Origin of the sequence: Micromonospora violae, from assembly GCF_004217135.1 — a bacterium.
Lineage (GTDB): Bacteria > Actinomycetota > Actinomycetes > Mycobacteriales > Micromonosporaceae > Micromonospora > Micromonospora violae.
The window spans coordinates 1,091,111-1,148,781 of the sequence record NZ_SHKK01000001.1 but is presented as its reverse complement, the minus strand read 5'-3'; the positions used below and the strand labels follow the sequence as shown (position 1 = coordinate 1,148,781).

50 protein-coding genes and 1 pseudogene (2 of these 51 running past the window's edge) are annotated in these 57,671 nt (G+C 68.0%); 22 read left to right on the top strand and 29 right to left on the bottom strand.

Annotated elements, in window-relative coordinates; translation table 11 throughout:
* The 4 genes from EV382_RS05125 to EV382_RS05110 form a co-directional block, all read right to left on the bottom strand.
* A protein-coding gene (locus tag EV382_RS05125) for a beta-ketoacyl synthase N-terminal-like domain-containing protein (RefSeq protein WP_130400459.1) crosses the window boundary here: on the bottom strand, positions 1–116 show its start. 2,140 nt of this gene lie to the left of the window's left edge; only the first 116 of its 2,256 coding nucleotides appear in the window; its start codon is at positions 114–116; its stop codon lies beyond the left edge, outside the window.
* Complete coding sequence (locus EV382_RS05120) at positions 109–3,336, bottom strand: non-ribosomal peptide synthetase (RefSeq protein ID WP_130400458.1); 3,228 nt, start codon at positions 3,334–3,336, stop codon at positions 109–111. Before EV382_RS05120 ends, EV382_RS05125 begins: the two co-directional genes overlap by 8 nt.
* Before the next feature lie 165 nt (positions 3,337–3,501).
* Positions 3,502–4,341, bottom strand: a complete 840-nt coding sequence (locus EV382_RS05115; protein WP_130400457.1) for an aminoglycoside phosphotransferase family protein — start codon at positions 4,339–4,341, stop codon at positions 3,502–3,504.
* Positions 4,342–4,346: 5 nt separating this feature from the next.
* Complete coding sequence (locus EV382_RS05110; RefSeq protein WP_130400456.1) at positions 4,347–5,147, bottom strand: LuxR C-terminal-related transcriptional regulator; 801 nt, start codon at positions 5,145–5,147, stop codon at positions 4,347–4,349.
* A 388-nt stretch (positions 5,148–5,535) separates the two neighbouring features.
* On the opposite strand from EV382_RS05110, the gene EV382_RS05105 reads away from it, so the two are divergent.
* A complete protein-coding gene (locus tag EV382_RS05105) occupies positions 5,536–6,783 on the top strand; it encodes an MFS transporter (RefSeq protein WP_130400455.1) in 1,248 nt (415 codons plus the stop codon).
* Positions 6,784–7,234: 451 nt separating this feature from the next.
* On the opposite strand, the gene EV382_RS05100 is transcribed toward EV382_RS05105, so the two are convergent.
* From EV382_RS05100 to EV382_RS05055, 10 genes are all read right to left on the bottom strand, one after another.
* The gene (locus EV382_RS05100) at positions 7,235–9,784 is read right to left on the bottom strand and encodes a caspase, EACC1-associated type (RefSeq protein WP_165435713.1); all 2,550 of its coding nucleotides are present in this window, start codon (positions 9,782–9,784) and stop codon (positions 7,235–7,237) included.
* On the bottom strand, positions 9,777–10,172 hold the full coding sequence (locus EV382_RS05095; protein WP_130400453.1) for a hypothetical protein: 396 nt from the start codon (positions 10,170–10,172) through the stop codon (positions 9,777–9,779). Before EV382_RS05095 ends, EV382_RS05100 begins: the two co-directional genes overlap by 8 nt.
* Positions 10,173–10,761: 589 nt before the next feature.
* On the bottom strand, positions 10,762–12,276 hold the full coding sequence (locus EV382_RS05090) for an RICIN domain-containing protein (protein ID WP_130400452.1): 1,515 nt from the start codon (positions 12,274–12,276) through the stop codon (positions 10,762–10,764).
* A 114-nt stretch (positions 12,277–12,390) separates the two neighbouring features.
* Positions 12,391–13,215, bottom strand: a complete 825-nt coding sequence (gene iolB, locus EV382_RS05085) for a 5-deoxy-glucuronate isomerase (protein ID WP_208758314.1) — start codon at positions 13,213–13,215, stop codon at positions 12,391–12,393.
* 43 nt (positions 13,216–13,258) lie between these two features.
* Positions 13,259–14,443, bottom strand: coding sequence for a glycoside hydrolase family 88 protein (locus EV382_RS05080; protein ID WP_130400451.1), 1,185 nt, complete (start codon positions 14,441–14,443; stop codon positions 13,259–13,261).
* A 46-nt stretch (positions 14,444–14,489) separates the two neighbouring features.
* Entirely contained in the window at positions 14,490–15,203 is a 714-nt protein-coding gene (locus tag EV382_RS05075; protein ID WP_130400450.1) for a ferredoxin-NADPH reductase, read from the bottom strand.
* 5 nt (positions 15,204–15,208) lie between these two features.
* A complete protein-coding gene (locus EV382_RS05070) occupies positions 15,209–16,105 on the bottom strand; it encodes a carbohydrate ABC transporter permease (protein WP_130400449.1) in 897 nt (298 codons plus the stop codon).
* A complete protein-coding gene (locus EV382_RS05065) occupies positions 16,105–16,968 on the bottom strand; it encodes a carbohydrate ABC transporter permease (RefSeq protein ID WP_244236542.1) in 864 nt (287 codons plus the stop codon). Before EV382_RS05065 ends, EV382_RS05070 begins: the two co-directional genes overlap by 1 nt.
* Positions 16,969–17,084: 116 nt before the next feature.
* Entirely contained in the window at positions 17,085–18,389 is a 1,305-nt protein-coding gene (locus EV382_RS05060; protein ID WP_130400447.1) for an ABC transporter substrate-binding protein, read from the bottom strand.
* A 42-nt stretch (positions 18,390–18,431) separates the two neighbouring features.
* On the bottom strand, positions 18,432–20,435 hold the full coding sequence (locus EV382_RS05055; RefSeq protein ID WP_130400446.1) for a DUF2264 domain-containing protein: 2,004 nt from the start codon (positions 20,433–20,435) through the stop codon (positions 18,432–18,434).
* Positions 20,436–20,676: 241 nt separating this feature from the next.
* Here EV382_RS05055 and EV382_RS05050 point away from each other — a divergent pair, with 241 nt between their 5' ends.
* The 5 genes from EV382_RS05050 to EV382_RS32580 all read left to right on the top strand — a co-directional run bounded on the left by EV382_RS05050 (position 20,677) and on the right by EV382_RS32580 (position 24,194).
* Positions 20,677–21,066: a hypothetical protein gene (locus EV382_RS05050; protein WP_130400445.1), complete on the top strand. Its 390-nt coding sequence runs from the start codon at positions 20,677–20,679 to the stop codon at positions 21,064–21,066.
* On the top strand, positions 21,063–22,202 hold the full coding sequence (locus tag EV382_RS05045; RefSeq protein WP_130400444.1) for a substrate-binding domain-containing protein: 1,140 nt from the start codon (positions 21,063–21,065) through the stop codon (positions 22,200–22,202). The genes EV382_RS05050 and EV382_RS05045 overlap by 4 nt, the downstream gene beginning before the upstream one ends.
* 298 nt (positions 22,203–22,500) lie before the next feature.
* Positions 22,501–22,731 carry a VOC family protein gene (locus tag EV382_RS05040; RefSeq protein WP_130400443.1) on the top strand — a complete coding sequence of 77 codons (231 nt, stop codon included), beginning with the start codon at positions 22,501–22,503 and terminating at the stop codon, positions 22,729–22,731.
* A gap of 211 nt (positions 22,732–22,942) precedes the next feature.
* A complete protein-coding gene (locus EV382_RS05035; protein ID WP_130400442.1) occupies positions 22,943–24,001 on the top strand; it encodes an IS110 family RNA-guided transposase in 1,059 nt (352 codons plus the stop codon).
* A gap of 22 nt (positions 24,002–24,023) precedes the next feature.
* Positions 24,024–24,194, top strand: a complete 171-nt coding sequence (locus EV382_RS32580; protein WP_341870142.1) for a VOC family protein — start codon at positions 24,024–24,026, stop codon at positions 24,192–24,194.
* A 255-nt stretch (positions 24,195–24,449) separates the two neighbouring features.
* Here the strand turns inward: EV382_RS32580 and EV382_RS05030 are convergent, their stop codons facing one another.
* The 3 genes from EV382_RS05030 to EV382_RS05020 all read right to left on the bottom strand — a co-directional run bounded on the left by EV382_RS05030 (position 24,450) and on the right by EV382_RS05020 (position 26,660).
* Positions 24,450–25,286, bottom strand: a complete 837-nt coding sequence (locus EV382_RS05030) for an IS5 family transposase (RefSeq protein WP_130400441.1) — start codon at positions 25,284–25,286, stop codon at positions 24,450–24,452.
* A 104-nt stretch (positions 25,287–25,390) separates the two neighbouring features.
* Positions 25,391–25,954, bottom strand: coding sequence for a LuxR C-terminal-related transcriptional regulator (locus EV382_RS05025; RefSeq protein ID WP_425271971.1), 564 nt, complete (start codon positions 25,952–25,954; stop codon positions 25,391–25,393).
* Between the two features lie 79 nt (positions 25,955–26,033).
* Positions 26,034–26,660, bottom strand: a complete 627-nt coding sequence (locus EV382_RS05020; protein WP_130400439.1) for a TetR/AcrR family transcriptional regulator — start codon at positions 26,658–26,660, stop codon at positions 26,034–26,036.
* A gap of 39 nt (positions 26,661–26,699) precedes the next feature.
* On the opposite strand from EV382_RS05020, the gene EV382_RS33025 reads away from it, so the two are divergent.
* Complete coding sequence (locus EV382_RS33025) at positions 26,700–27,527, top strand: hypothetical protein (RefSeq protein WP_208758313.1); 828 nt, start codon at positions 26,700–26,702, stop codon at positions 27,525–27,527.
* 98 nt (positions 27,528–27,625) lie between these two features.
* Here the strand turns inward: EV382_RS33025 and EV382_RS05010 are convergent, their stop codons facing one another.
* Positions 27,626–28,459 carry a hypothetical protein gene (locus EV382_RS05010; RefSeq protein WP_130400438.1) on the bottom strand — a complete coding sequence of 278 codons (834 nt, stop codon included), beginning with the start codon at positions 28,457–28,459 and terminating at the stop codon, positions 27,626–27,628.
* A gap of 144 nt (positions 28,460–28,603) precedes the next feature.
* Here EV382_RS05010 and EV382_RS05005 point away from each other — a divergent pair, with 144 nt between their 5' ends.
* From EV382_RS05005 to EV382_RS33250, 3 genes are all read left to right on the top strand, one after another.
* On the top strand, positions 28,604–29,272 hold the full coding sequence (locus EV382_RS05005; RefSeq protein WP_130400437.1) for an HAD family hydrolase: 669 nt from the start codon (positions 28,604–28,606) through the stop codon (positions 29,270–29,272).
* Positions 29,269–29,775, top strand: coding sequence for a 2-thiouracil desulfurase family protein (locus EV382_RS05000; RefSeq protein ID WP_130400436.1), 507 nt, complete (start codon positions 29,269–29,271; stop codon positions 29,773–29,775). Before EV382_RS05005 ends, EV382_RS05000 begins: the two co-directional genes overlap by 4 nt.
* A gap of 521 nt (positions 29,776–30,296) precedes the next feature.
* Complete coding sequence (locus EV382_RS33250; RefSeq protein ID WP_244236541.1) at positions 30,297–30,809, top strand: IS110 family transposase; 513 nt, start codon at positions 30,297–30,299, stop codon at positions 30,807–30,809.
* 1,253 nt (positions 30,810–32,062) lie between these two features.
* On the opposite strand, the gene EV382_RS04990 is transcribed toward EV382_RS33250, so the two are convergent.
* From EV382_RS04990 to EV382_RS32575, 3 genes are all read right to left on the bottom strand, one after another.
* The gene (locus tag EV382_RS04990) at positions 32,063–32,587 is read right to left on the bottom strand and encodes a hypothetical protein (RefSeq protein ID WP_130400435.1); all 525 of its coding nucleotides are present in this window, start codon (positions 32,585–32,587) and stop codon (positions 32,063–32,065) included.
* A 321-nt stretch (positions 32,588–32,908) separates the two neighbouring features.
* Entirely contained in the window at positions 32,909–33,376 is a 468-nt protein-coding gene (locus EV382_RS04985) for a copper resistance CopC family protein (RefSeq protein WP_130400434.1), read from the bottom strand.
* 95 nt (positions 33,377–33,471) lie between these two features.
* Positions 33,472–33,765: a hypothetical protein gene (locus EV382_RS32575; RefSeq protein ID WP_165435711.1), complete on the bottom strand. Its 294-nt coding sequence runs from the start codon at positions 33,763–33,765 to the stop codon at positions 33,472–33,474.
* Between the two features lie 157 nt (positions 33,766–33,922).
* Here EV382_RS32575 and EV382_RS04975 point away from each other — a divergent pair, with 157 nt between their 5' ends.
* The 6 genes from EV382_RS04975 (at position 33,923) to EV382_RS04950 (ending at position 42,941) form a co-directional block, all read left to right on the top strand.
* Entirely contained in the window at positions 33,923–34,360 is a 438-nt protein-coding gene (locus tag EV382_RS04975) for a hypothetical protein (protein ID WP_130400432.1), read from the top strand.
* A 466-nt stretch (positions 34,361–34,826) separates the two neighbouring features.
* The gene (locus tag EV382_RS04970) at positions 34,827–35,972 is read left to right on the top strand and encodes an AAA family ATPase (protein WP_130408464.1); all 1,146 of its coding nucleotides are present in this window, start codon (positions 34,827–34,829) and stop codon (positions 35,970–35,972) included.
* The gene (locus EV382_RS33910) at positions 35,969–36,379 is read left to right on the top strand and encodes a bpX5 domain-containing protein (protein WP_425271866.1); all 411 of its coding nucleotides are present in this window, start codon (positions 35,969–35,971) and stop codon (positions 36,377–36,379) included. Before EV382_RS04970 ends, EV382_RS33910 begins: the two co-directional genes overlap by 4 nt.
* Before the next feature lie 1,660 nt (positions 36,380–38,039).
* On the top strand, positions 38,040–40,736 hold the full coding sequence (locus tag EV382_RS04960; RefSeq protein ID WP_130400430.1) for a bpX6 domain-containing protein: 2,697 nt from the start codon (positions 38,040–38,042) through the stop codon (positions 40,734–40,736).
* 912 nt (positions 40,737–41,648) lie between these two features.
* Positions 41,649–42,071, top strand: coding sequence for a DUF6086 family protein (locus EV382_RS04955; RefSeq protein ID WP_130400429.1), 423 nt, complete (start codon positions 41,649–41,651; stop codon positions 42,069–42,071).
* Between the two features lie 21 nt (positions 42,072–42,092).
* Positions 42,093–42,941 (top strand): integrase core domain-containing protein, encoded by an 849-nt coding sequence (locus EV382_RS04950; protein WP_244236905.1) that lies wholly within the window; start codon positions 42,093–42,095, stop codon positions 42,939–42,941.
* A gap of 15 nt (positions 42,942–42,956) precedes the next feature.
* On the opposite strand, the gene EV382_RS04945 is transcribed toward EV382_RS04950, so the two are convergent.
* Both EV382_RS04945 and EV382_RS04940 read right to left on the bottom strand, forming a co-directional pair.
* Positions 42,957–43,337, bottom strand: a complete 381-nt coding sequence (locus EV382_RS04945; protein WP_130400428.1) for a hypothetical protein — start codon at positions 43,335–43,337, stop codon at positions 42,957–42,959.
* An 801-nt stretch (positions 43,338–44,138) separates the two neighbouring features.
* Positions 44,139–44,945, bottom strand: coding sequence for a protein phosphatase 2C domain-containing protein (locus tag EV382_RS04940; RefSeq protein WP_130400427.1), 807 nt, complete (start codon positions 44,943–44,945; stop codon positions 44,139–44,141).
* Between the two features lie 183 nt (positions 44,946–45,128).
* Between EV382_RS04940 and EV382_RS04935 the strand changes: the two genes are divergently transcribed.
* From EV382_RS04935 to EV382_RS04925, 3 genes are all read left to right on the top strand, one after another.
* Positions 45,129–46,262, top strand: coding sequence for a site-specific integrase (locus EV382_RS04935; RefSeq protein WP_130400426.1), 1,134 nt, complete (start codon positions 45,129–45,131; stop codon positions 46,260–46,262).
* Positions 46,263–46,713: 451 nt separating this feature from the next.
* Positions 46,714–47,070 carry a hypothetical protein gene (locus tag EV382_RS04930; RefSeq protein ID WP_130400425.1) on the top strand — a complete coding sequence of 119 codons (357 nt, stop codon included), beginning with the start codon at positions 46,714–46,716 and terminating at the stop codon, positions 47,068–47,070.
* Entirely contained in the window at positions 47,070–47,735 is a 666-nt protein-coding gene (locus EV382_RS04925) for a nucleotidyl transferase AbiEii/AbiGii toxin family protein (RefSeq protein WP_130400424.1), read from the top strand. The genes EV382_RS04930 and EV382_RS04925 overlap by 1 nt, the downstream gene beginning before the upstream one ends.
* Positions 47,736–47,780: 45 nt before the next feature.
* Here the strand turns inward: EV382_RS04925 and EV382_RS04920 are convergent, their stop codons facing one another.
* Both EV382_RS04920 and EV382_RS04915 read right to left on the bottom strand, forming a co-directional pair.
* The gene (locus tag EV382_RS04920; protein ID WP_208758310.1) at positions 47,781–48,344 is read right to left on the bottom strand and encodes a UPF0158 family protein; all 564 of its coding nucleotides are present in this window, start codon (positions 48,342–48,344) and stop codon (positions 47,781–47,783) included.
* Positions 48,345–48,404: 60 nt separating this feature from the next.
* Entirely contained in the window at positions 48,405–49,634 is a 1,230-nt protein-coding gene (locus tag EV382_RS04915) for a DUF6880 family protein (RefSeq protein ID WP_130400423.1), read from the bottom strand.
* 152 nt (positions 49,635–49,786) lie between these two features.
* Here EV382_RS04915 and EV382_RS32570 point away from each other — a divergent pair, with 152 nt between their 5' ends.
* The gene (locus EV382_RS32570; RefSeq protein ID WP_165435710.1) at positions 49,787–49,927 is read left to right on the top strand and encodes a hypothetical protein; all 141 of its coding nucleotides are present in this window, start codon (positions 49,787–49,789) and stop codon (positions 49,925–49,927) included.
* 7 nt (positions 49,928–49,934) lie between these two features.
* Here EV382_RS32570 and EV382_RS04910 read toward each other — a convergent pair whose 3' ends face one another.
* Positions 49,935–51,077 (bottom strand): hypothetical protein, encoded by a 1,143-nt coding sequence (locus EV382_RS04910; protein ID WP_130400422.1) that lies wholly within the window; start codon positions 51,075–51,077, stop codon positions 49,935–49,937.
* Positions 51,078–52,066: 989 nt separating this feature from the next.
* Here EV382_RS04910 and istA point away from each other — a divergent pair.
* Both istA and istB read left to right on the top strand, forming a co-directional pair.
* Positions 52,067–53,347: an IS21 family transposase gene (istA, locus tag EV382_RS04905; protein WP_130400421.1), complete on the top strand. Its 1,281-nt coding sequence runs from the start codon at positions 52,067–52,069 to the stop codon at positions 53,345–53,347.
* The gene (istB, locus tag EV382_RS04900; RefSeq protein ID WP_130400420.1) at positions 53,348–54,142 is read left to right on the top strand and encodes an IS21-like element helper ATPase IstB; all 795 of its coding nucleotides are present in this window, start codon (positions 53,348–53,350) and stop codon (positions 54,140–54,142) included.
* 92 nt (positions 54,143–54,234) lie between these two features.
* Here istB and EV382_RS04895 read toward each other — a convergent pair whose 3' ends face one another.
* The 3 genes and pseudogenes from EV382_RS04895 to EV382_RS04885 all read right to left on the bottom strand — a co-directional run.
* Positions 54,235–55,773 carry an ISL3 family transposase gene (locus EV382_RS04895; protein ID WP_208758309.1) on the bottom strand — a complete coding sequence of 513 codons (1,539 nt, stop codon included), beginning with the start codon at positions 55,771–55,773 and terminating at the stop codon, positions 54,235–54,237.
* A gap of 473 nt (positions 55,774–56,246) precedes the next feature.
* A pseudogene (locus EV382_RS33240) lies at positions 56,247–57,367 on the bottom strand (IS630 family transposase).
* 29 nt (positions 57,368–57,396) lie between these two features.
* Positions 57,397–57,671, bottom strand: partial view of an AAA family ATPase gene (locus tag EV382_RS04885; protein WP_130400419.1) — the 3' portion only. 229 nt of this gene lie beyond the right edge of the window; only the last 275 of its 504 coding nucleotides appear in the window; its start codon lies off the right edge, out of view — the gene reads right to left on this strand; its stop codon occupies positions 57,397–57,399.

Genomic DNA, 57,671 nt, shown 5'->3' with positions numbered 1-57,671 from the left:
GCGTCGACGCCGTCGTGGACGTGTCGCCAGAACCGGTCCAGGTCGCGTTCGGCGCCGGGGACCCGGATGGCCATGCCGACCACCGCCACCGCGGCGCTGTCGTCCAGCTCAGCCACGGCCGGCTCCCACGCTGCGCCGCCGGTCGGCCAGCAGCGCGCGGCCCTGGCGGCGCTGCGCCGCGTTGGGGTCCGCGACGACGGGCGCGGTGTGCTGGAGCGCCGCCGCGCAGCCGGCGATCGTGCCGCAGCGGAAGAGGTCGGTCACCGAGACGTCCAGACCCTCCTCGGACATCCGCTGCTGGAGCGCGATCAGCGCGAAACTGTGCCCGCCCAGGTCGAAGAAGTTGTCGTGCAGCCCGACGTCGGGCCGCCGGAGCACCTCGACCCAGCAGGCCCGGATCCGTTCCTCCAACCCGGTGCCGACCACCGCGGCCGGTGGCCGCGACGGCGCGGTGGCCGTCCGTGCCGCGCGGCTGTCGGCCAGCAGGCGGAGAAGGTCCACCTTGCCGTGCGCGGTGAGCGGGATGGTCGCCACGGTCAGGATCCGCGACGGCACCATGTACGCCGGCAGTGTCTCGCGCAGGTGCGCCCGCAGGTCGTGCTCGGCGTCCGGGCCGATCCCGTGGACCACGAACGCGACGAGTTCGTCGTCCTCGGCGGCCACGGCGCACGACCGCACCGCGGGGTGGGTGAGCAGGGCGCCCTCCACCTCGGCCAGCTCGACGCGGTAGCCGCGCACCTGCACCTGCGTGTCGTTGCGGCCGAGGTACACCATGCTCCCGTCGAGACCCCACTTCACCACGTCGCCGGTGCGGTACATGACCCCGCCGCCGTACGGGTCGGGCGGGAACCGCGCCTCGGTCAGCTCCGGGTTGTCCAGGTAGCCGTGCGCCACGAGCGCGCCGCCGCAGTACAGCTCGCCGGGCACGTTGAGGCCGGTCGGCCGCAGGTCCTCGTCGAGGACGTAGCAGCGCGCCGACGGCAACGGCACGCCGATGGCACCCTCGGGGACCCGGGGCACGTCGGCGGCCAACGCCTGAAAGATCGTCACGTGGATGGTGCCCTCGGTGATGCCGTACATGTTGACGAACACCGTTTGCAGACCCGGCGCGTCCGCGATCAGCGACGCCAGCCGCGACCAGCTCAGCGCCTCGCCGCCGAGGACGACGTAGCGGATGCGGGAGGTCTCGTCCTCCTCGAGCGCCCGCAGGTACGGCGGCAGCAACCGGTAGAGCGCGCCCGGGGTCTGGAACAGCACGGTGACCGCCTCGCGACGCACCAGCCGGGCCAGCCGTTCCCGGTCCACCAGGTCGACCCGGTCGGCGATGACCAGCCGGGCGCCGGTGGTCAGCGCGCCCCACATCTCCCACACCGACGCGTCGAACGAGAACGAGCTGGCCGCCAACCACACGTCGGCGGCCGTGACGTCCAGGCCCGCCGGGGTCGGGCTGTTCAGCGCCGCCAGGCCGCCGTGCCCGACCAGAACCCCCTTGGGTACGCCGGTCGAGCCGGAGGTGTAGATGACGTACGCCGGCTCGTCCGGCCCGGGGAAGGTCTCCTCGAGCACGGAGATTCCGTCGAGGGTGTGCGCGTCAGCCAGGGGGGTGCCGCTGTCGTGGGTGAGCGCCGCGGCCACCTCTGCGGTCTCCGGGTCCACCACGAGCACCGCCATCCCGGCGTTCGCGGCGATCAGTTCGAGGCGCTGGCGCGGGTAGTCCGGGTCCAGCGGCACGTAGACGCCGCCGAGCTTCCACACGCCCAGGATCGCCGCGACGACCGCCGGTGAACGGCCGAGCAGCAACCCCACCCGGACGCCGGGGCGGACACCGCGGTCGGCCAGGCCCGCCGCGATCCGCCCGGCCCACCGGTCCAGCTCGGCGTAGGTGATCTCGACGTCCCGGTGGCGTACGGCCACCGCGTCCGGGGTCGCCGCCGCGTGGTTGGCGAAGCGACGCAGCACCGACGGGTGCGTGACCGGCGCCGACGCCAGCGGCGGGTTCACCCCGTCGGTGAGCTGCGCCCACTCGGCCTCGTCCACCATGGACGGCTCGCGCTGATCCTCGTCGACGATCGACCGCAGGAACGTCAGGTAGTGCGTGAGCAGCGTGCCGACGGTCTCCGCCGTGAACAGCTCGGTGCTGTACTCGGCGCGCAGGAACGGCACGTCGGTGGAGACGTCGAGGGTCAGACCCAGGTCGAACTTCGTGACGTCGATCTCGACGTCGACCTCGGTCAGCCGTACCCCGGCGAACTCGGGGAACGCGAACGGGAAGTTCTGCACCGTCAGCGAGGTCTGGAACAGTGGCGCGTGACTGAGCTGCCGTTCCCCCACGGTGGCCCGCACGATCTGCTCGAACGGCACGTCCTGGTTGGCGAAGGCCGCCATGCTGGTCCGTCGTGCCCGGTCCACCAGCTCGGCGAAGCTCGGCCGGCCGGACACGTCGAGCCGGATCGGCAGCGTGTTCACCAGACAGCCGACCAGGCGCTCCTCGGCGTCGTCCATCCGGTTCGCCACCGGAACGCCGACCACCACCTCGTCCTGCCGCGCGTACCGGGACAGCACCGAGGCGTACGCGGCGAGCGTCACCGCGAACAGCGTCGCGCCCCGCGCCCGCCCCCACTCCCCCAGCCGCCGCACCAGTTCCGGCTCGACCCGACGGCGCAGCACCGCGCCGGTGGTGCCGAGCACGCTCGGGCGGGGAAAGTCGGTGGGCAGCGCCAGTTGTGGCACGTCGACCAGCGCCGCACGCCAGAAGTCGAGACCCGAGCTGTCCCGCCGCCACGTCTCGTGCTGCCGCTCGGCGTACGCCAGGTAGGACTCGGCGGGCTCGTCGTGGGCGGCCACCGACCCGTCGACACCGGCGTTGTACTCGGCGGCCAGGTCGCACAGGAGCAGACCCACCGACCACCCGTCGCAGGCGATGTGATGCACGAGCACCGCGAAGCCGTGCTCGTCCGGGCCCCAGGAGCGCAGGAAGGCCCGTACAACCGGCCCGTCGGCGAGGTCGAAGGGCTGCCGGGCCTGCTCGGCGACGAGCGTCCGCAGGTGGGCCTCCTGGGTGGCGCGATCGACCCACCCGTCGGCGGTGACGTCGACGTCCACAGCGGGCGTCGACGACACCCGCTGGGTGAGGACACCGTCGACCATCGCGAACGTGGTGCGCAGCGCGTCGTGCCGGGCGACCACCCGGGTCAGGGCCGCGCGGAGGGCCTCGGGTCGCAGCGCACCGCGCAGGTGCACCGCGAAGGCCACCACGTACGCCGGGTTTCCGGGCTGGAGCTGATCGAGGAAATAGAGGCGTTCCTGGGCGAAGGAAGCACGACCGGTACGAACCATGCACCGATCGTGCGGTCCGGCGCGTCCCGCGCGGCAGAGCACGTTCTCCTGCCCCACCAGGAAAAGCTCCCGGTCGCGTCGGCGACACGTCGACGCAGGTCCCCGGGCATGGCGCGGCCCCGGCCCGACGCGCGTTGCCGTCGGACCGGGGCGGTGGTCGGCCGGTCAGTACTCGCCGCGCCCGAAGGCCGCCAGCTCGGCGGAGTGCACGGGATTGCTGACGTACGTGGCGCCGATCGGGGCCGTCACCCGGCACCAGGCGTCGAGCCGGCCCACGTCGATGCCGGCGGCGCTCGCCAGCTCGTCGCGGCGGCGCACCATCTCCGCGCGGTCCAGACCCTCCAGCACGTAGTCCACGGCGTCGAAGCAGGGGTCACCAGCGCAGGCCATCGGGTCGATCGCCACCAGGCCCCTGCCTCCGCCGCTGAGCACGTTGCCGAGGTGCAGGTCCCCGTGCAGCAGCACGGTGTCGGTGGGCACCGCGAACAGGTCGTCGCGCAGCCGCTTGGACCCGCTCAGGTCGGCGCCCCGGCGCGTCGCCGAGTTGAACAGCACATCGATCCAGTCCGCCAGTTGACGGGGAGCGGCAGCCGGGTCGCCCGCGCCGTGCAGATCAGTGAGGAAGGCTGCGTACTCCCGCGGTGAGGGCGGCTGCGGCATCTTCTCCACGAGGGTGCCGGGGTGGATCGCTTCGAGCAGGACGGCGCCCTTGGCCGACTCCCGCACCGCCGGCACCCGTCCGCTGGAGGCGAACTGGCGCAGCATGTCCACCTCCTCCCGCACGGCGTAGCTGTCCGGGGACAGCTTGAGCACCGCGTCGCCGAGCGGGCCCACACACCGGAACACCACCGATGAGTTGCCGGACTTGAGCGGGTCACCGAGAGTCAACTCCCACTGCTCGACGAGGTCGTCGAGCCGCTGGCGCAGCGTGCCCACCCAGCGGTGCGCGGCCCGGCCGAACCGTGGCTCCAGTCGGTTGGCGATCGCGTCCAGGTCCAGGCTCATCCCGCTCACCCCCGCACCGACCGCGCGCCGGCGTACGCGGCCGCGCCCGGCGCCACGACACCACGCCTGCCGGCCAGCAGAACGCTGCCACCAGGCACCAGTGGTGAATGGGAGCCGGGCGGCCCGGGGCGCCCCAACCGCGCCCGGCGGGCGACCTCGATCGCCTCGTACCGGTCAGAAACATTCAATTTGCTAAAGATGATGGAAATATGATTGCTGACCGTTTTCGGGGACAGATTCAACTTCGCGGCGATCGCCACGTTGCGCATACCCGAGGCAATCAGTTCCAGCACCTCCCGCTCGCGGGCGGTCAGCTCCGGGAAGAGCTGCTGGTTACGGGGCTCCAGGCTCAGTTGTCCGATGAGCTTGTCGGCCACCCGGGGGCCGAGGATGACCTCACCCGTCGCGAGGCCCCGGATCGTCCGGACGATGCCGTCGCCCGGGCAGCTCTTGAGCACGTAGCCCCGGGCGCCCGCCCACATGGCCGCGAGGATCGCGTGTTCGTCCTCAACCGCGGTGAAGACCAGCACCGCTGTCGAGGGCGACACCCGGTTGATCTCCTGGATCGTCACCCCCGCCTGAAACCCCGGCAGCTCGACGTCGAGAACGAGCACGTCGGGACGTGTGGCGGTGGCCAGCGCCAACGCCTCCCGCGCGGACGCCGCCTCACCTGTCACGGCGATCTCAGCCGACGGCGACAACAGGGCGTGCAGGCCCCTGCGCACCACCGGCTGAGCGTCGGCCAGGGCCACCGTCACCGCGTCGGGTTGTGTCTCCGCCGTGACTTCCTCCGGATGCCGCCTCATGTTCCGAGCCAGTTCCGAGGCCGAGCCAACGCTGACCATCTATCCACCTCACCCCGTCCGAACGGCCCGCGGTGTCTTAGTCGCGCGGGGAAACGCCGCGGTAGCGCCGACCCCGCGTCGTGATGAACATCTACTCACGGCCAACAGAACAACACAAGAAGTGATCCCGGGAACGGGCTCGGTCAGCCTTTTGACGCATCGGAAAACCGAACCAAACTTTCCGTCCTGGCCCTGACGAAGCCGTCCACAGCGGACCTTTCACGGGCGGTCAACGTTCCACCGACCCGGGAGTCCACGGGGGAATTTCCCGGCCGATCCGGGACGTCGTCCCGTACGCGCGACACCTGTCGCCCTGTCCGCCGGACACTGCCGCCGCCAGGATTGACCCATGCCCTTGTCACGAGTGACGGACGTTGTCGCCGGCCTGGTACCGACCGACCCGCTCCGCAGGAAGCTGATCGCGATCCGACTGGCCGAGTCCATCGGCAAGGGAGTCTTCCTCAGCGGCAGCGTCGTCTACTTCACGCTGCGTGTCGGGCTCGACGCCCGGCAGGTGGGCCTGGGCCTGTCGGCCGCCGGCCTGTCCGCCTTCGTCTCGTCGGTCCTGTTCGGTGTGATCGCCGACCGGGTGGGTGCCCGCCGCCTGCTCGTCATCCTGTTCGCCGCGCTGGCGGTCGGATTCGGGCTCTACAGCCTTGTCGACAGCGCGACCGCCTTCTTCGCGCTGGTGGTCACCGTCGGCTTCCTCGAGTACGGCACCGGCCCGACCAACGGTGCCCTCATCGGCAACCTCGTGCCCGCCGAGGAGCGGGTGAAACTCAAGGCCATGATGCGGTCGGTGTTCAACATCGGATTCAGCATCGGTATCGGCGTGGCGGCCGTCGCCGCCCTCAGCCAACGGCTGCTCGTGCTGATCCCCCTCACCACTGCCGCGTTGATGGCCGGCGCCGCGCTGCTCGTCACCCGCCTGCCCGACGTGCCGCCGCGTCCCGCACCGGTGGGCTTCAAGCGTTTCGCCGCAGTCCGCGACCTACGCTTCCTCGCGGTGATCGGCGTCTCGACGATCCTCGCCTCGCACGTCAGCATCATCCTGGTGACGATGCCGCTCTGGGCGCTCAACCGCACCGACCTGCCGCACTTCCTGATTCCTCTGCTGCTGATCGTCAACACCGCGTTCGTCATCCTGTTCCAGGTACGGGCCAGCCGGGGCGCGGACACCGTGCACGGCGCTGGTCGGCTCGCCCGGCGCTCCGGCTACTGGCTGGCCGGCGGCTGCGCGGTCCTGGCGGTGACCGCGCTCGACGACAACGTGGTCCTGGCGTCCGTGGCGATCGTCGCCGCCGTGCTGATCCTCTCCGTGGCCGAGGTGATGCAGGCCGCCTCCGGTTGGGGGCTCGCGTTCGGCCTCGCCCCCGAGCACGCTCAGGGCGAGTACCTGGGGGCGTTCGACCTGCACGTGATCACGCAGAACATCATCGGCCCGGCGGCGCTCTCCGGCCTGGTCATCGCCTTCGGCTTCTGGGGATGGCTGGGCATCGCCGTCGCCGCGCTCGTCGCATCGGCGCTGATCATCCCGGCCGCCAACCGCAGCGCTGTCACGCTGGTCCGCGAGACGGCCCCGGCCTCCACTACCTGACGCCGCCGAGGCAGAGGTCAATCTTGAACCACAGGTCCCCGGAGGCCGGGTCCCAACCACGCACCTAGCGGATACGTCGCATGCCGGGCGATCAGCTGCCGATGCCAGAGCGGCAGCATGGCCGGCGTGACAAAGAGGACCGGTCATCGGGCTCGGGGCAGCAGCCGGGAAAACGTCGCCAGCGCCATCCGATCTTCGGGTTGCAGGTCCGGGCGGTGGACCTGCCAGCGCAGGACCACCACCTGGTGCCGCAGCACCAGGAGTTCAACGTCCTTGGTGCCGCCGTCGGGGGCAAGTTGGTGAGTATCTGCAGGACCCGGCGTAGCAGTAGGTACTCCAGCGAAGCCGTCATGGCCTCGATCGTTGCGGTGCCAGCGGGGTGGACGTCGGACAAAACCGCGCGCAGCCCTGATCCGAGTTTGCGAGCCCTGGAGGCTGATCAAGGATGGGTTTACGAAGGTTCTCGACTGGCTGGCCAAGGGCGAGCGTCAGGGATGATCGCCGGCAAGAGGCAGTCCCGTGAGTCGGCGGCCTCTATGGAGTCGCGCGACACAACGATCGCCTCTTCTTTGCCAGTGCCGAGATCTTTGGCTGAGATGTGGAGAATGCCGTTGGCATCGATGTCGACGGTGACCTCGATCTGTGGAACCCCACGCGGCGCTGGAGGCAGACCGGCCAGCTCGAGCGTGGCAAGCTTCTCATTGTCAGCGGCGATCTCGCATTCGCCGCTGAAGACCTGGATCACCACGGACGGCTGGTTGTCGTCGGCCGTCGTGAAAACCTCGGATCGCTTGGTCGGAATGGAGCTATTCCGATCGATGATCTTCGAGAAGCGACCGTTCACTGTCTCGATTCCAACCGAGATCGAAATCATATCGAGTAGTAGAACATCCTTGATTTCGCCGGTAAGCATGCCAGCATGCAGTGCGGCTCCGAGCGCGATCGCCTCGTCGGGATGGACAGCAGTCGACGGACTCTTACCTGTGAGGCCCTGGACGAGCTCCCGCACGGCCGGCATGCGGGTCGAGCCGCCCACGAGAATGACTTGATCCACATCTTCGGCCGGGATGCCTGCGTCCGCGAAGACCTGCTGCACGGGCAAACAGCACCGCTCCATGAGATGAGCCGTGATGCTCTCGAACTGCGATCGGGTCACAATCCGAGTCAGATGCACAGGCTGACCATGCACATGACCGAGGTAGGGCAAACTAATGGGCACCTCTGTCAGCTCAGACAGTTCAATCTTCGTCCGCTCGGCCTCCTCCCGCAGCCGTTGCATCGACGCCTTGTCCTCGGACACGTCAAGCCCGAGATCGGAAAGGCACAACGCCTTGAGGTAATCGAAAAGCGCCTGGTCCCAGTCGTCGCCCCCGAGATGGTCGTCGCCGGAAGTAGCCCTTACCTCAACAAGGCCTTCGCCAATCTCCAACAGCGACACGTCCAGCGTGCCACCACCGAGGTCGAAGACCATAACGGTCTGCTCGTTGGGTTGGTTTAGGCCGTAGGCAAGCGCTGCAGCCGTCGGTTCGTTTATGAAACGAGATGTCTCGACACCGGCCGCCTTGGCTGCCCGGCGAAGCGATTCACGCTGAGCGACGGTGAACTTGGTGGGCACCGTGATGACGGCAGTGGTCACCGCCTCACCGAGCTGGGACTCCGCGTCCAGCCGGAGTCGTTCGAGGACCAGCGTCGCTATGGTCGCCGCATCATATTCTTGGCCAGCAACCGTCAAATGCCAGTCAGTACCGAGCTTCCTTTTAACTGACTGAACGGTATGTCTGGGTGCGAGCACCGCCCGCCGTTTCGCGGGCTCGCCGACGAGCACGTCGCCGCGTGGCGAGAAACCGACCACGCTGGGGGTGATCCTCGTCGCGAAATGGTTCACGATGATGCTGGACGTGCCGGCTTCTACCACCGCCACTGAGGAGTTGGTTGTCCCGAAATCAATGCCAACCGATCGCCCGCGGACACGCTCCGCCTGGTCGGAAGCAAGGGTAGATCCGATTACAACGGGTGGAGCCCCCGTCACGTGAGCGTCCCAGACGGCCCGCGCCCGCTCCCGCACCGCATCGTCGGAGTCACGGGCCAGAGGCACTAACGCTTCGCGCGCCGCCGCTCGACCCCGCACATCATCGCTTTCCAGTAGCCGTTCGAGGGCGAGGGTTGCGCCGAAGCGCAACCAAGGCTCGCCTTGGACGATTGCGTGGTGCAGTGTGGGCGACAATTGCGCCATCTCGCCGCCGAGAGTGAGTGCGGCGGGGCTACGTGCGAGGTAGAGCGAGCCGGTAAGCCTGTTGACCGAGAACTCGGGCGTCTGATCTGGGGCCTTCTGCGGAACCGCCTCGCGCACGTATGCGAAGAGGTCTTGCACGCTCAAAAAGCCGTCGCCGTCCACATCGCCGGCACCTGTGCGCAACGCTTCCACCACGGCCGAGGTGAACACCGACGGTTGGTCCCGTCTCGCGCTGGACAGGTCGGTGTCGTAGGCAAACTGTAGGGCTGAGCATGCCGTGATCACTGCCATTCCGCTGCCATCGAAGTGAGCGCTAAGGGTGACTGCGGGTGGCCCACTGCGAGTGGTCCGGACGCCCTTGACGTAGGTGCCGCTGTAACAACAGTCGAGCAGCAGGACGATCCGCCTGGACCGCGATCGGTCGACCTGCTCATTGACGAATGAGGCGTCAATGCCGGTTGCGGCTAGATAGTCGTATTCCGTGTCCCGGGACACGAAGTAGAGTTGGTTACGTTGATCCCGGCGGCCGTGGCAGGACATGTGCAACAACAGCAAATCGTCCTTGGTGCCGCTCGCGAAGAAGCCCTCGATCTGTCTCCGCACCGTCCGGCTGTCCGCATCCGGAACTACGGCGACGTCAAATTCGCCGATGGTGCGGCTACCCAGAACTGCCGCTAGCTCACGAGCGTCGGCCGCAGCGCCAGGTAATTCACTGAAGCGGTCGTCGTCGTACTTCTGGTTGGCGACGATTAGCGCTCGTTTACGCACGCTGAGCTTTTTCCAACGTCGATTTGACAAAATGCTCGACCAAAGCCTGCTGTTGCTCCATCGTGGCGTTGGAGACAACGAGCCGGGAGCCATTCAGCTCGATTTCTACGTGCTGGACCTGCTGACGGCCACGCCAGTCGCGGATCCGCTGAATTACGTCGGCTAGTAGCCCGGTCTCCAGAGCCACCTGGACGACAAGTGCACCGACCTCGAGAAGTTCAACCCCGCGCGTGCCAGGCAGGACGGGCTGGCCCGACCTTCTCTCCGCGCTACCGACGCCGGACTCAAGAATGACCTCGCGCAGATCTATCGCAAGTTCGTCGAGCTGCTCTGACGTCGATTGATCGTCTTTGATCCGAATTAGTAGCGTCACCATGACGTCTCCCATCCGCCACCCCTTTCGTTATGACACGTTATCGAACCACGCCAACCGGTAGCAGGCCAGCCCGAAGGGATCAAGGACAACGAAATGCCGACGCTCGTGCTCCCGAACGCTAGTGCCGCAGCCGACGTGATCGTAAGCCGCGAGCCGTCCGCGGTGCCCCCGTCGGAGCCGTCAATCCTCTTGTCATGTCAGGGCGTTGTTGGCGTGGAGCCCAGATGGGCACGGCTACTGTAGTACTCCAGCCGCACCTGGTGAGTACTAGCCCGGGGACGAGCCTTGCCGGTTCGGTACGTCCGGTCCGTCGGCCAGCCCCGGCTGCTATCCCGAAGGGTCTTCGCCTCGGTCGGGAAAGCTGCACCCGTGGCGCCCCGAAGGCTCACCGGGGCCGCGTTGATTCCATGCAGGTGTGAACATGCGCGGCGGTGGAAGACTCCCCTACAGGATTTGCCAGCGCAGCCGCTGCCGGTTGCCCTGTAGTGATGACGCTATGAAGCCGCCCGCCGCCCGGACAACGACGGATTGCCGACATGCAACCTGTCGTTGTCCGGCTCGGGACAGCCATCGTGAATCGGTCGTTACGTCGGAACGATCGTCAGACGGTGGTGCGGGACCATTGTTGGTTGGTGCCGGTGTTGCAGGTGTATTGCTTGAGGACCACGCCGTCGGCGGTCGAGAGGGCGGGGACGTCGACGCACTTGTTGCTGTGTCGGGCGCGCAGTTGGAAGTAGGTGCCGTTGGTGATCATCTGGAATTGTTGGTTGGTGCCGGTGCCGCAGGTGTACTGGATGAGTTCGGTGCCGTCGGCGGTTGAGGCGTTCACCACGTCGAGGCACTTGCCGCTGTGTCGGCTGATGATGCGCCAGTAGCCGCTGCCGGCGTCCTGGAACTGCCACTGCTGCCACGCGCTGCCGCTGTAGGTGTACTGGCCGACGCGTGCGCCGTTGTCGGTATTGGGTTGCTGGACGTCCATGGCCTTGCCGCTGTGCCGCACCGTGATCCGGTAGAACGTGCCCGTCGACGGCGGTGGCGTCGTCGGACCACCGCCGATGGTGTCGCCCCAGGCGTAGCGGATCTGGTCCGCGCCGGAGGTGTTACGCACGCTCAGGTTGAGGTTCGTGCCGCTGCCGCTGAGAGCGAACATCGAGTACCAGTCGTACCCGATGCTGCCCGGCTTGCCACCGAGCGCCGGCCAGTACGTGCCGCCCATCTGGTTGTCGCGCATCACCTGCGCCATGGCCCGGATGTAGCGCACGAAGTTGTCGCCGCTTGCCGCGTCGGCGTAGTTACGGCCATCGCTCATCGGCGCACCGAACTCCGTCGCGACCGCCCGCGACGCGCAGGCACCCAGGCGGGCCTGGATGTGGCTACGGAACGCGTCATAGGTCATCGCACCGTAGAAGAACGCGTAATAGTGGAACGACAGCAGCGTCGAGGCGAACCGGCTGTCCGCGCAGATGTCGCGCAGGTCCTGACTGAACCCGGTACCACCGATCAACACCCGCCCGGGCACCGCCGAGTAGTGATAGCTGAGCCAGTTCGCCGCCACCGTGCGCCACTCCGCCGAACTGTAACCATGCGGCTCATTCATCGGCTCGAAGTACACGTTCGTGTTCGAACCGTACGTGTTCGTCACCGTGGACCACATCGCGTTCCACGCGGCGAGGTTCGTGATCCGACCACCCGAGGCCGCACCATCCTCCCAATACGCCAGGATGACCTTGAAACCCCGATCAGTGGCGGCATCGATCGCACCCCGATACGCCTCCCACCACGCCGTCCCCACCGTATGCGTGTTGATCGGCAACCGGACCGTGTTCACCCCCAGGGTGGACGCCATATCGTCGTACAACGCGTTGGCCTTCGCCCGCACCGTCGCATTGCTGTCAGACAAACTCAAACCCTGCACCACCAACGGCCCAGTACTGAAGTTGTCACCCAGAACCGCCCAGTTCATACCCCGAAACTGGCTCGTGGCGGCGGTGGCCGGCGACGACGCCACGACGACGACGCCAACCATCGCCGTCATCGCGGTCACCAGCGCGATCAGCAGGCGGCGCAACCGGGTGCTCGGCGATACGTGTCCATGGAACGACTTCCTCTGTGTCATGACATGTCCAATCGGTGGGGGTCACAGTCGGGGTTCAGCTGGTCACGCGGAAGGTGGCGTCGGCGCGGCTCCGCGCATCGGGGATCAGGTCGAGCCGGGGTCCCACTGACGTCACTACAGGCCCAGGCCCCGCAGGGTCGGTACGGTCTGGCCCACCCAGGCGAGGTCGGCGTCCTCGCGTGCGCCCTGGGTGCGTTGTGTGCCGGCCAGGAACCACAGGAAGTAGGTGGTGTAGCCGGGTGCGCTGACGACGGTGTGGTACCCCTCGGGCATCATCTGCATCACATGGTCACGGATGGTGACGTTCTCCTCGTACCCGTCGTCGGTGTAGACCCGGCTGATGCCGAAACCGTTCGCCGGGCTGACCCGGTAGTAGTACATCTCCTCGTGTGCGGCCTCGGCGGGCAGGTCGTCGACCTTGTGCCGGTGTGGCGGGTAGGTGCTCCAGTTGCCCGAGGGCGTGTAGGTCTCGCCGACGATGAGCCGGCGGGCGGGCAGCTCCGGCTGGGAGATCTCGGTGAGGATCTGGTGGTAGGTACGGCCGAAGTTGGCCGCTCCCCAACGCCCGCCCGCGACCTGCTCCGGCGCGATGACATAGGGGTCGGTGGCCAGCTCACTGGGCGCGCTCGGTAGGGCGATCTCCACGGCGGTGACGGCTTCGACGGTCACCGAGGAGCCGGCCGGGAGGTAGACGGAGTGCGGCTTGCCGGAGAAGACGTCCGGACGTTGGCCGACCTGCGGGAAGTGGCGGCCGGCGACGGTGAAGTTGGCCGTTCCACCCAGGATGACGGCAAGGATCTCCCGGTCCCCGGACTCGCCGGTCCAGGACTCGCCGGCCGACAGCCGCAGCAGGGTGAAGTCGAGCAGCCGGCAGGGATTGACGGGCAGCGTGTTCCGGCCTTCGGCGGCGGGAATGGTGCAGTGGTAGCGGTAGTCCATGGTCACCTTTCGGGATGTGGGGCGGAACGGGTGGGTCGCGGGGTCACCAGGGGCTGGCCCACCCGGGGATGGTGGCGCGGGTGAGGGCTTCCAGGTAGAAGTAGTCGCCCCACAGGGTTCCCTCGTCGACGCCGACGCCCTTGGGCTTGTCGTAGACGCCGTGCAGGATCAGCGCGTTCGAGGCCGGATGGCCGTTGGTGGAGTAGTGGTCGATGAGCGAGCGCAGGATCTCGGCGGCGGCCCTGCGGTACCGGTCGGCGCTGGCCGTGTCGGTGAGGCCGTCCGCCAGTTCGACCAGGCCACAGGCGGCGATGGCCGCGGCCGAGCTGTCCCGCTCCTGACCGCTGCCGTCGCCGAACTCCAGATCCCAGTACGCGACGCGGTCGTCGGGCAGGCAGGCGAGGAAGTGGTCGGCGCAGGTCCTGGCGGCGGCGAGCAGGGCGGGATCGCCGAGGTGCCGGTGGTTGAGGCTGAAGCCGTAGATACCCCAGGCCTGTCCCCGGGCCCAGCAGGAGTGGTCGGCGTGGCCCTGTTCGGTCTCCCCACGCAGTGGGGCACCGCTGACCGTGTCCCAGTAGAAGGTGTGGAAGGTGGTGCCGTCCGGACGCAGGATGTGCTGGCGCAGTTGAGCGGTGTGCCGGCGGGCCGCGGCGGCGTAGCGGTCGTCGCCGGTGGTCTTGCTGGCCCAGAAGAGCAGCGGCGTGTTCATGAGGCTGTCGATGATCGTGCGGCCGCGTTGGCGGGGGTCGTTCAGGTCGCCCCAGGCCTGGATGATTCCGGCGGGTTCGAGGACACGCGTCATCAGGTGGTCCGCGGCGGCGAGAGCCGCGTCTCGGGCCCGCGGGTCGCCGGTACGACGAGCCGGGGTGACGCAGGAGAGGGTGTAGAGGAACCCGAGATCGTGGGTGTCCAGGTCGATGCCGCCGGTCATCCGGGCCGCGAAGCTGTCCACGTGCGACATCGCGGCCTGCAGGTAACGATCGTCACCGGTCAGGTCGTGTGCCAGCCAGAGCATGCCCGGCCAGAAGCTGGTGGTCCAGCCGACGTTGGCGCCCTCGGGCTGGCCGGCACTCGGTGGCCGGAGCAGATAGCGGTTGGCGTCGGTGGTGTCCCCGGGGTACCGGTCGTCGAAGGTGACGATGTTCGCGTCGACGGTACGTATCGCGGCGGCCACCGCGGCGGCCGTGGCTTCTGCGTCGGAGCTGGGACGGACGTCGGTCGCCGTCATGGATGCTGTTCTCCCTCGTGTGTCCGGTCGGTGCCGGGCAGGTGTGTCATCGGCGTCCCGGCTCGGTGGCCGGCACGTGGTGTTCCGGGGCTCGGGGTGCGGTCGCCAGCGGATCGAGAGCGGGGCGCATGGTGAATCGGCTGTTGGCCCACACGACGTAGAGCAGTGGCGCGGCGGCGAGACCGAGCGCGATCGCGGGGCGGGCCGCCAGAAGCTGGGCGAGCAGCGCGAGCACGAGCAGCGACGCGGCGGTGAGGTACCACCGGCGCACCGCCAGATACACGCAGGCGCGAGCCACCTCGCGCAGTGGCGCGGTGGGCCGCTCGGCGACGGTCACCAACCCGAGCAGCGTGGTCGCGACGGTGAGGACGATCAGGGTCGCCAGCACCGGCAGTGCGAGTGCCCCCACCCGGTGGCCCCACGCGGCGCGGGCGTCGACGGCGAGCACGACCAGGGCGGCCATGGCCGCGGCCGTCCAGAGCATCGCCGGCCGGGCGGTGGCTCGCCAGGCGCGGCCGTAGGTGCGCAGCACCCCGCCGGAGTCGCCGGCGGAGTAGGCGGACATGACCGCGAAGATCGCGCAGAGCCCCGGCGCGCAGAGCGGGGCGGTGAGCGCGTACAGCGGCCAGGAGCGCGCCACCTCGGTGGTGAACGCGAGCGTCACCAGCGGCAGGCAGCCGAGCACCAGCAGCAGGTTGCTGACGAGCGCGGTGTAGACGCCGTCGAAGACGGCGGTGATGGTGTCGTGGCGCGAACGCATGGGCCTCAGCCCTTCAGTCCGGTCGAGGCGATGCCCTCGGTGAAGTAGCGCTGGCCGAGCAGGAAGATGACCGCGACGGGCAGCACGGACAGCACGGAGCCCGTCATGATCAACGCGTACTCGGCGTTGTACTGGGAGATGAAGGTGTTCAGCCCCAACTGGATGGTGCGCAGCTCCGGACTGCGCAGGTAGATCAGTGGGCCGAGGTAGTCGTTCCAGGTGGTCGTGAACATCAGCAGGGCCAGGCTGGCGAGCGCCGGCCGGGACAACGGCAGGATGATCCGTCGGTAGATGCCGTACTCGCTGAGCCCGTCAACCCGCGCCGCTTCGCTGAGCTCCTCGGGGATCGTCTCGTAGAACTGCTTCATCAGGAACACGCCAACCGCGCCGAACGCCTGGATCGCGACGATCGACCACAGCGTGTTCGACAGGTGCAGCTTCGACATGAGGATGAACTGCGGGATCATGTACGACTGCCAGGGCACGGCGATCGTCCCGACGTACGCCAGGAAGAGCACGTTACGGCCGGGGAAGCGGACACGGGCGAAGCCGTAGGCCGCGAAGCTGCCGGTGAACACCTGTAGGAGGGTGACGATCACCGACAACAGCAGGGTGTTCCCCAACCACGTCGTCATGTCCGAGCGCTGCCAGATGTCGACGTAGTTACGCCACACCACGGGATCGGGGAGCCAGGTGATCGGGATGGTGAAGACGTCGTTGTTGGTCTTCAACGACGCCACCACCATCCAGAAGAACGGCAGCAGGAGCCCGGCCGCCGCGAGCACGAGGGCGGCGTACCCGACGAGCCGCCCGCCCCGGGACCTGACACGTCGGGCGGAGGTTCCGTGTTTGCCGGGCGCGGCGATGGCCCGGACGGGCGTGGCGAGGTCGGTCGCGGTCATCAGCTATTCCTCCGCTTGTTGACCATGAACTGGATGACCGTGATGCCGAAGCAGATGGCGAACAGGACGATGGAGACCGCCGAGGCGTAACCGAACTGGTTCTCCTCGAAGCCCTTCTGGTAGATGTACTGCGAGAGCACCAGGGTCGACTGGCCCGGTCCGCCGCCGGTCATCACGAGGATGAGGTCGAAGACCTTGAAACTTTCGATGGTGAGCAGCACCGTGACGAAGAACGTGGTGTGCCGCAGGCCGGGCAGGGTCACGTGCACGAACCGCTGCCACGGTGAGGCGCCGTCGGTCTCGGCCGCCTCGTAGAGCTGGGCCGGGATGGTCTGCAGGCCGGCCAGGAACAGCAGCATGTAGTAGCCCATGTACCGCCAGGTGCCGACGATGATGACCGCCGGCATCGACCAGGTCGCCGACGCGGTCCAGCCCGGCGGGTTGTCCACCCCGACGGCGCCGAGGAGAGCGTTGATCGGGCCGTACTCCGGGCTGAAGAGTTGGTTCCAGACGACCGCGATCGCCACGATCGAGGTGATGTAGGGGAAGAAGGCGATGGTACGGAAGAACCGCACGCCGCGCAGCTTGCGGTTGAGCAGCAGCGCCAGCCCGAGTGCTGCCGCGAGGGTCAACGGGATGTGGAAGACGGCGTAGTAGACGGTGTTGCGCAGTGCGGTCCAGAAGCTCGCGTCGTTCCACATCCGCCGGAAGTTGGCAGTGCCGGTCCACTCGGCCACCCCGAAGACGTTCCAGTTGGTGAAGGCCACGTAGAACAGCACGGCGACGGGTAGCAGGGTGAGCGCGGCGAAGCCGACGAAGTTGGGAAGGATGAACGACCAGCCGGCGACCGTGTTGCGCGACACCAGCCGCCGGTTCCTGGGTCTCGTGCGCGGCAATGTTGCCATAGGGAGTCTCCGGAAGCGTTCGGCCTGGGGGCGGGACCGGCGTGCGGCTCAGGCGCGCCGGGCCCGCCATCAGCTCACTGGTTGAGGACTTCGTTCTTGGCGCGGGACTGCGCCTTGCTCAGCTCCGCGTCGACGCCCTTGCTGTCGGAGAGGATCGCCGAGTGCGTCTCGTTGAGAAGGTTCTGCAGGCCGGCGGTGTGCTTCGACACCGGGTTCTCCGGCTTGATGGTGTGCGTGGCGTAGGCGAACTTCGACAGGTCATCCTGCGGTACGCCGTCCAGCCCGAACAGCGACGCGGTGACCGCGTCGGTGACCTGGGCCGGGGTGATGCCGATCCCGGCCAGCGCCTTGCCGGCCTCCGGGCCGGCCGCGTACTTGAGGAAGTCCTTGGCCGCGGCGGTCTTGGACTTGCTGATCTTCGGGTTGATCCCCAGGGCGGTCGGGTCACCGAAGGTGACAGGTGTGGCGGAGGTGCCGGTGGTGGACTTGTCGAACTGCGGCGCCGGGGCGATCCCCCACTGGAACGTGTCGGCGTCACCGCTCTTTCGCTGGTTGAGCAGCGTGGCCACGTACCAGGTGCCCATCAGCAGCATCGCCGACTGCTGCTTGCCGAACTGCGCCTGGTAGGTGAGCTTGTTGGTCTTCGCGGTGCCGAAGGTCGGCTGCGCGCCGGCCGCCTGCAAATCCAGTGACCGCTCGTAGTACGGCTTCAGGTAGCCGAAGTCCCCGGAGAGCAGGTCGGCGTTGGGGGTCTGGGCGAGCGCGAAGCCCTGCACCGTCGACTGGAAGGTGTGCTGGTAGGCGCCTGTCGCGTTCGAGCCGGCCCCCTTCAGCCCGGTGTGCAGCCGCTTCGCCGCGTCGGTGTAGTCGTCCCAGGTCCAACTGCCGTCCGGCGGCGCCACCTTCGCCTTCGCGAACAGGTCCTTGTTGTAGAACAACACCCACGAGTCCTGCCGGTACGGCGCCGCGTACGTCTTGCCGTCCACCTGGTACGACGCCAGCGCCGGGACCGAATCGAGACCGGAGGTGGCGTCGGAGACATCCAGCAGCTGACCACCGCTCTGGTACGTGTAGAAGTTCTTGAGGTTCTTCATGACGTAGACGTCCGGGGCGGTGCCGGCGGCCAGGTCCGTGATCATCTGGGTGTCGTAGTCGTTGCCTGCGGCGTACTCCTTGAGCTCCACCGTCACGTTCGGGTGGGTCGCCTTGAAGCCGTCGGCGAGCGTCTTGAACTCTGGCGTGGACGACAGACTCCAGCCGGCCAGGGTGATCGTCACCGGGGCGTTGGGGTCAACTGGCTCGTCTCCGCCGCCGCAACCGGCGAGAACAAGTGTCAGGGCCGTCGCGGCGCTGATGACGGCCGGTATCGCACGCTTCATCCCTCTCTCCTTCAGGTCAAGGGCCCGGACGGGCCCGCACTGCTACCAGGCCGCTTGGGTGGGCCGGGCATGCTCCGTGTCCAGACGGGTCGACGTGCTGATTCCGTCGGGCCAGTCGACCGCCAGGTGGAGGCCGTGGCCGTCCTCGTCGACCACGGCCTGGCATGCCCGCCTGGCCGTGGCCACCGGCATCCTGGACAACTCGGTGAAGGTGGCGACCCATGCGCCCGGCCGGACAGGGTGGTCCAGCCAGGGCACGACCAGCCCGCCGGCCAGGGGCCCGCCGTGCGGGACGGCGGTGACGCCGGCCGTTCCGCCGCCGTGCACGCTCTCCAGCACGCTGGTCAGGCCGGCGCCGGTCACGGCCGCCACACCGCCGTGGACGTCAGCCGTCGCGTCTCCGGCAACGGCCCAGCCGCCGATTCGCAGCCGCAGCGCAGCCGCCTCGACGCCGTCGGCAAGGCCGTCGACGCGGGTCAGACGCAGCTCCCAGGGGCCGCGGACCAGCGAGTACACCGTGAGGTGCCCGGCCGGTCGAGACTGGCCCAGGAGGCCGCCGCCGTGATCGCGCTGACCCGGATTCGGGTCGACCCAGTGGGCGAGGGCACGTGACCCGGCCACACCCACGCCGTCGGTGTCGACGCGCGCGGTCAGCAGGCGCATGCCGGCGCGGTGCGTGACCCGGCCCGCGTCGTCGACGAGGGTGACGGACTGGTCGAGCGGACTGGCCCAGCCGCTGTCGTCGAGGACGGGGCTGGTGGCGGTGGAGTAGCCCAGCCGGGCGTAGAGCGGGGAATCTGAGACGGTGGCACCCTCGACGGCGTGGTCGGTGCCGTGGTTGACGACGCGGACGACCCCGTCGGCACGGGTGCCGGAGACCAACCAGCCGGGCGCGTGAATAGCCCGCACGGTGTCCCGCTCCTCGACCGGCAGCGGCTCCTCGGGGGTCGTCCAGACCGGATGGTCGGCGGGTAGCGCGATGCCGAGCAGGCCCTTGCTGGCCCAGTACGGCGAGCCCGGCCCCGAGTACGACTGCGCCAGTCGCGGCCACGGCCCGTGCCAGCCGAGGGTGAGCAGACCGCGTTCGTCCAGGGCGCCGTTGGCGACGAAGTGGCGCACGATGCGGGTGGCCGCGCCGCGCAACCGGCCGAGGCTGACCGAGGGCACGCCGGCGACGGCGCCGACCCAGAACGGCGCCGCCGCGGCGAAGCGGTAGGTCAGGCTTCGCCCCTGGATCAACGGAGATCCGTCGGCGCCCACGAGCGCGACCGCGTCGCTCAGGAAGCGGTCGAGGCCGGCAAGGTCCCGTTCGCGGCGATGCTCGGCCAGGTCGGCGGCGCCGGCCATCCGGGACCACAGCGTCGGGTAGAGGTGCAGGGCCCAGCCCACATAGTGGTCGTAGGCGCGGTCAGGCCCGTCGGACATCCAGCCGTCCCCGCGGATGAAGCCGTCGTGCGTGGTCAGGTCCTCGTTCATCTCGTCGAGCGAGTGCGGCCCGCCCACCGACCGCAGGAACGTCTGAACCACCAGCCGGAACCAGACCCAGTTGATCCGCGGGTACGTGTCGTCGCCGACCGCCGGGCGCAGATAGTCCACCACCCGCTCCCGCACCGCCGACGGCAGCCGGTCCCAGATCCACGGGCGGGTCAGGTCCAGGACCAGCGCGATGGAGGCAGCCTCCACCTTGGCCTGTGGGTGCTCGTCCAGGCGCACCCAGCGGTCCCGAGAACTCGGGTCGGTGCCGGCGGCGATGCCGGTCGCGTACCTGTCGACGAGCTCGTCCACGCCCACCCCCTGGGCACCCGCGATGCGGAAGCCGGCCAGCAGGAAGGTGCGCGCGAACCCCTCCAGGCCATCGACGGCCCGCCCGTAACCGCCCTCCGGCCCGGGAAAGGTGACGAGGGCGTGCCCGGGCGACGCGAACGGCCGGGCGGCGGCGAGCATCCGATCGGCGAGGGTCAACCAGTCATCCCGGTGCCAGGTCGCGGCGGCGGGGGCACCGGGGTTCGTCCCCGGTGCCAGCCGGCCGGCCGTCCCGAACGTCATCCGAGGTCCTGTCGCATCGAGCCGTCTCCGTGGAATGTGGCGAGCGGGGCGTTGCCCATGAATGTGACGTACAGACATCCGCCAGGTTTCCGAAGTAAAACGCTCACAACGGAGCAAGTCAATGCCGTTCTCAAACCGATGTGGACACAACCGATCAAGAGAGCACACAATGCCGCTTCAGCAAGCCAAGTGCTCTGATATGATCACAGTCGTTCACAGACGCTCTACCGTCCGAGGAGTCATGACCGTCGCAGACCGCCTCGCGGACCCGCTGGCCGCCGTGTGGTGCGGCCAGCGGACGGAACCGCCGGCACGGGTGCTCACGTCGCCGGACGACGCCGGGGACCTCGACCCGGACCAGGCGACCTCGCCGCCCCACATCCACCTGCTCGTCGCCGGCCAGGCACAGCTCGGCGACGGCCACGCCGAGACCTCCGCGTTGGACGGCCCGGGTTCGGCGCCGTGCGCCGCGACGACCCGGCGGAGCACGACTCCTATGCTCTTCGACGGATGGGGGGATCAGCCGATCCGGCTCGCGATCAACGTCACCGCGTCCGAGCCGGCCGGCGAGCTTGTCCGCACCCTGCAAGAGCTCTCGCCGCACGAAGCGTTCCCCGGAGGTCCCCCATGACCAAGGACAGTCCTGTCGTCGCCACGGCGGAGGGCTCCCGAGGGCCGCTTCAGGTCGCCCGCCGCCAGCAACTGTTGGCAGCCCTGCAACGGGACGGCTCGATGCGCATCTCCGACCTGTCCCACGTGCTGGGCGCCGCGCCGGTCACCATCCGGCGCGACATCGCGGAGCTGGCCGCCGAGGGGTTGGTTCGCCGCGTCCACGGTGGGGTCGCCCTGATCCTGCCGGACGACGCCCCGGCAGCAGACGAGGCACCTGTCGCCGGCCTGGACCCGCTGGTCGGGCGCACCCTCGGCATGCTCGTGCCCTCGTTGGACTACTACTGGCCGGACGTGGCTCGCGGCGTCGAGGGGGCAGCCCGCGAGCTCGACATGCGCGTGGTTCTGCGCGGCTCCTCCTACGACACCGAGGACGACCAGCCGCAACTGGCCCGTCTCGTGGAGCGGATGGGCGTCGACGCGCTCATCATCGCGCCGAGCATGGACGCCCCGAGCGCCGAGCGCACCATCGAGTGGCTCGACCAGGTCGGCCTCCCGGTCGTTCTACTGGAACGCACCGCTTCGGTGGGCAGCCACCACGCGGTCATGGAATCGGTGGTCACCGACCACGCACTCGGTGCAGCCATGGCGGTACGCCACCTCACCTCGCTCGGACACCGCAAGGTCGGCCTGGTGCTCGACGCCAACAGCCCCACCAGCCAGCACGTGCGGCGCGGCTGGCTCGACGCCACGACCGAGTGCGGCCTCGATTCGCACGCGACAGTGGTGGCCGTGGTGCCCGACGCACGGTCACCGGAGCGGGACACCGTACTCAACGACGTCCTCGACCGGTGCCAGGCGACCGGGACGACGGCACTGCTGGTGCACGCCGACGCCGAGGCCATCGCGCTGGTGCAGCACTGCGAGGAGCGGCACCTCTCCGTTCCCGGCGACCTCTCCATCGTGGCGTACGACGACGAGGTCGCCGGGCTCTTCAGCCCGCCGCTGACCGCGGTCCGACCGCCGCGACGCTCGATCGGACGGGCCGCCGTGCGTCTCGTCGCCGACCGGCTCGTCGACCCCGACCGCCCCACTCACCGGATCGTCATCAGCCCGTCACTGCGGATCCGGGAATCGACCGCGCCGCCACCCGCATAGGCGGTATGCCCCCGTCCAGAACGTTCGGACAGGGCAAGCCAGGGTGATCTGGACCGTTCGCCTGGCGCGGGCGGGTCGGCGGTGACCCCGTGCCGGGGATACACCACGAGTTGCAGGCGCACGCGGTCAGCCCGCTGGATGAGTCGGTGCCGGGTGGCGACGATCGGTCCGTGGTCCGCCGGGAGAGCTCGCGAGGAGGCACCTTCGAGTGCCGGCTCTGTCGACTTCGATAAGGTGCAATCCGTCATGCCAATGCTGCCAGTGGGGCTACTGACGGCCTGGACCAGAAGAAGGCGACATGTCCGACAGGATGCGGCTCAGCGCAGTCACTCTGGACAGTTCGGATGCCATCCGCTTGGCGGAGTTCTACGCCGACATCACCGGCGGGACGATGACGCGGATCGGCGATGAGTGGGCATGCGTGCAGAGCCCGGCCGGGCGGCTCAATTTTCAGACCGTGCCTGGATACACGCCTCCAACCTGGCCTGACTGTGAGCATGGCGGGGTCGGTTCAGCAGTGGTGAGCTGATAGCTGGCAGCGGTGGGCGTGACTCTTGGCCTGACTGGCTTCGTGCCCTTGACCGGACTTGTCCGTCTGCTGCTGCCGGCGCCGGCCCGGCGGGAGACGTTTGGCCTGATCAGGAGCTTGACCGCCAGTTAGCGGCTGGCGTGTCTCATCACAGTCCTGCCATCTCCGCACCGGACCGGACCATTGCGTCCCCACGGTGAGGAGAGAACGCATGTCCATGCTGGCAGACGTGGTCGAGGTCGTCATCGGTGTCGACACCCACAAAGACACCCACACCGCCGCCGTGCTCGACTCCCGCACGGGCGGAGTGCTGGCCCGTGTCACGGTCAGCACCGACCCGGACGGCTACGCACAGTTGGTGGCTCTAGCCGGACAGCATTCGGGGCTGCGGGCCTGGGCTCTCGAGGGCTCCGGCGGTTACGGCGCTGGCTTGGCCCGGCACCTGGCCGATAGTGGTGAGCTGGTCGTCGAATTGGACCGGCCGCAGCGCCCAGCCCGTCGTGCCGGGGCGAAGTCCGACCCGATCGACGCCGAACGCGCCGCCCGTGACGCCCTGGCCCGCACGCGGCTGGCGCAGCCCAAGACCGGCGCGCAACGCGCAGCGCTGCAGGTGCGGCTGACCGCCCGCCGAGCGGCCGTGGAGGCCAGCGCTGATGCCCAACGGCAGCTGCACGCGTTGGTGATCACCGCTCCGGAGGTGGTGCGAGCCCGCTTCCGCGGCCAGAGCACCCGGGTCATGCTTACCACCGCCACCCGACTACGCCCCACCACCAGCGCCGATGTCGACGTGTTCACCTGCCTGAGCGTATTGCGGGACCTCGCCCGCCGCGTCCGCTTCCTCGAAGCCGAAGCCGCCGCACACGAAAAAGCGATCCGAGCGATCGTCCGCTCCTGGCGCCCGGACCTGCTCGACCTCACCGGCGTCGGACCGATCGTCGCCGCCACCGTGCTCACCGCCTGGTCGCACCCCGGACGCTGCCGCAACGACGCCGCGTTCGCCATGCTCGCTGGCGCCGCGCCGATCCCCGCATCGTCCGGCAAGACCGTCCGTTACCGGCTCAACCGCTCAGGCGACCGCCAACTCAACCGCGCCCTACACACCATCGTCCTGACCCGTTTGCAACGCGACGAGGACACCCGCGCCTACGCCGAGCGCCGCCGCGCCGAAGGCAAAACCGACCGCGAGATCAAACGCTGCCTCAAACGCTACGTCGCCCGAGACCTCTACCGGCGCCTCGAAAACCCTCCCCAGCCACTTGACGCGTCATAGGAGCGTCCCCACCGCGTCGATCATGATGCACCTCGACTTCATGGTCGAGGACCGAGACGCCGCCGAGGCGCGCGTGCTCGCCGCCGGCGCAACGAAATACGAGTTCCAACCCAATAGTGGACAATGCTTTGTCTACGCTGAGCCGGCCGGCCACCCCTTCTGCCTGACCACGTCGGAAGCCCCGATGGTCTGACGAGACCTGCGCACAGACGATAGCCGCGGTGTTGTCGACATCCGCACATCGATAGGTCCGAACACCCAACCGCGCGTCACTGGTTGGCCACCCGTCACGCAGGTGCAACACGCCGTGGTCGAGGCGGATTGACATCGCCGATGGCCCGCTGCCCAGCAAAGCCCTGACGAGGGGTCCCGCTGCGCCGCCTCGACGTAATCGTGCAAAGTCCAGCCTCAGGCGCCCGCAGTACTCAGAGCGCGTTTCACATTGTTGTCAGTCGGGTGTGTTGAAGGTGAGGCGTTGTTGGCGGGTGGCGGGTTCGCCTCTGGCAAGGCGGCGGAGCATGCCGCCGAGGGCGGCCCATCGGATCATGGCTTCTGACGTTGCGCGGTGGGTTTCGTAGTCGCGGGCCAGGCGGCGGTGGGCGGTGATCCAGGCCAGGGTCCGCTCCACGACCCAGCGGCGTGGGTGCACGACGAACCCTCGTTGGTCGGCGGGTTTGCGGACGATCTCGACGGTGGTGCGCAGCAGGTCGCGGGCCCAGTCGACGAGGCGGCCGGCGAAGCCGGTGTCGGCGAAGACATGCCGGATGGGGGTGGCCGCGTAGGTGGCGAGTAGTGCGCCTTTGGCTCCGTCGCGGTCTTGCCAGGACGCGGCCAGGACCCAGACGGTGACCAGCAGGCCGAGGGTGTCGGTGACGATGAACCGTTTCCGGCCGTTGATCTTCTTCCCGGCGTCGTAGCCGCGGGTAGCGCGCGGCACGGTGTCAGCGCCTTTCACGCTCTGCGAGTCGATGATCCCCGCGGTTGGCTCGGGCTCGCGGCCGTGCGCCACCCGGATCTGCTCACGTAGCTCGGTCAGGATCCGCTCGGTCACACCCCGCCTGTTCAGCCGAGTGAAATGCGCGTACACGGTCTGCCACGGCGGGAAGTCGACCGGCAGGTACCGCCACGCGCAACCGGTACGCACCACGTACAAGATGGCGTCGATGACCACCCGCCGGGAATGCTTTTCCGGTCTGCCCATCCACTGCGGGGACGGCAGCATCGGCTCGATGATCTCCCACTCGGCGTCGGTCAGGTCAGAGGGGTACCGCCGCACGCGATCCATGCCTGCCTACCGACCCGGCTACGTCCATCGACCGGACCCACTGTGCGACACACCCGACTGACGCACAAACCAAACGCGCTCTCAGGGCGACACCTGCTGCCTGCTCACTGATTGAGGTAAGCAGGCACAGCGAGTACCCGGCGGTTGTCGTCGGTGGACGGTGCCAGGTCAAGCTTGCCGAGGATACCCGCAATGTGCTTGGTGACCGCGCTGTCGCTGACGTGGAGCTGAGCGGCGATCGCCGAGTTCGAGCGGCCCTCGGTCATCAGCTGGAGCATGTCACGTTCCCGCTCGCTCAGGGCGCTGACGGTTCCTCTGGCGTCGTTGCGGCGCAGCAGTCGGGTGATGACCTCCGGGTCGAGCACGGTTCCACCACCGGCGACTTGCCGGACCGCGTCGAGGAACTGCTCGGCGTCGAAGACCCGGTCCTTGAGGAGGTACCCGATCGTGCCAGCACCGTCGGCAAGCAGTTCGCGGGCATAAAGCTGCTCGACGTACTGCGACAGGAGCAGGATCGGAAGGCCCGGGTGGCGTCGGCGGGCGGCGGATGCCGCGCGTAGCCCTTCGTCGGTGAACGTGGGCGGCAGCCGGACGTCGACGACCGCCACGCCGGGAGGATCGTCGGCAGTGCCCGCCCGGCTTTGGAAGCGGTGCCCGTGGGACGAAATGGCGTGGCCTTCGTGGCCGCCGTCTACCTCGTAATCTTCCGATACCAGGACGGCCTGAAATGAGGCGCCGCCTGGCACGTCAGGTCAGGAGTTCGCGGGCCAGGGCCTCGGTCCACCAGCGTTCGACTTGATCGGGTTGCCAGCCGCGTTCGTCGGTCAGTGTGGTGTAGACGTCGATGTTGCAGATCGCCGCATAGATATCGACAGCCGCCCGTATGTCCAATCCTTCTCGGAGAACGCCGACCGGCCACGACGAGAACACCTGGATCCTCGTTTCGTCCCCCTGTTGACGGCCGTCGCGGTAGGCGGTCGCCAGCGCGGGCTCGGTGCGGCCCGCCTCACGCACGAGCGCGATGACGTCACCCGCGCGCTCGAAGAGGCGCCGGTCGTAGCCGGCCATCGCCGCGAGTTGCCGCACCGGATCGTTCCCAGCCCCTTCCAGCTCAGCGAGCGAGTGCGATGGATCCGCGGCGATGTTTGCTGCGTCGACCAGGGCTTGGATCAGCCCGGTCTTGTTCCCGTAAACCGCGTAGACGGTTGGCACCGAGACCCCGGCCTCCCGAGCCACGTCACGTACCGTGGTCGCCGCCCAGCCCCGGGAGAGGAACAGCCGTCGAGCGGCGCTGGCGATCTCACCCCTGGTCTCTGCCGCTTGCGCCGCCCGGCGCAGTGACTCGTATCTGCGCCTGCCTGCCTCGGCGGTCATGGCTTGCCCCCTTTGGTTTCCGGACCTTATATTGAATATATGTTGCGCATATTCGGCGTCGGAAGCACCTGGACGTTCTCACGAATCGCCGGACTCGCCGGGCTCGGCTTCGCCGTCCTGATCGCCAGCATCAACGCCTTCCTGGTACCAGCCGGCCTGCCCCACACCGGCGCGGAGAGCAACGACGTTGTCCAGTTTTTCACCACGCAACAGAACACGGTCGGCCTCGCGTCAGCACTCGCACCGATCGCCTGGGCACTGGCCACCCTGTTCGGCGCCGGCGCGGTCTCCGCGCTGTGGCGATCCGACCGCGAGCGAGGCACAGCCTGGTCCCTGGTCGGATTTGCCGGGGTGATCCTGCAGAACATCACCTTCACCGGCGTGATGGCCACCCGGCTCGCGCTCGCGTCAACGACCGCGCAGGACAGCAGCACGATCGCCGGGCTCTGGGCACTGCACGACGCACTGTTCATCTTCAACGGCACCTTCCTGGCACTGGCCATGACCGGCCTGTCCATCAGCGGCCGACACGCCGGCCTGATCCACCGCTGGCACAGGGGGATCGGCCTGCTGGCCGCCGCACTCCAGTTCGGCTCGGCCGTGCTGAGCCCTCTGGTCATCGACGACCCCGGTCCGGTTGGTCTCCTCGGCCTCGTCGGCTGGCTGATCTGGGTCGTGTGGATCGTCGCCTACGGCGTGACCCTGATCCGCCTGACATCCGTTGCCCACCCAGGCGATACCGAATCACCGACGCACCGCTCCGGTGAGCCGTTTCGATCAGACCAGCGGCAGGCCGATCTACCCGAAGGTCAGCGTCGCCATCCAGCACAGCAGCGCGTCGAACCGCCGGAAAGCGCGCAGGCATAGACAATTGCTCATCGACATGAGAGTGCACGGCACCAGGCGCCACCAACGCGCGACGGCAGCAGAAGAGTGTGCGTGCTGGTCGAGGTGGGGCATCCGCGTCAGAGGTTGTCGATGTAGAGGAGCACTGCCCCTGGTGGTGACGCCGGTTGCCGCAGCGCTGCCGGCTCGACGTCGACGTGGAGCCACATCCGGTGCGCTGTCCAGTTCAGGATCCCGCCGGTCTCGCGCGAGCCGCTATACACGCCATCCTCGGGCTGGAGCGGCCAACCATGGCTGCGCAGGTGTTCGACAAGCCGGGTCACGGTCGTTGCCCGGTCAGCGCCATCGGCGGCCATCACCAGGAACTCGGCTGTGCAGTTGCCGCTGCTACCACCATCGGCACAGGTGACGGACGACACCAAACGCAGTGACGTCGGCAGTGGGAGGACCTCATCGTCGCGGGCAGGGAACCGCAGCCTGCCGTCGCCGTCGTACCCGACGATGCCGAGCCCGCAGCCGCACAGCAGCACCACAGATGCCAACGTCACCACAGAGGCAACCCACTGAACTTCGCCCGCCGTCAGCCTCCCCCCACCGAGGCGAGGGAACGGGAAGGCGTGCACGCTCCGATCGATGACCAACGCGGCCAGGCACACGACGCCGACCAGCAACCACACCACGAACCAGTCAAGCCATGGCGCGGCTACCAGATCGCCGGGCCACTGCGAGACAGCGAACGCGGCGGCCAGCATTGCGATGAAGACGACGCCGGCACCGACGCCGACGCCACGGCCGCTACGGGTGCCCCACGCCCAAGCGCCGACCACGACCGGGCCGCAGATCGCGGCCAAGACAGCGACCATGGGCGCACCCTGCCCGAGGGGCAGCACCGCAAGCGCACCGCCGCCCCCAGTCAGCCACCAGCGCCAACTGATGCCCGCCACCAACGCCATGATGACACCTAAGATCATCACCAAGCAGGTACGCAACCACTGTCACACGCCACTCGGAACAACTCCTCCTGCGAACCGGCCACAGCCGGCACGAGGGGTGCCTGGCGATCGACCGGGTCAAATCCACTCGTGTAGCGTCTCACTGTGTATCAGGCGATCCTGCTGGACGTGTACGGCACGCTCGTACACGATGATGAAGGCTCGGTCAATGACGTCTGCATGCAGCTAGCAGATTTGATTGCAGTCGATCCGTCTGCTATCGCGGCGGAGTGGTCCCGACGGCTGGAGGCCAGCGCCGAGATGGCGTATGGGGCCGGTTTTCGAACGCTCGCAGACCTAACGCTCGGCAGCCTCACCGAGGCTGTGGCGACCTTCGGGGCATTCGTGGAGCTTGAGCCGATCTGCCGGAAGCAGCTGCACTCCTGGCGTCATCCACCGTTGTACGACGACAGCCGGCCATTCCTCGATGCTGTGAAGGTACCGGTGTGCCTGGTCTCCGACGTCGACCAGGACGACCTGACGGCGGTGCTGCGGTGGCACGGCCTCGCCGTCGCCGCTGCGGTGACCAGCGAAGAAGCCCGCGCATACAAGCCCCGCCCTGAACCTTTCCAGCTCGCGCTGGCCCGCCTCGGCCTGGGCCCCGGCGACGTGATCCACATCGGTAACTCCGCATCGTCTGATGTTGCCGGAGCCGCCGCTCTGGGTATCGACACGGCATTCCTCGACCGTGCTGGAGGCGGCCTGCCGCCGGGGGTCACGGCAACCTACACCGCGGCGACGCTGACGGCGCTGCTGCCCCAGGTGTTGCCATGATGAAAATCCTGGTCAGCGGCTGCCTGGGCGGCGCACCGATCCGGTTCAACGAGACCGGCGTGCCGGTCGCCTCTCCGCTCTGGCAGCGATGGGCTTCTGAAGGGCGCCTCGTGTCGCTGTGTCCAGAACTGGCCGTCGGATTCCCGGTGCCGCGCCCGCCAGCCGAGATCGTTGGCGGCAGCGCGGCCGACGTCCTCGACGGCCGCGCCCGAGTACACGAAGCCTCGGGCCGTGACGTCACCGAACTGTTCCAGGCGGCGGCGCAGCGGGCGGTCGACAAGGCACTGCAGGTCGGCGTCGGGCTGGCCATCCTGGTCGAGGGCAGCCCTACCTGCGGTAGCACCTACGTTCACGACGGAACCTTCACCGGCGTCACCGTCGCTGGGCGTGGCGTCGCGGCCGAGGCGTTGCGCCGCCGGGGCATCCCTGTGTTTCCTCACCACGACCTGGACAGGGCAGCGGCTGCCCTGGCGGAGCAGGAACGGCAGCACGGCAACGGCTGACGCCCGCTCGTCGCAGCGCGTACGGATTTACCTAACGCACTCACATCGGCTACTTGTTTCATCGACCTGCGACCGTGGCCCGGCCAGGCTTCGGTCGAGGCGCCCGGGCTGTCGCTCTCATTTGGTCTGCGCGGCCCGGGCGTCGCCCCAGGGCGGGGAGAGGCTCAAGAGGGGTTTGTACGGCTCGAAGTAGCGTTGCCCTCCCGGCTCGATAGCCCAAGTGGATCGAGCATCGGAGGACGCCTTGAGTGTCACGTCAGATCGTGTGGTCATCGGGATGGACCCGCACAAGCGCTCTGCCACGATCGAGGTCATGGCCAGCGACGAGACCATCGTCGGCGGCGGCCGGTTCGACACCGGCCGGGACGACTACACGGCGATGCGAAGGTACGCCAGGCGGTGGCCGCACCGGGTCTGGGCGATCGAGGGCTGCCAAGCATCGGCCGGCACATCGGCAACCGGCTCCTGGCCAAAGGCGAACAGGTCGTCGACGTCCGCCGAAGCTATCCGCCAGGGCGCGGGTGTTCGCCACCGGGCAGGGCCGCAAGACCGACGCCACCGACGCCCACCCCATCGCGCTGGTCTGCACCCGCATGGCCGGCCTGCGCCCCGTCGTCAACGATGAACAGCTCGCCCTGCTGCGGATCCTGGTCGACCGGCGTCGCTCACTCGCAGAGGACCACACCCGGATGGTGTCCCAGCTGCATCAACTGCTGCTGGAACTGATTCCAGGTGCGGCGAAGAAGAGCCTGTCCGCCGCCCAGGCCAGAGCACTGCTGGCCACCGTCCGGCCCCGGGACACGGTCGGCAAGACTCGACGGCGGGTCGCCGCGGAGCTGGTCAGCGACCTCGAACGGGGTCTACCGGCGCTCCAAGGAGGCCGACAAGGAGCTCAAGGAACTGGTGGCGTCCACCGGGGCCACCCTGATGGACGTGCACGGCATCGGACCGTCCGGCGCCGCCCCTCGCTCTGGGCAGCACGAGCCCGGGCCGTCCGGCCCAGCACCCGGCGCTCGGAGAAGCGAGGGTCTTGAACCCAAGAGAACCTCATGTCAAACCTCGTTCAAGGCTTGTCATTGCTTGTCAAAACCCCTTGTTACCGTCCGTAACCAAACCGAACTTGTCGTTAACTGGCGAAAATTTGACGTTGAGCTGCACAGGCACGCCCAAACACTGGTCGCTTCTTGTCACTGATTGTCAACGGCAGACGGAGGTTTCGGGGGGTAAATGAGGACCGGCCGACGTGGCAGCGCTGGTTCCCACCGCGCCCCGCTCCACCACCATCGGGGACGCGCCGTCACCAGGAAACAGCATGCGCCTGTCCGTCGCGACTCGCCCACCCGGGCAAGGGGGTCGTGTCGGTGGATCGCCGCGGACTGATGCCCCACGTGGGATACGCCTTATCGGCGCCATCCCGCCCAGCTGAAGATCAGCCCACCTTGACGGGTGCCGGGCCAGGCGTTCGGGACCGATGTTTACGCGCGAGCCCTCTCAGCTGGACGCGCCTCCACGACCCGACGTGGTGCGCGCTCATGCGATGTGCGTGTGTTCGCGGCGAGGGCCGTCTGCTCCTGCGTTGTGGTTCGTGCGGGCACCGAAACCTGGTCGTGCCGTCCCACGGAGACCGCCATTATTAGCTTCGTGACCAGCTTCCCTGCGCAGGCGCGCCGCGTCCGTGACAGCACGCTCTCGCCGCAGCGCAGGCTCTACGCATTGCGAGAGTGCGCTCTGCACTGTGCCCCGTACGGATTTCGCGCCACCTGGCACCACCTGATCGTCGCCGCCCGTATCCCACGCAGGCTCAGCGACGATCTCGACGCGCTCGTCCGCGCCGCTGACGAGCTGCAGCGGACACGCGACGTGGTTCTGCAGCGTGCGCAGGAGTACGCCGCCCTGCGGCGTCGAGAGAAGGCGACTGGCAAGCGGCTCCCAGGGACGCGGCCGCCCTGGAACTCGTGGGGCTGGTCCCAGATCGCCTACTGTCCCGATCCTGAGCACCACCCGACGGGGCCTCTCGCCACGGTCGTCCAAGCGGTCCTCGATCGCCACGATGCCGGAGTCAGCGTCGACAGGCACTGCCTGGCATGCGGCATCGAAAGGCACCGCCCGGGTCGCGCATGCCCGACCTGTGGCGTCCATCCGGGCGGCCCCGCCGCATGCTGGCGTGTCCCGCTAGGCGAGGAACGCTGGCGTCGGGTCTGGCGCCGTGAGCTGGATGACCGGCCGACGCCGTTCGTCCGATGAGTTCGAGGTGCACAGATCTGCCGCCGTCAAGGCGCGTCAACCGTCAACAGTCGAGCAGGGCGCCCAATCGAGCCGCGGATTCGTCGGTCAGACGATAGACGCCCTGGAGGCTGACGGAGCGTTCGAGACGACCGTCGACGACGTACTTCAAGCTGCGCTGTTCTCCACGTCGGTTGCGCCAGGTCAGCGCGCGGAGCAGGTCGCCAGGAACGGCGACGTCGAAGCGGATCGGCGTCGCCTCGACATGCACAGGGCTCGCCCCGCATCCGCCGGCGCCGAGCATCGCCCAGTCGTCGTGACCGGGATAGGCCGGGTCGCGCCACGTTGCTGGAGCAGCGCCGCAACAGGCGCGCCGCTGCTTGTCGACGACACGGAGACGGCTCACCACGTAGACCACGCATCGATTGACATGCAGTGCGAAGACATCGTCGCCGACACCGACGCTGGTCCAACTGGGCAGAGACTGATGCACCCCGCTGAACGCCACCGGTGGCCGCTGGCCGAGGCAGTGCCTGCGTAGCTCCCGGCAGACGTCATGGGTCCACAAAGCGGTGAAGGCAGCCGACATGGTCGTGATCATAAGAGCGACGACCGACAGCCTCGACCCATCACGCCGAGGGCGTTGATGGACCGAGCCGGCAACCGGATTCGCCGCCTGAGTACGCGCGACCCCGACCACCTAGAGGTGATCGCAGTACGGAGAGCAATGTGGTGGCCGCCGCTGAAGTGCGAAGTGATCTGTCGGGGCCTACCTATCCGGGCGGCCAGTGCCAGATTGCCGCCGCAGCGTGTCCACACACCCATGCCAGACCTCGACGCGGGGCAGCCCGGTGAGCAGAGGCGGCCTGTAGTCCTCTGCGTATCGTTGGGGAGGACCCGCGCGAGGTGGTTAAGGCTGGGGCCAGACGCGGACCCGGAATCGTTCGACGCCGGTCGGGGGCTCATTCGCGTACCAGGCATCCCGCCCGTACAAGGTGCGCAGCCGGTGCCGGCCGATGACACGTACGTCCACGGTGTACGGTCCGGGTTCGCCGATCGGCAGGGGTGGGGTGAGCAGCCGCTCGTCCAGGGCGCTGATGCACAGCGTGCCGCTGGTGGAGCGCAGTTCAGCGCGGCCGTGGGCCTCCCACTCATCCGTCTCCGCTGGTGCGGGGCCGTCCCAGGCTTCGACTGTGACGTGGGCACGGTAGCCGCTGCTGATCTCGCTGAACAGGTGGATCTGTTCGGTGCCGGCCCAGCAGACGGGTTGGGCGGTGGTCTCGGGGTGGTCGAACACGTCGAATTCCGCACCGATGATGGTGATCAGACAGCGCTCGAGCATGGGGGTGGCGTTGATGCTGCCCAGTCGGGTCGCCACGCAGACCTCCGTATCTTGTGTCCATGATGTTCGGTGTGGGCCGGCGCGGCTAAGACGGGCCGGCCCACACCGAACGCCAGCGGACGGTCGGGCTGTTAGTGGTGGATCTGCACCGCTCCGGCGGTGACCGGCGTGCGCAGGAACCGGTCCACGTCGTAGTCGGCGCCGCGCCGGTTGTCGTAGGTGATCGTGTCACCGGGGATTGCTCCGCTGCTGGCAGGCCAGAGCACGGCCCGCATGCGATCAGGGCCGGGCTGACAGTTCGGGCCGGCGGCGGGACAGCCTCGGTAGCCGTACACGACGAACCCGACGCTTGCGCCGGTGGTGGTCGTACTGGTGCCCTTCGCGGCGACCTTCCCGTCGGGGGCGAGGACGCCCGATCCAGTCATCGATCTTCACGTAGAGTGCGGTCAGAAGGGTGTTGAGGTCTGTCGTCACAACCGGATCTTCAACGCCCCTCGCCTACGCCCACCTCGGGGTCGTTGGGACTTACTAGTCCAGAGCGCGTGCGACCCGTCGCCATGGCCTCGATACGATGGCGCTTCTATGGCCAGTGATGACGTACGCGAAGCCCAGACCGTTGAAAGCGCCATGCATGGCGCCATCGCGCTTCTCGGCGCGACGGTCGCGGACCAAGAGGGCGACCAGTTGAGGCAGTGGACAGACGTCTACGGCAACAACCTGCTTGACTTCGGCACCTCGGTTCTTGCCGAGCGGATATTCACTGAACAGCCCTACTACCGGCGTGCGCGGCAGTTGGTCGGTGAGAGCGGGCAGGAGGTACTGGTGGAGCTGGTCGTGAACACGGTCGAAGAGACTGCCTCGGCAATCGGTGCAGCGGCAGGCACTCTTGTGACAACCTTGACGAACGCAAACAACAGGGTGTCATTCCGTCTGCTTGAGTTGCTTGCTGAGGCGACCGGGAAGCCGAAACGTGAGCTTGTTGCAGAACTCGAAGCATGGGCATCCGAACGCTACGTATAACGGCGGGCGTAGACGGATGACTACCAGCAATTCCACTGGTCAGGGCTTTTTGTCTGTCGGGACGGCCGGATTCGAACCGACGACCCCTTGACCCCCAGTTTTTACAACGATTGTGTCACGGCATGCCGGAATCTATTTATACGTCCTCCAATCCGGACAGAGCGATATCTCCCCATGACGACCCCTGCCATCCGGTGATGGGCACGTCGCCACCCGCACACTCTCGTCGTTACCGGTCCCGTTACCGCGAGAAGTCAAGGACCATTGGTGCCGCCAGGTTCGGGTAGTTTCGTCGCAAAGACGCAGCCAGGCAGACCGTCACCACCCCGGCGGTGCTGCAGGGCTCCATGCCAGGCCCGTGCGCGGCACATCTGGGAACGCCGACCGAAGCGCATCGTCGCACCGCATCTGGCAAAGATTGTGGTACTCGGTGAAGGCTCTGATTTCGTAGACTTCGCCGGTGCAAATGATCTCCATGCAGCCGGCCCCCTTGTCGACGGACGCCATCGTCCTTCGGGAAGCCATCGCGCGGGCACAAACTGGTCTTGTCGACCGGGAGGTGGTCGCCGAGGTTGTCGTGCTCTGTGCCGTCGCCGGCGAGCATGTGCTCGTCATCGGCGCACCGGGCACCGCCAAGTCTGAGGCCGTACGGCGAACGGCTGACCAACTCGGCGGCCGGTACTTCGAGTACCTGCTGGGACGGTTCACCGAGCCGAACGAGATTTTCGGCCCTGTCGACCTCCGCCGGTTACGTGAGGGGTCGGTGGAGTTCGAGACCTCGGGCATGCTGCCCGAGGCGGAGATAGCGTTCCTCGACGAGGTCTTTCTCGGTTCGACGGCGGTCCTCAATACACTGCTGGGGATTCTGAACGAACGAGTGTTTCGGCGCGGATCAAGTGTCCTGTCGTGCCCGCTGCGTGTCTGCGTCGGCGCCGCAAACAGCCTGCCCGATGATCCCGCTCTCGCCGCGTTCGCGGACCGGTTTCTGGCTCGTGTCTTCGTCACTCCGGTCCCGGACGCGCGACTCGACGAGCTGCTGGAGGTGGGGTGGAACGTGGGTTCTCAGCCGTCCGATCTGACGGGATCGATGCTGCCGGCGTTGGATCGGCTTTCTCAGGCGGCTCGTGAATGTGACCTTAAGGGTGTGCACAGCCTGCTGGCGTCCGCGATCCGTCAGATGCGCCAAGCGGGCGTACCGCTCAGTGACCGCCGGGTGGTGCGTTCGCAGCGCCTGGTGGCCGCTGCGGCGACCCTGGACGGACGCGGTGCGGCGACTGCCGACGACCTCTGGGTGCTTCCGTTGATCGCGCCGACACTCGACGCTCAAGCCTCGGCCCTGGAGGCGCTGTCAGACCTGGTAGCGCAGGGACGAAACGCCAGTCTGGTGTACGCGGCGGAGGAGTTCGCCCGGGGCCAGCAGGCCCGCGCAGCCCGGCTGGTCGAGGCTGGCCGGCGCCTGCTCGACGAGCTGGGCACCGGGCCGCTGACGCACGACGGCCGGCTGCGCTACGAAGCGACGCTACGGGAGATCGACGCGGGGTTCATCCTGGCCGATGCCCCGCAGGCGCTGCAGGACATGCGCGGCCTCCTGGTCGCCGCGATCCGGCGGTGAGCGCGCCTCCCCTGTCCCTGCAGTGGCGTCGGCGCGACACCCCGCTGCCCGCCGCGGCTGTGGCAGCGTCGGGTGCGGTGGTGGCGGAGTTGCGCGCGGACGCGCTGATGCGGGTAACTGCAGGTGCCCACCTACGTGCCTGCGCCGGCCGGGAACAGAGCTGGTTGATCGTGCTTGGCGATCGGGCAGAACTTCCGTGGGCTGACGGCGCCATCTACCTCGGCTGGGACGATGGTGTGCTGGTACCGACGCTCGCCCAGCCGTGGCCGTGCGCGGATCTGTTGCGCGAGCCTCTGCGCCACCTCACCAACCAGCAGACCGGACTGATCGCATTGTTGCCCGGACTGGTCCTGGCTGGCCCACTGCCGCGGGAACCACTCGACCCCGCACGGCTGGCACCCTCATGACCGACCGCATGGCCCTCCCGGCAGCGCTGGTCCCCTGGGCGTCGGCGCTGTCCGCATTGACCAGCGATGTGGCACTTGCCATGGGCCCGTTGGTACGACAGATCAATGACCTGTTTCCCGTGACGGAGGGCGGCTCGACGGAAGACGGCCAGCCTGACGGGTACGACGGCCTGGCAGCCCGGGGCGCCATCGAGCGGCTACTCCCGTCGCAGTTGCTGCTGATGCAGGAGCTACCGGACGAGTTCATTCGCCGCGCCGCCGGCGGAGAGCTTCTGTACCTGGCACCGGCCAATCGATCGGCCGCGCCGCGTGGACGGGTAGCCGTCCTCGTCGACACCGGCCCAGAGCAGCTTGGTGCCGCCCGGCTGGTCCAGCTCGCCGCGCTCATCGTTCTGCATCGCCGGGCCGCCGGCCAGGGGCGGTCAATGGTGGTCGGAGTGCTGGGTGAACGGCCGGGCAGCTGGCGGGGCGGTGAACTGAGTAAACAGCTCGCCGGTTGGCTGGTCGCCCGCAAAGCTGCCGAACCGACCCCGTCGACCGTAAGGGAGTGGAGGAAGCAGCTGGATACGGCCGACCAGGCCTGGCTGCTGACCGGGCCGCGACTGGCCAGTCACCTGCCCGACAGGAGCCGGGTGCTGGTGAGTAACGAGCAGGAATGGGGTGTCGACGGAGCGGCCGTTGTACGAGTCGTCGTCGGCGAGCGGCATCTCGACCTCCCGTTGCCTCGCGGTGAGGTCGCCCTGCGGGTCCTGCGCGGCACCGGCTTCCGTGACGCCTCCGTCGGTGTCAGCGCCGGCACCGGTCCCCTGCGGAGGCCGATGTTCCCGAGCGCCGCGCCGTACCTGATCGCCCGTGGCGACGGCCCTGCTGAAATCCTCTCGGTCCGGGTGCCGACCGGGCGACCGCGACGACACCAACTGCCCGGTCCGGCGCTGGCAGCCTCCTGGTTGGGTCGCCGGCTCGTGGTCCTGACCTGGGTCGACGAGACGCTACGGGCGGTCGTGATTGGTAAGACGCTGGGCCGGCTGCAGGAGCTCTCGGTACCACTGGCCGCGATTGGCATGACGGTCAGCGAGGTCGAGGCAGCCACGGAAGGGGCACTGTCGCCACTCTATTTCCAGGGGGGTGTCCTGCTCTGCCAGCTCGGTGGCAACTGGTGGAGTCTGTCCACCGAGGGCAGCCATCAGCTGTCGTCGTATGTGACGGTTGCCCCCGGCAGGCAGATGGATGACCCGCGCTTGGCCTGGCGGGCCGGCACCCATATCGGGGTCACGGGCGTGGCCGGTGGGGCGCGGATCCCCGCTGATGCTCAGGTCGTCCTCGGAGCCGGGAAGAGGACGGCCTGGTCGCTGGGCGGCACCACCTGGCGCATCCACGCTGCGGCCGGTCTCGTCGGCGACGTGACACTCACGAAGGAGGCAACGGTGATCGGCATGGTCGACATCGGCGGTCCGCAGTTGGTGACCCTGTCGAGCGGCGGACTGATCGTCCGCCTGGTCTCGCCGGCTCGAACCCAGACCCTTACTCGCTGGTCGGGTGGTATCGCCGAGCCGGCCCTGCATCCGACCGAGCCATGGCTGGCGGTGCCACGCCCGGAAGGGCTGATCGACATCGTCGACCTCGCCACGAACCAAATCCTGCGTACGGTCCGGAGCACCGGATGAGCTCGTTCCGCGGCCGGCTCCCGGCCCGCGCACTCCTGATCGACGTCTGCCTGATCGGGGAGGCCGAGGCGCGCCGTCGGGTCGTCGAGGCCTGGCAGCCCGCAGCCGCACTGTTCGAGCTACCCGGCGGGGCGTGGCTGCTGGAGTTCGACCAGGCGGTCGAGGTGCGCGCGGAACTGGCTCCCGGCCTCGTTCTCGTCGACAGCGGCGGCGTCTTACACCTCAGCGGCACACCCGTCGGGGACGCCGCGCCCGGCGACGTGCTGATCCCGCGCGCCGGTGCGACGACGTGGGTCAGCCGGGCGGCTCTGACCCGCGTCGACCGGGATTCCTGGACCGACCTGACCGCTTTGCGGATCGAGCCGCTCGCGGCATTGGACGGCCCGGTTGTCGCGGCGGTGGCGCCATCGCCCTGGCAGCCGCTTCCACCCGCGCCTGGCCTGCGCGCGGTGGCCGGTGTCGCGCCGCCGCCGCGGCGGATCCGCCGGCTGCTGGCCGCGTCCACCCGTCCGAACCGTCGGATGCGGCTCTCTCCCAGTGCTTCCGGGAAGCTCGCTGCGGTCGGCGCGGCCGTTTTCGTGTTTGGCCTTGCCACGCTCGTCGCGGCGCCGCTCCGGATGCTGGTTATTGGCGTCGGTGCGGGTCTGCTGTACGGCCTCAGCAAGGTGATCGCTTCAGGCACCGCCGCTGCGGCGGACAACGGCCCAACGCAGACTGGTCGCGGCACGTCGTCGGGTGGCTGGTGGAACACGCTGCTCGCTCGGCTCGTGCTGACCAGCCGGGCCGCCTGGCTGGCTATCAGCGCGCAGCAGCGTTACCTACGGCGGCTCGACGCCGCATTCGAGCGTCGCGACTGGGACAGGGCGCTGCGTGAGGCGATCGCTGTCGGTGGTTCCAATGGGCGCCCGACACTTCGGCTTCCCCGACCACGCACCGGGGATCTCGTGCCGCACGCCCAGCTCGAGGGCGGGTCGACGGTCCCGCTCGGCTTCGGGGCCGAGCAACACCTGCGGACGCTCTACCGGCAGGCGGCCACCGAGCTCCACCGCGCCGGACGCGTCGAGGAATCCGCGTTCGTCCTCGCAGACCTGCTTGGTCTACCGGGCGAGGCCGTCGCGCTGTTGGAGCGACACCGCAAGTACCGCCTTGCCGCCACCCTCGCCGAGGGACGTGAGCTCGATCCGGACCTGGCGGTAAGACTGTGGTGGCGGGCCGGCGAGCGTGACCGTGCGCTGCACGTTGCGCGGTCACGGGGCGCATTTGCCGGAGCTGTCGAGCGACTGGCCCGGGTCGACGCAGTGGCTGCCCGACAGTTGCGGGCCGAGTGGGTGCGCGCACGACAGGCCGCCGACGATCATGTCGGTGCCATTGACGCGGCATGGCCGGACACCGAGCTGCGCCCGCTCGTGGTGACGAACCTCCAGGCCGGCATGGCGCTCAGCGGCCACACTGCGGGGTACCTGTTCGCACACCTCGTAACCTGGCGCCCGCACACCGACACGGTGACCACCGCAATCACGCTGCTCGACGGTCGTGACCAGGAATTGGCGCCGGCCCAACGCGGCTTCCTGGTGGCACTGTCCGAGCTGCACTGCGCCGACAAGGCACAGGACCGCCGGCTTTGCACCGCCGCGCTGCGTCTCATTGTTCGCAATGCGGCAGGTGATCCCAACGGAGATGCCGACGAGCGCAGGCGGATCGCCGGCAGGCTCCGGCGCCGGGCTGACCGGCTGGCCGCCGCCGACCTGCCACCGCTGCCGGCCGGACGAGCACCTGCCCAGGACACCCCGATCGACATCACGTCGACCGACGAGGCCGGGCAACTGCCGATCCACGACGCAGTCCTGCTCTCGGGCCGCACCATCCTGACCGCACACGGCGAATTCGGTGTACGCCTGATCGGCCTGGATGGCCGGATCCGTGCCAGCTGGGACACCCCCGCACACCAGCTTGTCGTCGCCGATCACGGTGCCAACGTCCTGCTCGTCGCGCGACGCGGTCCCGCCTGCGAAATCCGCAGCCTGAATCTGAGCACGCGCCGGCTCCGGCCGCCCGTCGTCATCACCGCGCACTACGTGCTGCCCAGCTACGACGGTGCGTTGCTCACCGTGGTCGACGACGACGGCATCGCATTCATCGACCTGACCGCCGACACCCCCCACATCGCCTGGCGTGAACTGGACCCCACCATCGCGGTTCTCGACATCGCCCGGAGCCCGACCAGCCTCGCCGCGCTGGTCCGGGTCAACCACCAACTGGGCTCCGGCGCAGCCCGCACCGAGGTGTGGCGCTGGGACTTACCCTCACTCATGCTGCGGGCCAGGAGAACAGTTGATCTCAACGGCCTCACCAGCATCGCGGTGCTCGCTTCCTCGAGGCTGATGACTACCAGCCACGACGAGCACTCCGACACCTATAACGTCATTGGGCACGGTGCAGAGGCCCGGAATCTGGAGACGAAGCCGACACTGTTGGCCAGCTGCGGGATGTCCGCCCTACGCATCGATCGTCCAGACGACACCACTGTGGAAATCGCTGACGGCAAACTGCGCGTGGTGTTTCCGCCCACTGACGGCGCAATTGGCTTTCGACGCCACGCTGACGCCCTCACAGTGTGGGAGCAGAACGGCAGGTTGGTCGTCATCGACCTCACGCTCCGCCAGGCCGTCGCTCGCCTGCGGACGCGTCTCTAGACCGGAAGACCTCACGGGGCCAGCCTCGTCCTGATCGCCGCGACCACCTGGCTTCCACGATCGGAGCGAGCCCTCTAAATGCCGAACCGCTCGGTGAAGTTGTGGATAAACGTCTCGGTTGGACCTCCCGCGAACACCTGCCGCGCCGAGGGCTCCTGGGGACCGCCCGACGTAGCGACAGGTGGCAACATCTGCAGCGCTTGACGCGCAATCAAGAGCGAACCTGCCGCTCCATCCGGAACGCAGATGAAGCGGCAGGTCAGAGCGTTGTGCAGCGGACACGTCAACGGCCAACCATCCACGCGGTTACCGCCAACAAAGATCATCCGTTACCGGATGTTACCGCCGTCACCTGAGAAGATCTTCATCTCCCCAGGTCAATCGGTCGGAACCGCCGGATTCGAACCGACGACCCCTTGACCCCAGGACGTCGCGGTAGGCGTTCGTGCACGTCAGCAACGGTGGGCCCGACGGCAGGTCGTCGGCGGCTGCGCTGTCCGTGCCCGCCCGGGTTGGACGTGTGGTCCCCCACTGGTCCCCGGTCGCACTGGTGGTTTCTTTCTCGCGCCAGCGAATCCAGCCATTGGCTGTGTTCGTCCGCAGCACCTGAGGGTGCCGGCTTCCCGTCGCGCAGGCGTCGCCCTGCCGGGCCGGGCCTGCCCGGTCCAGGTGGAGCGCCCCGCCGGCCGTACGACCTGGACCGGGCAGGCCCGGTCTGGCTGCCTGTGGTGTGCGGCGGGTGGCACCGGATCGGCCGGGCATCCCAGAGCCGCCCGGGTCCAAGGGCGGGTAGCCCTTGCCGCCGGAGGCAGGCTCCGGGTCGTAGGGCCGGAGGCCCTACCCGCCGGAGGCGAAGGGTTGTCCAGGCACTCCCGGGCGGCGACCTGTCGCTCAATACACGATCATGATCTCGTGGGTAAAGACTTCAAGATCGGCGATGAGACTTTGTGGAACCCTTCCAACGGCGTCGCCGACATTTTCGTCCGTACCGCCGATGCTCTAGCCCAGGCGGAAGGCGTGTCGACCGGTATTGAGCCGATGCTGATCCGCGACGAATACTGGATCAACGCGGATGAATTCACTGCGTTCGTCGACGTGCTCGTCCGCCGCTACATAGGATCCCGGCATCCGATTCTCCGGTCATTGATCGAGGGGTTCACGGCCACCGCGCTCGTCATCGTTGAACGTGCCGGCCGGGACATCGGTGCGTTGAGCTGCCCGTCGCCGCCTGATTGGCGGGACGTCTCGGTTGGTACTACCGGCCTGGCCGCGCCCGGTGATGCTGAGCGGCTCCGGAAGCTCCGGGAGGAGAGCGCCCGGGCCATGCCGTACTGATCACCGGTTGCCGAAAACGGCATCGTTGCCCGCAACACCAAACCCCGCTCCCCGACCACCACCGGCAAGGTCGAACGGTTCCACCAGAGCCTGCAGGGCGAGTGCCTGGACGGGCGGGTGTTCGCCACCATCGAGCAGGCGCAAGCCGCAGTGGACGTGTTCGTCGCCGAATACAACTACGACCGGCCGCACCAGGGCATCGACGACGAGTTTCCCGCCGACCGATTCCACCGACCCACCCCTGCACGCAACCGTTCCGGAACAGAGGCCCTGCCGCTGCGCCTGTCGTCCGGGCTGCTGCCCACCGCACCACCGGCCCCGAGGACGCCACCCGTCGTCGAGGTCGACGCCGGATCGGTGACCGTGTCCACCGGTCGTTCCCAGCCGGTGCAACTCGTTCGGGTCGTGCCACCGTCGGGCAACCTGACCGTCGCCCAACAACAGGTGTGGCTCGGCCCCGCCCTCGCCGGCACCCCGGTCACCATCTGGGTCGGCACCGACCGGCTGCACGTCCTGACCGCCGACGGCGCCCGCATCAAGTCCAGCCCCTCCCGGCTGTCCCAACGCGACCTCGCCCGGCTCCTGGCCGACGGCGGCACTCCCGCCGGACCGCCCCCACTACCTCAGGTCGAACAGCAGACCACCGCCGTCGAGGTCGACCGGGTCGTGTCGGTCAACGGCAGCATCCACGTCGCCGGGCAACGCATCCAGGTCGGCGTCGTGCACGCCCGCAAGCTTGTCGCCGTTGCCTTGGACGAGCACACCGTCACCGTCTACGACGCCGACACTCCGATCAAAGCCGTCCCCCGACGCAGCACCACCGACCTGAACCGCACCAAGGCGCACCACCGCATCAGCACCACTGGCTGAACCTTGAGCCTGAGGCTAGGCGGTGAACCACCCAACAGCCGGGGCACCGCGATAATCCGGCCGGCTCGCCCACACCTGGCCCCACGCTCTCTCCTGTGTCGAGTCCAAGCGTCCGTGGCGGGAGGCCTCAGCGTATGCGCCCAGCTGACGGTGCAGCGCTGACGCCGCCTCGACGCCCACGGCCCTGATCTCATGCAGGACATAGCGCCGGGGGCGATGGTCCAGTGGATAGACCCCCGCAAACCAGAACTCCCGCCCATCCCACCGGGCCAGCCCGTCGATCGCTCCATCGTAGAAGTCGTCGCACCACAGAATCTCGACGCCGGACAGCTCGACCAGACTGGCCAACACCGACTCCTCGTGCATCAGAAAATATTCGTCGGGTTCCTCAGGCACACGAAACACGCTAGCCCTTCCGCCTCACGCGGGTGACCAGCCCTACCATCGGCCATAGGCAGTAGACCTAATCGATCACGACCTGGCGTCAAGGATCCTCCGACGCCGCTCCGTCAAACATCATCCGAGACCAGGCATCGCCGGCAGCCGGCGTGTCCTCCGTCGACTGATGTGCGACGGTCCTCCGCCAACTGATCTGCGACACCTCCGCGCTAATCCCGGCAGATTAATGCGCCGGATCGCGGGGGGCGTAGATCTGATTAGGCTCCGGTGGAGGTGTCCGAGCCATATGCAGCGTCATACATTGTCTTCGCGTCCCCACCGCCGCCTTCACCCCGGATCGTGCCCTTGTTGGAACGCCGGCGTTGGTTTTGCATCTCGGCCATAGCTCGCTGTGCGTTCCGCATGACGGGGTCACGGGTCAACGATGCGCGGGCCACCCGGCGTCGCACAACGACAACGGCCGACGTAACGACGAGCAACAGCGCTACGCCGCCCACTGCGGTCCAGAGCCAGAACGTCGGCATGGTCTCACTCCAATCGGCCGCTGCCCCGGTTGCCTCAGCATGACCCATCAGCGCAAGCGATCTGGTGCCGTAGGCGAATGTCCGAATCTTCCACAACGGCTGCATCCGCACGGCGATCGGACGCATGCGCATCGACATGACGAAGCGTTTCGTCGGCCCAACCTCCGCCCCTAGATTGCTGGAGCCTGTCGCAGATCACCCGGCGGAGGACCGTCGCGCATCAGTTGTCGGGTCACACGCCGGCAGCCGGCGGTGCTGATCGCGGAATCGCTGCTCAGGCTGCGTATACGGCGGTGGCGTCGTCGCTGCGCTTGTTGCGCGCCCACTTCATGCAAGACGGGTCGGCGGCCTCAATGGCCCGGACTCGGCTGATCAGCTCGGTCGGTCCGTCCTGGGCCAGGACGTCAAGCACGTCAGGCCAGTCAAGTAGACCGAACATGGCCACCAGGCGAGCGGCTCCGTCGGTCAGCACGGCGACCCGTCGGACGCTGTCGAGTGGGAGTTCTCCCGTGATCGCGTGTCGAGCCGCGAACGGATCGGCCGCTGCCACCCAGTACCCGCCCGGCTGGTTACGAGCGGCCAACTCGGCGTGCTTCATCCGCAGCAGTGCCGCCTGCTTCTCGGCCGATCCGAACGGGTGCCGATCGGCCTCGTCACGTTCTGCGCGGGCGGTCTTGTCCACCCGGTCATCGGTGATGACCTGGATGCCGTCGACCGTGTCGATCAGCACCGTGACGTCACCAAGAACGACGTACTCCAACGCCGTGTCTTTGAGCCGGAGTACCGCTGTGGCGGCCGATGGTGTCCCTGGGTGGCTGAGGTCGCAGGTGTCGCGGTGCTGGTCGGCGGTGAACCGGATGCCGTACATCAGCGCGTTGACCAACTCCGAGTCGCGGTCGGCGGCCAGGCCGGCGAGAGCAGAGCCGAGCTTTGCGGCGTACCAGGCGATGCCGTGGGCGCAGCCGGTGCCGGTGCGAGCCGTGGCACCGTCGAGAACCACGATCAGGTTCTCGCTGGCCATGGCCCAGTCCTCGTTGGGCGACTTCGGGTTGCCAGCCTCCGAGGCAGTCGAGACGTGCATCAGGCCACCCTTCGCTGCGGTAGATCGGCGTCAACGCGTCGACCTTCTTCACGGCCCGCTTCTTCGGATCGTAGGTGCAGGCCAGCAGCAAGGAGAACCAAGGCCGCACCCGCCTCGTCCCGATGCCGCGATCACCGCCTACGTCGACCTGCTCGAACACGAAGCCCAGAAAGGAGGCACCCGATGACCAAACGCCGCGCCCGAGGAGAAGGCGGCCTGCACTGGGACGAGTCCCGGCAACGCTGGATCGCCACCATCACCGTCGGCTACACCCCAGCCGGCAAACGCATCGTGCGCAAAGGCAGCGGCAAAACCAAGACCGAAGCCCGCACCAAACTGCGCGAGAAGATCCGCGACTACGAAGACGGCCTCGCCCTGGTCCAAGACGGACACACCGTGGCCGACGCCCTCACCGACTGGCTCACCTACGGCCTGAGCAACCAGTCCGAGAGCACGAAGGCCAACTACACCACCCTTGTGCGCTCCCACATCATCAGCGACCTCGGCGCGAGGAAGCTGCGGGATCTCAGCGCGACCGATGTCGACCGCTGGCTCATGGGCAAAGCCCAACGACTGAGCACCCGCACCCTGCGGCTCCTCCACTCGCTGCTCAACCGCGCCGTCAATCGAGCCATGGCGCGCGACAGGGTCAAACGCAACGTTGTGGCACTCTGCGAAGTGCCCACCGGTCGCGGCGGCCGTCCCTCGAAGTCGCTGACGCTCGACCACGCCAAGGCGCTTCTCATCGCTGCCGAGAGCAGCTCGTTGCACGCCTACATCGTCGTCTCACTACTGACCGGCGCTCGCACCGAGGAACTGCGAGCCCTCACCTGGGCACACGTCGACCTCGCCGGCAAGCCGGACAATGATCCCCCGGTGCCGCCATCCATTCAGGTCTGGCGCTCGGTCCGCGCCGACGGAGACACCAAGACCAAGAAGTCGCGTCGCACCCTGGCTCTGCCGGCCCGGTGCGTCACCGCGCTCACCACCCACCACGAGCGCCAAGGCCAGCCTGCCGCTGACCGCCTCGTCTTCGCCTCTACCGCTGGCACGGCCCTCGATCGGCACAACGTGCTTCGGGCCTTCCGCCCCGTCGTCGCCAAAGCGGGCCTCGACCCGCGCGACTGGACTCCTCGCGAACTGCGGCACAGCTTCGTGTCCCTACTGTCGGACAGCGGCATGAGCCTCGAACAGATCGCGGACCTCTGCGGCCACTCCGGTACGACGGTCACCGAAGCCGTCTACCGGCACCAACTACGGCCGGTGCTCCTGGGCGGCGCAGTCGCCACGGACCGGATCTTCGCCGCTGAGGCGTAGTCACTCAGTTAGTCACCCAGGTACGACAATGGGGCCGTCTCGATCTTCCGAGATGGCCCCTCACGTGCGTCGGGACGGCCGGATTCGAACCGACGACCCCTTGACCCCCAGTTTTACAACGATTCTGTCACGCAATGTCGGAACAAGTCGAAATATCCTTAGAAGCAGACATAAACGGCGGCCCGAAATGCTGTTCCGTCCCGCGGCCTACCGCCTCATCCGCAGGTGGCGATCCTCTCCGTTACCGGGCTCGTTACCGCGGATCGTCAAGCGCTTCCCATGCCAGGCAGTCCGGCCGGGCACCTGCGTCGCGCGATCGCCGGCAACTCCCGGCCGTCGATCACAGACTGGACGGCCCGACACAGTGACGCGATCCCCTCCCCGTAGCAACGTCGACTAACGTGGGTCTTGGCGTTGTCGTCAGGAAACAGCCTGAGGAGGCTGGTCAACCATGGGTGGTGCCAACACCGGCGGAGCACCGGCCGGTTCCCGCTACGCCGACCAGCGGCCCTACGTCGTCGCCGGCCGGCTCGACGATCTACGGGGACCAACGACCGGGGTGGTGAGCCTGGATCGCCGGCTCGACTGGTCCGGGCGGGCGCGCTACGACCTGAACAGCCCGCGTCGCCTGGCAAGTATGTACGAGACCGTGCTACGCGAGGCCACCGCACCCGACGACCTCACCCGATGGTTGGACGGCGCGACCCTGCTGCGTCTGTGGCCGGGCCTCGTGGTACCCCCGCAGGTTCGCCAACTGTGGGAGGCACGATTCCCCGAGCTGGCCAACGCTCGCCGACACGCCGCGTAGTGGCCCACAAGACCCCACCGATCCATCGCCGGCTGGCGCGAATCGCCCTGCAGGTCGGCGGTCGGTACGGGTTCGCGTTGGCCGGCGGGCACGCGATCGCCGCACACGGAATCCTCGACCGCCCCAGCGAAGATGTCGACCTGTTCGCCGACTGGCAACGCCGCGCCGACTTCCCCCTCGCCGTGGACGAGGTGATCGCCGCCTACCGCACCGAAGGCTACCGCGTCGACATCGACCTTCGACTCGACACGTTCGCTCGGCTGCACGTCACCGACCCAGCCCGCCCGGACCAGCAGCACCGTGTGGAACTGGTTGCGAACTGGCGCGCGCAGCCGCCCGTCCAGATGGACATCGGGCCGGTCCTGCACCCCGACGACGTCATGGCCGGCAAGATGGACGCCCTCTACAACCGCGCAGCTGCCCGTGACTTCCTCGACATCGATGCCGCCATCGGCAGTGGCCGGTACACCCTCGACCAGCTGTGCGAGCTCGCACACGCCGCCGACGACGGATTCGACCGAGGTATGTTCGCCGCGATGCTTCGCCACGTCGACCGCTTCGACGACGAAGACTTCGCCGACTATGGTCTGACGCCGAATGAGATCGCCGCCATGCGGGTTCGCGTCTCCGCATGGCGGACCGCACTACGTGGAGAAATCGAGTAGGGACCTACCTACTGCCACGCGGATCCGCCTACTCGCCCGCTCGCCTCACGGCACGTCCGGATCTCGGTGCTCGCTTCGACAGTTGCGCGCGGCAGCATCATCGATCAGGGAGTTGTCGAGAAGCCAGTCAATGGCCCGGCGGGTAGCCCGGGCCCGCTGAAAGGCATGCCAGGCTGTCAGCAGGTGCGGGTACTCCGCGTGCAGTTCGTCCCTGAACCGGCGGAACGCGCCTCTGCCCTGGATGGCTCGCTGGAGCCTGCGGCGCACCTGCTCGTCGCTGACCCGCTCGGCGAAGTCGGCCATGTCGCGGTGCCACACGGAGGACGGTAGCGCCTCGATCTGGACCAGGTCGAGGTCGTCGAGGTCCACCGGTGTCTTCCCGTCGATGCCGCCGTCGGCCGTCCACATCATGATCTCCCCACTGGCCGGGTCAATGAGCCAGTGGTACTCGTATGCGCTCTGGTCCTGCAGCGCCGTGGCGATTTCCTCGAGATCGAGGCGGCGTACATCGAGCATGCTGTCCACTCCCGTTGCCGTGGTCGTCGGCAACCACGGTAGGTCCACTTCCGTCTCGACCGCGAGACGGCCAGCCCGGCCGATCAGCAGCACGGCGGCCCAGGCTGCGAACTGACTACTGCACCAGCAACCCGGAATCGGGAGACCGGTCAGCTACAGCCCAGCAGCGTCGAGGGTCTTGAGGAACGTCGGCCGGCGCTTGTGCTCAACCCGCAGCTCCGCGAGGTACTTCCCAAACACCGCATGTTCACCGGTGGCCTGGTACGCCGCTCGCAGGGCGGGGAGCAACGCGATCGCCCGCCGGTAGCGCCGTCTGTCGGCCGAATCGAGGATCGCCTGCTCGACGAGGTCCCGGTACGGCTGGATCACCTCCTCCGGATGCGTCACGGCCCGCCTCTGCAGCAAGGTCTGCCACTGCGGCCCGCCGAGCCACCGCCGGTGGCGCTGGGCCTCCTGCCATGCCTGGTCGTCACGGCCCACTGTCAGCAGCACGTCGACCAGTTCGGAGGCGTACGCCGGCTGCTGGGTGATCCGCTCACGCAGCACCCCCAGAGCCCACGTCGTCGGATCGTCGCCGCCGGCCGTCTCCACGGCGTCGATCAAGGATCGGTACCCGGCAGCGGTGGGATGCCGTGCGAACTCCTCCCGCCGGACCCGCACGGCACCCGGCGTGTCGCCGGCGCCGACGAGCATGTCGACCAGGATGTCGCGGAGCCGGTCGGTGTAGGGCGAGCCCGCGCTGGCGGCCACGCCCCGCCGGGCCCAGTCGACCGCCTCGTCCCGGCGTCCTGCCGCACGTAACGCCTCGGCGATCCGTTGGTACTGCACGGCGCTGGCCAGATGCTCGGCCAGCACCGCGACGTACCGGTCGACGTCCCCGGACACCTCGGCGAGCTGCTCACGGAGGTCACGCACCGCGAACGCGCCGGTCCACGACTCCGGGTCGGCCACACGTGCCCGCTCGGTGACCAGCCGCTCCACCTCCGCGATCCCCCGCTTCCCCAGCGCGGGACCGAAGTCGGCCAGTCGGACGCGGGGCCAGCCGGGACCGTCGCACTCCAGCCTGACCAGCCAACCGGCCAGGGTGAGCGGGTTCGGCGGTGCCGCCACGCATGCCTTCGCGTACAGGTCCATGAGCTCCTGCAGGTCATCTCCGATGATCCCGGAGGAGTCATCCAGATACATCAGGGCCCGCGTGATGCGGTCGACGGCCTTGCGCAACACCGGCACCGCGAGATCCGCCCGACCCTCGCCGACCAACCGATCACACTCCTCGGCCACCTGCCGGGCGGTCTGCGAGTACTCCCGTCGACCCCGGTAGGGATCCCGCCGGCGATCCCAGCGCAGCCGATCCACCAACACCGTCAGCTCGTCACCGGTCATCTGTCCATCTCAGCAGACCGCGACTCGGCTGCGGGAACGCGCCGCCCTATCCCACCCCGGCCACCCTGCTGGGCACTCCGGTCACCGTCACCTCGATCGATTACACGAACGAGGCACGCGGCATCGCCGCCACCTGCCAAGGCCCGGATGGCATGGGCGAGGTCACCCTCGCCGACCTGGCGTTCCCGCCGCACACGGTGACCGCCTGGATCCACGCCGCCTACCGGCGTTACCTCGGCCTCACCCCGTTCCCAGCCCGGCCCAGACCCGAATGGACCTGGCCCAGCACCTGACGGCGCCTCAGCGACGGCCGGCGTACGCGGCCAGCCGCTCGCTGACTGGGCTGACCCGCGGTCGCGGCGCCCGTCGGGAGTACTCCGGCTTGTATGCGCGGAGAAGTACCTCGCCGTCACGGGTCCAGTCGAAACGCGGCTTCTTCAACAGCCGCCGGAACACCACACTGGCCCGCTCGGGATCACGCGCGGCCAGCCGACGCAGCACCAGCGGGCCGACGCTGTCATCCTGCAGGTACGCCAGCGTGTGCTCCCGATAGCGACGGCGGCGCAGCAAATCCGGATCCGCGAACGCCGCCTCCACCAACCCGAACTCGGCGTAGAAACCCAACCCGTCGACCTCGTCGTAAATCATCGCCACCGTCTCCGCATCCACGACATCCGGCGGCAACTCGAACACCGCATCGTCAGCAGCCACGGTAGAGGACGACGTGCCAGAAACTTCGGCACGGCAGAACGCGTAGAAACCGGTCATCCGGTCGGCCACCTGATCGCCAGTCACCACCACCAGGTCGCTGCCGAAGAACCGCACAAACCGATCCCGATCCTGACGTTGCAGCTCCCACGCTTGAGCCAGCTTCTCCGGGTTCCGGTACACCGCCTCCGGCACACGCAGCGACATCTCCAACGCCATCTCGTAAGCGACGTCCCGCTCCTGTGCCCGCCACACGCTCATCGGGCCGCTGATCATCCACTCCTCGCCCACCGCTACCAGCCGAGCGAGCAGAAACGACCGACGCGGCGTGCGTCGGAACACCGACGGACCCATGTTGGAACGCACTCGGTAGGTCAGGTCATCCACGAGGTTCACCACGACCAGCGTCGCCCCGTCGCGCCTCTGCACCTCGAAGGGCCCCTGCACCACGTCCCGCCACCCGAGCAGCATCCGCTGCTCCTGCTCGGACAACTCCGGGTGCGCGGCGACGAACTGTTCCACCACCGTCCGGCCGTCTGGCAGCCGATGCTCCAGGACGAAGTAGTCCCACAAAATCATCAAGGTGTGCTCGTCGAGCGGAACCCGACCGTCATGCTGATCCTCCAGCACATCGTCGAACGCCCGGTCATAACGCCGCTGCTGTGAGAACGCCACCAGCTGCTGCTTCAGCTCACCCGCACGGTCGAACAGATCATCATCAACGGCGGTCGGCACGGCCTTTTCCTACCACGACGCGGAACCCGCGGGATCTGCCCCCCTGCCCACCAACTCCCCGGAAACACGAGGCGCCAGCCGACGGCCCTGCCGTGAGGAGGATTGCCGAGCCACCCAACGAAGCGACATCTGGCAGCAGCTGCAGCACTTGACGCGGAATCTAGAGACCGAAATGCCGCTCCGTCCAGGACGCAGACGAAACGGCAGGTCAGAGCGTTCGAAATTCAGCAGCATGGTCGCCAACGATCATCGCCGTTACGGCGAACAAAGATCATCCGTTACCGGATGTTACCGCCGTTACCGGAGAAGATCTTCATCTCCCCAGGTCAACCGGTCGGGACGGCCGGATTCGAACCGACGACCCCTTGTTACCGAAGGTAATCAGATCGAGCTTGTCATTGCTTGCCGAAGTGGTCGCTGAGCTGCGGAGACACCGCCTGGCGCTCATCACTCGTTGTCACCCTTCGTCAGCGATTGAGCGGGGTTTTCGGGGGGTAAACCGGGGGCCCCATACAGAATCCCACCAGGTCTGATCGCCCCGCTGGCCCTGCCACCGTGCCGCGCCCACCTCACCGCATGGGTGCTGACCGTAACTGTGGCAGCCCTTCCTCGGTCAGCACGACCGTCACCGGAACCGCACGCGACGGCGCGCTCTCGATGCTGTTCCGCAACGACCGGTGCACAGGGCACTCGCACGACGGCTGCAACGGATCCGGGCACCGGGCAAGAGCAGCGTTCAACCGTTGAACTCCGTCAACCGCGATCGGCCACGACCAGTCCATGTCCCACGGCTCCTCCCAGGGCTGGTGGAAACAATCATGATCGAAGTACACGAGAAGGCCGGCCCCACACCGAGGACAGGCGGACAGGTTTCTCCAGCGGTAGTTGACCTGGTGCCCGGGAGTACCGTGCGGCACGCCCCTGTCGACGACGCGCTGAGACTGACCCTCTAGCGGCGGATTGGGACTGACCCCTCCGAGGCTGGAGGGGTGATCGCATTGGAAGACTGGGCTGAGATCCGTCGGTTGCATCGGGCTGAGGGTGTTCCGATCAAGGAGATTGCGCGGCGGTTGGGTTTGGCGCGTAACACGGTCCGTTCGGCGCTTCGGGCTGATGCGCCGCCGTCGCGTGAGCGTGGCCCTCGCGGTTCGTGTGTGGACGAGGTCGAGCCGCAGATCCGGGCGTTGCTCGCGGAGTTCCCGCGGATGCCGGCGACGGTGATCGCTGAGCGGATCGGGTGGACGAAGTCGCTGACGATCCTGAAAGACCGGGTTCGGGAGCTGCGTCCGTTGTTCGTTCCACCGGACCCGACCGATCGAGTGGAGTACGACCCGGGCGAGGTTGCCCAGTGTGACCTGTGGTTCCCACCTCAGCCGATCCCGGTTGGTGGCGGGGCTGAGCGGATCCTGCCGGTGCTCGCGATGACCTGCGGGTACTCGCGAGTCACGGACGCGGTCATGATCCCCAGTCGCAAGGCCGGAGACATCCTGGCGGGGATGTGGGAGATCGTCGCCGGGTGGGGCGCCTGTCCACGAACGTTGGTCTGGGACCGGGAGGCCGCGATCGGCGGTACCGGGAAGCTCACGACGGAGGCGGCGTCGTTCGCCGGGACGATAGGGGTGCGCATTCGCCTGGCCCCGCCCAGGGATCCGGAGTTCAAGGGGTTGGTCGAGCGGCGCAACGGGTTCTTCGAGACCTCGTTCCTGCCCGGGCGGGTGTTCACCTCGCCGTTCGACTTCAACGTTCAGATCAGCGACTGGCTCGTGCAGCGCGCGAACACCTGCGTCCTGCGGGCGATCGGCTCGACGACGCCCACGGCCAGGTGGGCGGCGGACCGGGCCGCGATGGTGGCTCTGCCGCCGGTGGCGCCGGCGATCGGGCTCACGCACCGGGTGCGGCTAGGGCGGGACTACTACGTGCGTATCGACGGCAACGACTACTCCGTGGACCCTCGGTGCATCGGCAGGTTCGTCGACGTGCTCGCCACCCCCGCCCGGATGGTCGCCTCGTGCGCCGGGCAGGTCGTGGCTGATCACGACCGCGACTGGGGTCACGCTCGCACGATCACCGATCCCGAGCATCAGGCCACCGCCCGGCTGCTGCGCCAGGACTTGGCCGCCCGCCGGCGGCAGGCCTCGACTCGTTCTCACGCCGATGGACACGTCGTGGCGATCCGTGCCTTGCCGGACTACGACGCCCTGTTCGGCGTGGACTTCGACCCCCGCCCCAACCGTGAGGCGGTCCAGAAAAACGCAGCCGAAGGGACGTAGATGACCACGACAACGAAGAGCAGACCGACACCGGACGGGCTGGGATCCAAGCTCTCCTACCTCACCAGAGTCCTCAAGACGCCCACCATCGGGCGGACCTGGGAGACCTTGGCCGACCAGGCCAGACAGGCGAACTGGTCGCACGAGGAGTACCTCGCCGCCGTGTTGGAACGGCAAGTCGCCGACCGCGAGTCCGCCGGCACGACGATGCGGATCCGCACCGCGCACTTCCCAGCGATCAAGACCCTGGAAGACTTCAACCTCGACCACCTGCCGAGCCTGCGCAAGGACGTCCTCGCGCACCTGGCCACGGCGACGTTCATCCCGAAAGCGGAGAACGTGATCCTGCTCGGCCCGCCCGGCCTGGGCAAAACCCACCTGGCGATCGGACTCGGGATCAAAGCCACCCAGTCCGGCTACTCGGTCCTGTTCGACACCGCGACGAACTGGATCGACCGCCTCGCCCGAGCCCACCACCGCGGCGCCCTGGAAGCCGAGCTGAAGAAGATCCGCCGCTACAAACTCATCATCGTCGACGAAGTCGGCTACATCCCCTTCGACACCGACGCGGCGAACCTGTTCTTCCAACTCGTCGCATCTCGCTACGAGACCGGCTCCATCCTCGTCACCTCGAACCTGCCGTTCGGGCGGTGGGGCGAAGTCTTCGGCGACGAAGTCGTCGCCGCCGCGATGATCGACCGCCTCGTGCACCACGCCGAAGTCCTCACCCTCGCAGGCGAGTCCTACCGCACCAGAGCCCGCCGAGAACTCCTCGCAAAGGACCGCGACAAGTAGCACGAACGACCTGCGGGGGGTCAATCCCAATCCGTCGTTAGGGGGTCAGTTCCAGGGATCTGACCCACTTTCCGTGATCGGGATTGACCCGGTCAGCTCAGCAGGACTCGCTTGCGGAGCAGGTCGAGGTTCGCGCGGCCATACATCTGTCGCTTGATCATTTTGATTCGGTTGACGTGTCCTTCGACGACGCCGGAGCTGTAGGGAAGGGTCAGGCCGTTGAGGACGGCGTCGTGGTCACGGCGCAGACCAGCGATGAACGAGTGCAGGTCGGGCTGGTCGTCTGCGGTCACTGCGGTGATCCAGGCATTGAGGCGGTGCCCGTGGCGGCCGGTAAGGATCTCCGCGAACGCGTTGACGTGGTCCGCAACAGCGTTCAGGTGCGGGCAGGCAGCACGGATCGTGGCGAGGCCGACTTGGTCGTCAGGGTGCAGTGCGTCGGGGTGGCGCAGCAACCAGGCGGTGATCCGGCGAACTTTCGGCGGCCGGGGTCGGGCTGGTGGTGGCGTGGCGACAGCTCGTAGGGGTTGCAGGTAGGTGCGCAGGGTGGTGGCACTGCCGCGGTAGCCACGGGCGCGGATCTCGGCGAACAGTTCGGTGGCGTTGGTGATGCCATCGTTGAGGCGTTGGTGCAGGTAGTCGAGGTGGTCGTCGAGGATGCTGGGCCGCCCGGCGCGAGGTTTGGCCAGGAGCTCATCGACACTGCCGGCGCGGGCGAAGCGGCGCACGGTGCCGCGGGCGAGGTCGAGTCGCCTGGTGATCTCCCGGATGCTGTGGCCCTCAGCCCAGAGCGCCTGAACCTGCTCATAACGGCGCCGGGTTCGAGGCACCAACAGTCCCTGCTCTGCCCGTTGGGTAGTGGCATCGACGGCAACCTGGATCAGGTCCTCCGTGGCCGTCAGTGCGGGCTGCGGCGGCGCGGTGGTGAGGCAGCGGTGGTGACGGGCGACGGTCTTCTCGACGTGTTCGGCGAGGTTGTGCCACAGATGCCACCGGTCGGCCACCTGGATAGCCTGGGGCGCACCGGTGCGGGCGCCCTCGGCGTAGGCGCTGGCGCGATCTCGGCAGATAACCTGCACGCTCGGATGCTGCCCCAGCCAGGTGGCGAGGGTGGCCGCTTCACGATCGGGTAGCAGATCGATCGGCCGGCGGGTGTCGACGTCGACCAGCACCGTCGCGTAGCGGTGGCCTCGGCGCAGGGCGAAGTCATCCACGCCCACCGCGGTGAGCCTCCCGACCGGCGGGTCGGGCAGGGCGCGGACCAGCCTCAGGACGCTGCTGCGGCTGGTCACCAGACCGAGGCGGCCGGCCAGCCGGGCACCCGCTCGACCGGCAAGCGCCAGCCCGATCTTCTCCAGCGTCTGGCGAAGCAGCGGACTGCGCCGCCCATACCTGCAGGTCAACCCGCTGACTTGCTCGGCGAACGTGTGGACCGGGCAGCGCACCGTGTCGCAGAAGAACCGGCGGACCCGCAACCGGATCTCCACCGGCTGGCCAGCCACCGCGGCATCGCTGAGTCGACGTTCGTAGCGGCTGTGAACCCGCCGGGCCCGACGCCCACAACCGGTACACGCCGCACGACGGGCTCGCGCTCGCGCCCATATCCGCAGGCCAGCTGACTGCCGATCCACTCGCTCAACCACGACAGGTGCCAGATGAGGCAGGACCGCAACAAGATCAGCCGATCGCACGACGCACCCTACACAGTGGACTTGGTACCCCGAGCCGGGTCAGTCCTGATCACGGAAAGTGGGCCAGATCCAGTTCCAGTCCGCCGTTGACACGCCCCAACTGCCGATACGAACAACGGTGCGCTGGTCCACTCGACAGGCGACGCAGATGCGCATGGCTAGCCCTCCTCCATCTCCTGGCGACATCCACCACAGAGATCGACGCAATCACGAAAGCCGTCTACCCAGCAGCGCACAGCGTGTCAAGGGACGCGTGACATCGACGCGACCATCCGCCTGGCGTGAAATGAACTGACGCAAGGGGCACACTGGCCGGCGCTACTTGTCCTCGGCAACCCGGTAGGGCGCGTAGCCCAGGGGAATCTCTGTCACCTCTAGTGCGCTGCCCATGAACGTTCGCCGGGTCTGAGTCGTCAGGCGGCCTTGGTGCGGGGTCGGCCCCAGCGGTGTTGGCGTTCGCTGCGGACGCGGGCGCGTTCTCGGCGTTGGGCGGCCAGGACGTCGGGGTGACGGGTGTTGGCGTTGCGCCAGCGCAGGTATTTCTGCATTTCACGTGCCAGGACGGTGTGGTTCGGATGGTTCGAGTTCGTCATGGTGAAGGTGCGTAGCGGCCCGAACTGGGCTTCGATCGGATTCGCCCACGACGCGCTGGTCGGGGTCAGGCAGAGTTCGACCTTGTTCCGGGCCGCCCATCGGCGGATGGCCGGGGTCTTGTTCGCTGAGAGGTTGTCCAGGATGACGTAGATCGGCGCGCCGTCCGGACGTGCGGCCCGGATCGATTTCAGGGCGGACAAGGGTGTGGTCGCCGCCCTTGCGGCGGCGCATCACGCCCCCAGAGTTGGTCGTCGGCGAAGCGGTAACAGCCGTGGAAGTAGCGGATACCGTGCGTGCGTTTGTAGGTTGCGGGCAGCCGGTCCGGATGCGATCGCGGCGCCCACCCACCACCGTGGTGCGGGCGGATCGACAGCGGCCCGAACTGGTCGAAGGCGAAACACCGCTGCGGAAACTGGCTGGTCACCTCTTCGATCCGGTCGAGTTTGGCGTCGAAGTCCGGATCCGATGATTCCTTCCACGTTCGCGTGCGCTGCCAGCTGACCTGGTTGTCGCGCAGCAGCTGCCGGAGCCGTTCCCGGCCGATGATCACCTGCCGGCTGGCGTCGGTAGCGAGATAGTCGGCGAGTTTGCGCAGGCTCCAGCGGGTAAACGGACGCCCGAGCTTGCTCGGACGCGTAGTGGCCGTCGCGACGATGAACGCTTCATCGTCGTCATTGATCCGGCGGGGACGGCCTCCCGCCCATTGAGGGTCCAACGCGCGTAGTCCGATCTCGTTGAACAGGTGGACCACGTCACGGACGGTGTCCTCATGCGCAGCGACCAACCGAGCGATCGACGCGACAGGTGTCCCGGACGCCGACGCCATGATGATCATCGCCCGTCGGACCCGGACGGAGTCATGCTTGCCTCGTCGCACGAGTTGTTGCAGCCTGCGGCCCTCGTCCTCCGTCAACCGCCGTGCCCGTACCGGCTCGGCCAATCCACCCACCTCACTCTCAACGGTCTCCATCACCGCCGTCGAGAGTGAGCCCTCACCACCTCATCCGAACGCACGCCGCCCGGCGTGTCACCGACCCGGTGAACGTTCATGGACAGCGCACTATCCGCATCGGCCAGCACGTCGAGGACCAGTCCGAGCGGGGCATTGCGTTCGAACTCGGTGGCCCGACCGACGAGCGCCGGTCGGTCGGCCGTCAACCGGGCGAAGGTGGCGAGGAGCTGAGACTTTCCGATGCCCGGTTCGCCGGTCACCATGACGAACACCGGACCTCCCGGCGCAGTCG

Excerpts from the sequence above, each read along its gene's own strand:
- EV382_RS05120 (WP_130400458.1), bottom strand. The coding sequence starts at position 3,336 with ATGGTTCGTACCGGTCGTGCTTCCTTCGCCCAGGAACGCCTCTATTTC.
- EV382_RS05115 (WP_130400457.1), bottom strand. The coding sequence starts at position 4,341 with ATGAGCCTGGACCTGGACGCGATCGCCAACCGACTGGAGCCACGGTTC.
- EV382_RS05110 (WP_130400456.1), bottom strand. The coding sequence starts at position 5,147 with ATGAGGCGGCATCCGGAGGAAGTCACGGCGGAGACACAACCCGACGCG.
- EV382_RS05105 (WP_130400455.1), top strand. The coding sequence starts at position 5,536 with ATGCCCTTGTCACGAGTGACGGACGTTGTCGCCGGCCTGGTACCGACC.
- EV382_RS05095 (WP_130400453.1), bottom strand. The coding sequence starts at position 10,172 with ATGGGAGACGTCATGGTGACGCTACTAATTCGGATCAAAGACGATCAA.
- EV382_RS05090 (WP_130400452.1), bottom strand. The coding sequence starts at position 12,276 with ATGACACAGAGGAAGTCGTTCCATGGACACGTATCGCCGAGCACCCGG.
- iolB (WP_208758314.1), bottom strand. The coding sequence starts at position 13,215 with ATGGACTACCGCTACCACTGCACCATTCCCGCCGCCGAAGGCCGGAAC.
- EV382_RS05080 (WP_130400451.1), bottom strand. The coding sequence starts at position 14,443 with ATGACGGCGACCGACGTCCGTCCCAGCTCCGACGCAGAAGCCACGGCC.
- EV382_RS05075 (WP_130400450.1), bottom strand. The coding sequence starts at position 15,203 with ATGCGTTCGCGCCACGACACCATCACCGCCGTCTTCGACGGCGTCTAC.
- EV382_RS05070 (WP_130400449.1), bottom strand. The coding sequence starts at position 16,105 with ATGACCGCGACCGACCTCGCCACGCCCGTCCGGGCCATCGCCGCGCCC.
- EV382_RS05060 (WP_130400447.1), bottom strand. The coding sequence starts at position 18,389 with ATGAAGCGTGCGATACCGGCCGTCATCAGCGCCGCGACGGCCCTGACA.
- EV382_RS05055 (WP_130400446.1), bottom strand. The coding sequence starts at position 20,435 with ATGACGTTCGGGACGGCCGGCCGGCTGGCACCGGGGACGAACCCCGGT.
- EV382_RS05050 (WP_130400445.1), top strand. The coding sequence starts at position 20,677 with ATGACCGTCGCAGACCGCCTCGCGGACCCGCTGGCCGCCGTGTGGTGC.
- EV382_RS05045 (WP_130400444.1), top strand. The coding sequence starts at position 21,063 with ATGACCAAGGACAGTCCTGTCGTCGCCACGGCGGAGGGCTCCCGAGGG.
- EV382_RS05040 (WP_130400443.1), top strand. The coding sequence starts at position 22,501 with ATGTCCGACAGGATGCGGCTCAGCGCAGTCACTCTGGACAGTTCGGAT.
- EV382_RS05035 (WP_130400442.1), top strand. The coding sequence starts at position 22,943 with ATGTCCATGCTGGCAGACGTGGTCGAGGTCGTCATCGGTGTCGACACC.
- EV382_RS32580 (WP_341870142.1), top strand. The coding sequence starts at position 24,024 with ATGATGCACCTCGACTTCATGGTCGAGGACCGAGACGCCGCCGAGGCG.
- EV382_RS05030 (WP_130400441.1), bottom strand. The coding sequence starts at position 25,286 with ATGGATCGCGTGCGGCGGTACCCCTCTGACCTGACCGACGCCGAGTGG.
- EV382_RS05020 (WP_130400439.1), bottom strand. The coding sequence starts at position 26,660 with ATGACCGCCGAGGCAGGCAGGCGCAGATACGAGTCACTGCGCCGGGCG.
- EV382_RS33025 (WP_208758313.1), top strand. The coding sequence starts at position 26,700 with ATGTTGCGCATATTCGGCGTCGGAAGCACCTGGACGTTCTCACGAATC.
- EV382_RS05010 (WP_130400438.1), bottom strand. The coding sequence starts at position 28,459 with ATGGCGTTGGTGGCGGGCATCAGTTGGCGCTGGTGGCTGACTGGGGGC.
- EV382_RS05000 (WP_130400436.1), top strand. The coding sequence starts at position 29,269 with ATGATGAAAATCCTGGTCAGCGGCTGCCTGGGCGGCGCACCGATCCGG.
- EV382_RS04990 (WP_130400435.1), bottom strand. The coding sequence starts at position 32,587 with ATGTCGGCTGCCTTCACCGCTTTGTGGACCCATGACGTCTGCCGGGAG.
- EV382_RS32575 (WP_165435711.1), bottom strand. The coding sequence starts at position 33,765 with ATGACTGGATCGGGCGTCCTCGCCCCCGACGGGAAGGTCGCCGCGAAG.
- EV382_RS04975 (WP_130400432.1), top strand. The coding sequence starts at position 33,923 with ATGGCCAGTGATGACGTACGCGAAGCCCAGACCGTTGAAAGCGCCATG.
- EV382_RS04970 (WP_130408464.1), top strand. The coding sequence starts at position 34,827 with ATGATCTCCATGCAGCCGGCCCCCTTGTCGACGGACGCCATCGTCCTT.
- EV382_RS04960 (WP_130400430.1), top strand. The coding sequence starts at position 38,040 with ATGAGCTCGTTCCGCGGCCGGCTCCCGGCCCGCGCACTCCTGATCGAC.
- EV382_RS04940 (WP_130400427.1), bottom strand. The coding sequence starts at position 44,945 with ATGCACGTCTCGACTGCCTCGGAGGCTGGCAACCCGAAGTCGCCCAAC.
- EV382_RS04935 (WP_130400426.1), top strand. The coding sequence starts at position 45,129 with ATGACCAAACGCCGCGCCCGAGGAGAAGGCGGCCTGCACTGGGACGAG.
- EV382_RS04930 (WP_130400425.1), top strand. The coding sequence starts at position 46,714 with ATGGGTGGTGCCAACACCGGCGGAGCACCGGCCGGTTCCCGCTACGCC.
- EV382_RS04915 (WP_130400423.1), bottom strand. The coding sequence starts at position 49,634 with ATGACCGGTGACGAGCTGACGGTGTTGGTGGATCGGCTGCGCTGGGAT.
- EV382_RS32570 (WP_165435710.1), top strand. The coding sequence starts at position 49,787 with ATGGGCGAGGTCACCCTCGCCGACCTGGCGTTCCCGCCGCACACGGTG.
- istB (WP_130400420.1), top strand. The coding sequence starts at position 53,348 with ATGACCACGACAACGAAGAGCAGACCGACACCGGACGGGCTGGGATCC.